Source organism: Bradyrhizobium sp. IC4060 (assembly GCF_020193715.1).
GTDB lineage: Bacteria > Pseudomonadota > Alphaproteobacteria > Rhizobiales > Xanthobacteraceae > Bradyrhizobium > Bradyrhizobium yuanmingense.
The window spans coordinates 1-57,196 of the sequence record NZ_JADYVJ010000004.1; the positions used below are offsets into that span (position 1 = coordinate 1).

General features: G+C 66.0%; 48 protein-coding genes and 1 pseudogene (1 of these 49 cut by a window edge). 21 read left to right on the forward strand and 28 right to left on the reverse strand.

The annotated features are described in order from the left end of the window. Positions 1–213: pseudogene (locus tag I6F16_RS16010) on the reverse strand (flagellar protein); the annotation flags it as partial. A gap of 320 nt (positions 214–533) precedes the next feature. Between I6F16_RS16010 and flbT the strand changes: the two are divergent. After that, entirely contained in the window at positions 534–974 is a 441-nt protein-coding gene (gene flbT / locus I6F16_RS16015) for a flagellar biosynthesis repressor FlbT (protein ID WP_036015664.1), read from the forward strand. A 73-nt stretch (positions 975–1,047) separates the two neighbouring features. Here flbT and I6F16_RS16020 read toward each other — a convergent pair whose 3' ends face one another. The 9 genes from I6F16_RS16020 to I6F16_RS16060 all read right to left on the reverse strand — a co-directional run bounded on the left by I6F16_RS16020 (position 1,048) and on the right by I6F16_RS16060 (position 14,695). Continuing rightward, complete coding sequence (locus I6F16_RS16020; protein WP_225114206.1) at positions 1,048–2,544, reverse strand: aspartate aminotransferase family protein; 1,497 nt, start codon at positions 2,542–2,544, stop codon at positions 1,048–1,050. After that, positions 2,541–3,794 (reverse strand): hypothetical protein, encoded by a 1,254-nt coding sequence (locus tag I6F16_RS16025; protein ID WP_225114205.1) that lies wholly within the window; start codon positions 3,792–3,794, stop codon positions 2,541–2,543. Before I6F16_RS16025 ends, I6F16_RS16020 begins: the two co-directional genes overlap by 4 nt. A gap of 1 nt (position 3,795) precedes the next feature. Then, a complete protein-coding gene (locus I6F16_RS16030) occupies positions 3,796–5,409 on the reverse strand; it encodes a hypothetical protein (protein ID WP_225114204.1) in 1,614 nt (537 codons plus the stop codon). 10 nt (positions 5,410–5,419) lie between these two features. Continuing rightward, positions 5,420–6,202, reverse strand: coding sequence for a hypothetical protein (locus I6F16_RS16035; RefSeq protein ID WP_225114203.1), 783 nt, complete (start codon positions 6,200–6,202; stop codon positions 5,420–5,422). Between the two features lie 73 nt (positions 6,203–6,275). Next, complete coding sequence (locus tag I6F16_RS16040; RefSeq protein ID WP_225114202.1) at positions 6,276–8,159, reverse strand: flagellar protein; 1,884 nt, start codon at positions 8,157–8,159, stop codon at positions 6,276–6,278. A gap of 21 nt (positions 8,160–8,180) precedes the next feature. Next, entirely contained in the window at positions 8,181–10,064 is a 1,884-nt protein-coding gene (gene flgK / locus I6F16_RS16045; protein ID WP_225114201.1) for a flagellar hook-associated protein FlgK, read from the reverse strand. A gap of 34 nt (positions 10,065–10,098) precedes the next feature. Continuing rightward, the gene (locus I6F16_RS16050) at positions 10,099–12,351 is read right to left on the reverse strand and encodes a flagellar hook-basal body complex protein (protein ID WP_225114200.1); all 2,253 of its coding nucleotides are present in this window, start codon (positions 12,349–12,351) and stop codon (positions 10,099–10,101) included. A 292-nt stretch (positions 12,352–12,643) separates the two neighbouring features. Further along, positions 12,644–13,150 (reverse strand): peptide-methionine (R)-S-oxide reductase MsrB, encoded by a 507-nt coding sequence (msrB, locus tag I6F16_RS16055; protein WP_225114199.1) that lies wholly within the window; start codon positions 13,148–13,150, stop codon positions 12,644–12,646. A gap of 87 nt (positions 13,151–13,237) precedes the next feature. Further along, the gene (locus I6F16_RS16060; RefSeq protein ID WP_225114198.1) at positions 13,238–14,695 is read right to left on the reverse strand and encodes an FAD-binding oxidoreductase; all 1,458 of its coding nucleotides are present in this window, start codon (positions 14,693–14,695) and stop codon (positions 13,238–13,240) included. A 93-nt stretch (positions 14,696–14,788) separates the two neighbouring features. Here I6F16_RS16060 and I6F16_RS16065 point away from each other — a divergent pair, with 93 nt between their 5' ends. After that, the gene (locus I6F16_RS16065; protein WP_036015636.1) at positions 14,789–15,325 is read left to right on the forward strand and encodes a histidine phosphatase family protein; all 537 of its coding nucleotides are present in this window, start codon (positions 14,789–14,791) and stop codon (positions 15,323–15,325) included. Positions 15,326–15,380: 55 nt separating this feature from the next. Continuing rightward, entirely contained in the window at positions 15,381–15,806 is a 426-nt protein-coding gene (locus I6F16_RS16070) for a universal stress protein (RefSeq protein WP_225114197.1), read from the forward strand. A gap of 259 nt (positions 15,807–16,065) precedes the next feature. Here the strand turns inward: I6F16_RS16070 and I6F16_RS16075 are convergent, their stop codons facing one another. Then, positions 16,066–16,302: a DUF1127 domain-containing protein gene (locus I6F16_RS16075; RefSeq protein WP_036015631.1), complete on the reverse strand. Its 237-nt coding sequence runs from the start codon at positions 16,300–16,302 to the stop codon at positions 16,066–16,068. A 186-nt stretch (positions 16,303–16,488) separates the two neighbouring features. Between I6F16_RS16075 and I6F16_RS16080 the strand changes: the two genes are divergently transcribed. Next, on the forward strand, positions 16,489–17,832 hold the full coding sequence (locus I6F16_RS16080; protein WP_128264451.1) for a PLP-dependent aminotransferase family protein: 1,344 nt from the start codon (positions 16,489–16,491) through the stop codon (positions 17,830–17,832). A 59-nt stretch (positions 17,833–17,891) separates the two neighbouring features. Here the strand turns inward: I6F16_RS16080 and I6F16_RS16085 are convergent, their stop codons facing one another. Then, positions 17,892–18,473 carry a hypothetical protein gene (locus I6F16_RS16085; protein WP_225114196.1) on the reverse strand — a complete coding sequence of 194 codons (582 nt, stop codon included), beginning with the start codon at positions 18,471–18,473 and terminating at the stop codon, positions 17,892–17,894. A 76-nt stretch (positions 18,474–18,549) separates the two neighbouring features. Between I6F16_RS16085 and I6F16_RS16090 the strand changes: the two genes are divergently transcribed. Then, complete coding sequence (locus I6F16_RS16090; RefSeq protein WP_036015623.1) at positions 18,550–18,984, forward strand: hypothetical protein; 435 nt, start codon at positions 18,550–18,552, stop codon at positions 18,982–18,984. Between the two features lie 4 nt (positions 18,985–18,988). On the opposite strand, the gene I6F16_RS16095 is transcribed toward I6F16_RS16090, so the two are convergent. Together I6F16_RS16095 and I6F16_RS16100 are read right to left on the reverse strand one after the other, a co-directional pair. After that, entirely contained in the window at positions 18,989–21,388 is a 2,400-nt protein-coding gene (locus I6F16_RS16095; RefSeq protein WP_225114195.1) for an EAL domain-containing protein, read from the reverse strand. Positions 21,389–21,601: 213 nt separating this feature from the next. Then, positions 21,602–22,108, reverse strand: coding sequence for a ferritin-like domain-containing protein (locus tag I6F16_RS16100; protein ID WP_036015620.1), 507 nt, complete (start codon positions 22,106–22,108; stop codon positions 21,602–21,604). Positions 22,109–22,538: 430 nt separating this feature from the next. Here I6F16_RS16100 and I6F16_RS16105 point away from each other — a divergent pair, with 430 nt between their 5' ends. The 7 genes from I6F16_RS16105 (at position 22,539) to garD (ending at position 32,660) form a co-directional block, all read left to right on the forward strand. Next, complete coding sequence (locus tag I6F16_RS16105) at positions 22,539–23,621, forward strand: YbhN family protein (RefSeq protein WP_036030193.1); 1,083 nt, start codon at positions 22,539–22,541, stop codon at positions 23,619–23,621. 134 nt (positions 23,622–23,755) lie between these two features. After that, positions 23,756–25,702 (forward strand): hypothetical protein, encoded by a 1,947-nt coding sequence (locus I6F16_RS16110; RefSeq protein WP_225114194.1) that lies wholly within the window; start codon positions 23,756–23,758, stop codon positions 25,700–25,702. Positions 25,703–26,176: 474 nt separating this feature from the next. Next, entirely contained in the window at positions 26,177–27,082 is a 906-nt protein-coding gene (locus I6F16_RS16115) for a LysR substrate-binding domain-containing protein (RefSeq protein ID WP_036015611.1), read from the forward strand. 123 nt (positions 27,083–27,205) lie between these two features. Further along, positions 27,206–28,150 carry a 5-dehydro-4-deoxyglucarate dehydratase gene (kdgD, locus tag I6F16_RS16120; RefSeq protein ID WP_036030198.1) on the forward strand — a complete coding sequence of 315 codons (945 nt, stop codon included), beginning with the start codon at positions 27,206–27,208 and terminating at the stop codon, positions 28,148–28,150. A 24-nt stretch (positions 28,151–28,174) separates the two neighbouring features. After that, entirely contained in the window at positions 28,175–29,533 is a 1,359-nt protein-coding gene (gudD, locus tag I6F16_RS16125; protein ID WP_225114193.1) for a glucarate dehydratase, read from the forward strand. A gap of 23 nt (positions 29,534–29,556) precedes the next feature. Next, on the forward strand, positions 29,557–31,005 hold the full coding sequence (locus tag I6F16_RS16130; protein WP_036044516.1) for an aldehyde dehydrogenase family protein: 1,449 nt from the start codon (positions 29,557–29,559) through the stop codon (positions 31,003–31,005). A 113-nt stretch (positions 31,006–31,118) separates the two neighbouring features. After that, on the forward strand, positions 31,119–32,660 hold the full coding sequence (gene garD, locus I6F16_RS16135; RefSeq protein WP_225150666.1) for a galactarate dehydratase: 1,542 nt from the start codon (positions 31,119–31,121) through the stop codon (positions 32,658–32,660). A gap of 60 nt (positions 32,661–32,720) precedes the next feature. Here the strand turns inward: garD and I6F16_RS16140 are convergent, their stop codons facing one another. Together I6F16_RS16140 and I6F16_RS16145 are read right to left on the reverse strand one after the other, a co-directional pair. Continuing rightward, positions 32,721–33,461: a hypothetical protein gene (locus I6F16_RS16140; protein ID WP_036015600.1), complete on the reverse strand. Its 741-nt coding sequence runs from the start codon at positions 33,459–33,461 to the stop codon at positions 32,721–32,723. Between the two features lie 3 nt (positions 33,462–33,464). Beyond that, positions 33,465–34,352 carry a MipA/OmpV family protein gene (locus I6F16_RS16145; RefSeq protein WP_036015599.1) on the reverse strand — a complete coding sequence of 296 codons (888 nt, stop codon included), beginning with the start codon at positions 34,350–34,352 and terminating at the stop codon, positions 33,465–33,467. Between the two features lie 354 nt (positions 34,353–34,706). Here I6F16_RS16145 and I6F16_RS16150 point away from each other — a divergent pair, with 354 nt between their 5' ends. The 3 genes from I6F16_RS16150 (at position 34,707) to I6F16_RS16160 (ending at position 37,210) form a co-directional block, all read left to right on the forward strand. Next, a complete protein-coding gene (locus I6F16_RS16150) occupies positions 34,707–35,387 on the forward strand; it encodes a response regulator transcription factor (RefSeq protein ID WP_036015597.1) in 681 nt (226 codons plus the stop codon). Next, positions 35,384–36,748 carry a HAMP domain-containing sensor histidine kinase gene (locus I6F16_RS16155; RefSeq protein WP_225173863.1) on the forward strand — a complete coding sequence of 455 codons (1,365 nt, stop codon included), beginning with the start codon at positions 35,384–35,386 and terminating at the stop codon, positions 36,746–36,748. Before I6F16_RS16150 ends, I6F16_RS16155 begins: the two co-directional genes overlap by 4 nt. Before the next feature lie 192 nt (positions 36,749–36,940). Beyond that, a complete protein-coding gene (locus I6F16_RS16160) occupies positions 36,941–37,210 on the forward strand; it encodes a hypothetical protein (RefSeq protein ID WP_036015592.1) in 270 nt (89 codons plus the stop codon). A gap of 54 nt (positions 37,211–37,264) precedes the next feature. Here I6F16_RS16160 and I6F16_RS16165 read toward each other — a convergent pair whose 3' ends face one another. The 3 genes from I6F16_RS16165 to I6F16_RS16175 all read right to left on the reverse strand — a co-directional run bounded on the left by I6F16_RS16165 (position 37,265) and on the right by I6F16_RS16175 (position 39,671). Beyond that, positions 37,265–37,618, reverse strand: a complete 354-nt coding sequence (locus I6F16_RS16165) for a hypothetical protein (RefSeq protein WP_036015590.1) — start codon at positions 37,616–37,618, stop codon at positions 37,265–37,267. Positions 37,619–37,875: 257 nt separating this feature from the next. Beyond that, entirely contained in the window at positions 37,876–38,469 is a 594-nt protein-coding gene (locus I6F16_RS16170) for a DUF2147 domain-containing protein (RefSeq protein WP_036044525.1), read from the reverse strand. A gap of 173 nt (positions 38,470–38,642) precedes the next feature. Further along, a complete protein-coding gene (locus tag I6F16_RS16175) occupies positions 38,643–39,671 on the reverse strand; it encodes an NAD(P)/FAD-dependent oxidoreductase (RefSeq protein WP_036015581.1) in 1,029 nt (342 codons plus the stop codon). A 182-nt stretch (positions 39,672–39,853) separates the two neighbouring features. Here I6F16_RS16175 and I6F16_RS16180 point away from each other — a divergent pair, with 182 nt between their 5' ends. After that, positions 39,854–40,321 (forward strand): thioesterase family protein, encoded by a 468-nt coding sequence (locus I6F16_RS16180; RefSeq protein ID WP_036030229.1) that lies wholly within the window; start codon positions 39,854–39,856, stop codon positions 40,319–40,321. Between the two features lie 130 nt (positions 40,322–40,451). Here I6F16_RS16180 and I6F16_RS16185 read toward each other — a convergent pair whose 3' ends face one another. Next, complete coding sequence (locus I6F16_RS16185) at positions 40,452–40,772, reverse strand: 2Fe-2S iron-sulfur cluster-binding protein (RefSeq protein ID WP_008143731.1); 321 nt, start codon at positions 40,770–40,772, stop codon at positions 40,452–40,454. A 165-nt stretch (positions 40,773–40,937) separates the two neighbouring features. Beyond that, positions 40,938–41,312 carry an Hpt domain-containing protein gene (locus I6F16_RS16190; protein WP_085969292.1) on the reverse strand — a complete coding sequence of 125 codons (375 nt, stop codon included), beginning with the start codon at positions 41,310–41,312 and terminating at the stop codon, positions 40,938–40,940. 396 nt (positions 41,313–41,708) lie between these two features. Between I6F16_RS16190 and I6F16_RS16195 the strand changes: the two genes are divergently transcribed. Next, positions 41,709–47,477, forward strand: a complete 5,769-nt coding sequence (locus tag I6F16_RS16195; protein ID WP_225173864.1) for a negative regulator of septation ring formation — start codon at positions 41,709–41,711, stop codon at positions 47,475–47,477. Between the two features lie 143 nt (positions 47,478–47,620). Here the strand turns inward: I6F16_RS16195 and I6F16_RS16200 are convergent, their stop codons facing one another. The 3 genes from I6F16_RS16200 to I6F16_RS16210 are packed head-to-tail and all read right to left on the reverse strand — an operon-like array spanning position 47,621 to position 50,434. Continuing rightward, positions 47,621–48,487 carry an MlaD family protein gene (locus I6F16_RS16200; protein WP_036015558.1) on the reverse strand — a complete coding sequence of 289 codons (867 nt, stop codon included), beginning with the start codon at positions 48,485–48,487 and terminating at the stop codon, positions 47,621–47,623. A 28-nt stretch (positions 48,488–48,515) separates the two neighbouring features. Next, a complete protein-coding gene (locus tag I6F16_RS16205) occupies positions 48,516–49,298 on the reverse strand; it encodes an ABC transporter ATP-binding protein (RefSeq protein WP_225114187.1) in 783 nt (260 codons plus the stop codon). 2 nt (positions 49,299–49,300) lie between these two features. Further along, positions 49,301–50,434: an ABC transporter permease gene (locus I6F16_RS16210; RefSeq protein WP_225114186.1), complete on the reverse strand. Its 1,134-nt coding sequence runs from the start codon at positions 50,432–50,434 to the stop codon at positions 49,301–49,303. A gap of 130 nt (positions 50,435–50,564) precedes the next feature. On the opposite strand from I6F16_RS16210, the gene dgcA reads away from it, so the two are divergent. Continuing rightward, entirely contained in the window at positions 50,565–51,560 is a 996-nt protein-coding gene (gene dgcA, locus I6F16_RS16215) for an N-acetyl-D-Glu racemase DgcA (protein ID WP_225114185.1), read from the forward strand. On the opposite strand, the gene I6F16_RS16220 is transcribed toward dgcA, so the two are convergent. Then, positions 51,530–52,726: an MFS transporter gene (locus I6F16_RS16220; protein ID WP_225114184.1), complete on the reverse strand. Its 1,197-nt coding sequence runs from the start codon at positions 52,724–52,726 to the stop codon at positions 51,530–51,532. The genes dgcA and I6F16_RS16220 overlap by 31 nt on opposite strands. Before the next feature lie 75 nt (positions 52,727–52,801). On the opposite strand from I6F16_RS16220, the gene I6F16_RS16225 reads away from it, so the two are divergent. After that, the gene (locus tag I6F16_RS16225) at positions 52,802–54,238 is read left to right on the forward strand and encodes a hypothetical protein (protein ID WP_225114183.1); all 1,437 of its coding nucleotides are present in this window, start codon (positions 52,802–52,804) and stop codon (positions 54,236–54,238) included. A gap of 126 nt (positions 54,239–54,364) precedes the next feature. Beyond that, a complete protein-coding gene (locus I6F16_RS16230; protein ID WP_225173911.1) occupies positions 54,365–54,658 on the forward strand; it encodes an ADP-ribosylation/crystallin J1 in 294 nt (97 codons plus the stop codon). Positions 54,659–54,729: 71 nt separating this feature from the next. On the opposite strand, the gene I6F16_RS16235 is transcribed toward I6F16_RS16230, so the two are convergent. The 3 genes from I6F16_RS16235 to I6F16_RS16245 form a co-directional block, all read right to left on the reverse strand. Beyond that, entirely contained in the window at positions 54,730–55,089 is a 360-nt protein-coding gene (locus I6F16_RS16235; protein ID WP_225114181.1) for a hypothetical protein, read from the reverse strand. A gap of 85 nt (positions 55,090–55,174) precedes the next feature. After that, positions 55,175–55,690 (reverse strand): AAA family ATPase, encoded by a 516-nt coding sequence (locus I6F16_RS16240; protein WP_225173865.1) that lies wholly within the window; start codon positions 55,688–55,690, stop codon positions 55,175–55,177. A gap of 7 nt (positions 55,691–55,697) precedes the next feature. Then, positions 55,698–56,141 (reverse strand): RbsD/FucU domain-containing protein, encoded by a 444-nt coding sequence (locus I6F16_RS16245; protein ID WP_036015548.1) that lies wholly within the window; start codon positions 56,139–56,141, stop codon positions 55,698–55,700. 165 nt (positions 56,142–56,306) lie between these two features. Between I6F16_RS16245 and I6F16_RS16250 the strand changes: the two genes are divergently transcribed. Further along, positions 56,307–57,196, forward strand: partial view of a caspase family protein gene (locus tag I6F16_RS16250; protein WP_225173866.1) — the start only. The gene runs 922 nt beyond the window's last position; only the first 890 of its 1,812 coding nucleotides appear in the window; it begins with the start codon at positions 56,307–56,309; its stop codon lies beyond the right edge, outside the window.

The window sequence follows — 57,196 nt, forward strand, 5'->3', positions numbered from 1 at the left end:
CACGCCGTTGGCGATGCCGTCGAGCAGGTTGTTGATGTCGCTGGCGCGGTTGTCGAGCGACTGGGCCGTGAAGAAGTTGGTGGGATTGTCCAGGGCCGAGTTGACGCTCTTGCCGGTCGACAGACGGTTCTGCGTGGTGGCGAGAAGATCAGCGGTGGACTGGAGGGAGAGCAGGTTCTGACGAACCGATGCGGAGAGGACGATGCCTGACATGACTCTGTTACCTTTCTGGTAAACGACGCTACTGTTACACGTCTGCTTGGATCGCGATGGACCCAGCGACGGCGGACCGTGCCGCCGAGACCTCTAACGAAACATGAAATGAAACCCGCGCTTTTGCCCGGTCACACGTGATTCGGCCTCGGAAGCGACGCGCCTAGCAGCACCACCGCGCCACTCCTGTCCTTGAAAGCATTGAGCTTTTTGGCGGGGATGGCTCAAATTTACAGCTCGTTAACTAGTTGCGAGCGAGAATCAGGTCTTGATAGGCCGCAACGAACGCTCGGTTACGAAAGCGTTGATGGAGAACAGGAATGGCCCTCAAGGTCGAGCTCAAACCGCACGAACGCATCATCGTCGGCAATTCCGTGATCACCAACACGGACCAGCGGGCCCGCCTCCTGATCGATGGCGAGAACGTGCCGATCCTGCGCGAGCGCGACATCCTCACGCCGGAGACCGCCGACACACCCGCCAAGCTCGTCTATCTGGCGGTCCAGCTCATGTACATCTCCCCGGATCCGCAGACCCAGCACGGCACCTATTTCAACCTGGTGCGGGACATCGTCACCGCGGTGCCGAGCTCCTGGCCGATCATCGAAGGCATCAACAACAACATCCTGAACGGCGACCTCTATCGGGCGCTGAAGGAAGCCCGCAAGCTGATCGCCTATGAAGAGAAGCTGCGCAACCAGTTCGAGGCCACTCATCCCAAGGCGGCAGCCGACAAGGACGACGTCAGCACCGCCGCCTGATACAGGCGTTCGCGCCAACGACAACGGCCCCGGATCGCCTCCGGGGCCGTTGTCGTTTCAGACGTTCGTCAAGTTATTGCGCTACGAGCGGTGGCGCGTCGACCTCGATCACTCCGCCGCTCCGCTGTCCACCGAACTGCAGCACGGCTGCGATCAGCGCATCGATGTCCGCCTCCTCGGTGCGGTGATTGACGATCGCGGCGCGGATCGCGAACTTTCCGTCCAGTGTCGTGCTCGATGGCGCAGCGATGCCGGACTCCTGGACGTCGGCGACGATCTCGCGATTGACCGCATCGCCGCTGCGATAGCGGAAGCAGACGATGTTGAGATTGACCGGTGCCAGCAATTCCAGCCGCGGTTCGGCCAGCACACGCGCCTCCAGATATTTGGCGAGCGCGCAGCTTCGTGCGATTGCCCGGCCCAGCCGGTCGGTGCCGAACGTCTTCAGCGTGAACCACGTCTTCAGCGCACGAAAGCCGCGCGACAGATCGGGGCCGAGATCGCAGGGCCAGACCGCGCCCGCCGCAAGTCCCCTCGCCTCGCGGCTCAGATAGGCCGCCGGCTGCGCGAAGGCCTGCCGATGCTGCTCGCCGTCGCGCACCAGCAGGAAGCCAGCGTCATACGGCACCTGCCCCCATTTGTGGAAGTCGAGTGCGATTGAATCCGCAAGCTCGATGCCGCCGAGCAGCGGCGCAAGCTCCGGCGACAGGATTGCGAGCGCACCGAAAGCGCCGTCGACGTGAAACCACATTCCTTCCTCGCGGCACAACGCAGCGATCGCCCTGAGGTCGTCGATCGCCCCGATATCGACCGTGCCGGCGGATGCGACCACTAGGAAAGGTTTGAAGCCGACCTCGCGATCGACGGCGATCTGTGCGCGCAAGGCGGCAACGTCGATGCGATGATCGGCATCGACTGCGATCTTGCGCAGCGCACCGGTGCCGAACCCGGCAATGTCGATCGCCCTCGAGATGCAGCCATGCGCTGCCTGCGACGTATAGGCCGTGAGCAGCGCACCGTCATTGCCGATGCCGTGCTGCCGCGCCAGCGTGCCGAGCGCGGTGGTGCGCGCCACCAGCACGGCCATCAGATTAGCCATCGACGTGCCCGTGACGAAGATGCCGCTCGCGCTCTCGGGAAAGAGGAACAGGCGGCGCATCCAGTCGACGATCTGGCGCTCCACCTCGATCGGCATGTGGTCGCGTCCGCCGAGATTGGCGTTGAGGCCGGCGGCGAGCATCTCCGCGAGCATGCCGACCGCGGTGCCGCCGCCATGCACCCAGCCCATGAAGCCGGGATGGACGTTGCCGGTCGCATAGGGCGCAACATGCTCGGAGAATTCGCGATAGACCTCGGCGAGGTCGCTCGCCTCGCGCGGCACGTCCGTCCTGAAGGCCGCGCGCACGTCATCGGGAATCGGCCGCCAGACGGGGCGCGCCCGAACGTTGGCGATGCCGTCGATCGTCTCGTCCAGCATGCGGTGGGCCAACGCGCGAAACTCGCTCCAGTCCTGCGGATCTAGCGGGGTATTCGCGACGGAGCTTTGCGTATTGCGGATGATCTCGTTCATGCTGCGCTCTCCGCGCCCGTCTTCGCATGCCGCAACAGCATCGCCGTGAACGCGGAAAAGATCTTGCGCATCTGCGGCGGCTTGTACGGAAACACGACCGGCGAATCCATGTTGTGCACGACGGCGGTGTTGTCGGCCTCGAACACAAGAAGCTCGCCGTTCGCGTTCTCGGCGCAATCGACGATGAAATAATCGAGGCCGACGCGCCGGCTCATCTCCTCGATCGCGTTTCTGTGGCGCTCGCCGAAAGCATGATCGAAGTCGCGCATGAAGACGGCTTCCTCGGCCCGCTTCTCTTCGCTGAAGGCCATGTAGGCGTTGAGATACCAGATGTCCCAACGGTCGGCGATCGCCATGTGGCACGCGTACGGTTTGCCGTCGACCATGGCGAGGCGATACTTGCGGTAGAGCCCATCGGGGCTCACATAATCGACGAAGCGTGCGACGAAGAAGTCCTGCTCTTTCCGTTCGGCGAGATAGGCCGCCAGAGCCGCCGCATCGTCGAGCTTCGCGAGCCCGACGCCGGCATGCGAACCGCGCGGCCGTGCGATCATCGGAAAGTGCAATTCGCCTGCGATTTCCTCGCATGCGATCCGCGCCTGCGCGAGGTCCGACAATTGCGCGCGCGTTGCATGGATGGTCGCGGGAATGTCGAGGCCGGGCACGTCCGTTAGCAGCCGATACAGCTTGTCGCGATCGAGATTGCCGATGCGATCGGGTCGATTAAGCAGCGGCCGCGGCCAGTGCGGCGCGGCCCCTTCGATCAGCGCGAGCGCCTCACGGCATTCCTCGGAATCGGACGCGACCACGATGGCCACGTCGTGCTCCGGCAAGGTCTCGGGCAAACCGACGCCCTTGATCACATAGAGCGTCAACAGCTCGACATCGGAGCCTTCGAGCAGGAAATCGATCGGCGTGTTGCCGCCCATGTCGATGTCGGCTGCAAGCGCGAGCAGGCGCAGGCCCGACTTCGGAGCTGCGCTGGGCGTTCGGAACAATTGATGGAAGGCCAGCACCTCGGACTGGATCGCAAGCCCCCGATCCTTGTCACCCAGCAGCTGGGTGATCAACGACAGGTCCAGCCCCTCGCCCGCCAGCGCGGTCCCCGCCGCGATGCGCGCGACGAGCTGATCGCGCAACGGATGCAGATCGACGCCTTCGAAGGCCCGGCGCGTCAGCTGCGCAAAGCCGATGCGGTCGGCATAGTTCGCCGCGGTCAGGCCGATCGGCGGGGAAACCGGATGCTGCATCTCACACCTCGAACGCGGACTTTACCGGCACGGCCGCTGCGCCACCGGCGAGCAGCAGCTCGATCTTCACCAGGACGTGGGCGATCTGGTCGAGAAGGTGCTGCACGTTGCGCTGCGCCTCCGCCCTGTCCGGCGACCAGGCCTCAGCCACGAGCCGCGCGCCGACGCAGAGGCGCAGCACGGCCTGCGGCGTCTCGTCCTGCCACTCCAGCCGCACCGGCTGGCCAATCAGGCAGCGCTGCGCGGCGACCTGACGGTCCTCCGTGCTGCCGTTGATCTCTTGGCTGACATCACGCGCCAACGCGCGATGAACAGAAGCGGTCTCGGCAACACAAACCGGCTTGCCGTCGCGCAGCAGCGTGAACGGAAAGATGGTCGGCTGCACGAATTCCTCGTCGTCGATGCCGGCCGCGTGGGTCGCGGCCGAAACAGCGCGCAACGACGGCGACAATGCGATCATGCTGTCGATGCCGGCAGCGAGTTCGGCGAGCATCCCGGCGCGGAAGGCCCCGGGCACGCCATAGTAGCTGCCGATCTCGGTCAGCGCCGCCTCCCAGCGCAGCCATTGACCGAAATTCGGACGGCGCTCAAAGCGCGAACGCAGCACCGTCCAGGCCATCGGCCAATCGCAGCGTCCGGCGTAATCAAGGATTCCAGATGCGATCCCCTCGACGCGATCGAGCGACCGCGACAGGCCTTTCGGCACCAGCAGTGCACCGCTGAAGGCAGGTCCGCCGAAGAATTTGGAGCCGGTGATCAGCACCATATAGCCGCGGTCGAGATAGGAGCGCAGCCGCCGGCGACCGAGCCGGGCCTGGCAGGCGTCGACGACGATCTGGACCTTGCGCGGCCAGCGCCGCGCGATCTCGTCGAGGCAGGCCGCGCTCGGCGCACGCCATCCGAGCTTCGAGGAATCCATGATCTGGAGCAGCACGGGCGCGCCTTGTGCGATCGTGGCCTCGACCGCATGCAGCACCGCTTCATCGGCATCCGTGCGCATCGCGATCCCGGCCCCCGGCGCGCGCAACGGCAGCGAGATGCCGGCGCCGGCGAGCCCCGCGACCGCGCCGTCCTTGCGAACCGCAAAGCCGCTCGCCGTTAGGGTGCTGAAATGATGTCCACGCGCGGTATGGGCCGTGCCGCTGCCGGTCTGGTCGGCGCCGACCACGATCGTCACCGGCCGCGCGCCGAGCATCGTGCGCGCCAGGAACAGAGCGTGGAGCTGGGAGTCCGTGCCGGACGGCGAGAACACCACGTCGACGCGCGGCGAGAGCTGGAGATGACCGCGCAGCTCGTGGCGCATGTCCTCGCAGCGTGCATCGAAAGCGAGCTCGACCTCGTCGAGCAGGCATTTGTGCATCAGCTCTTCACGCGCCAGCGCGGCGCGGTCATAGGCCGCCTGCGAGATCGTCGACGCGGTCGAGGAGGCGAAATTCCACACCTCCGGCTCCGGCGAAGCCGGGCAGCCATAGGCGTTGGCGCGGCCGGTGGGATCGAGCGCCAGGCGCGGATCTCCGCCGGAAACGAGCGGCGTGAAGAGGTCGCGCAGGCGATAACGCGAGCCGCCGTCGGCGGCGCGTTGCATCTCGGGCCGAGGGGATGGGCCGCCGCTCATCCCGAAAGGCTCACGCCGCGGCATCGGCCGCCGCAGGCGCAGCTGCGAATTGCGAGGCGATGTCGCCATGGAACACCGACGGCCCGACGTGGTCGAGCGGGCTCTGGATGTCGGCCCAGATCTCGCCGCCGATATCGGTCCAGCGCTTGCAGAAGGCGAAGTCCTCGGACAGATAGGTGCCGGTCGCCGGATCGATCATGCATTCGAACAGCGCGAACCGGTTCCGGCTCGCCGCCAGCGCATCATGGGAATGCTCGCGGAAGAACTGGAGGTTCGCGTAGTCGGGGTGGCGGCACATCGCCTCCAGCACGTGACGCCGGATCATCAGGAAGCCGGTGCCGGCATAGCGCACGCGGGTGAATCCGTTGACCACCACGATGCGGTCGGGATCCTCGATCTCGAGCACGTAGTCGAGCGAGGCGGCCGGCACGTCGCCCCGACCCGACTGGATCGCCCGCGCGGCCTTGTCCCAGTTGACCCGCTTGATCGGATAGCAGCCGGCGACGACGTCCGCGCCGCATTCGATCAGGCGGAACACCTGCTCCGGCTTGAAGCCGATATCGGCATCGATGAACAGGAAATGCGTCGCCTTGGGATCGTCCAGGAACATCGCGGCCAGGTTGGCCCGCGCACGGGTGATCAGCGCGTCGCCGTCGCGCAAGAGAACCTTGAGCTCGAGATTGGACATGCCGTGCACGGCCCGCTGCAACGCGAAGATCGAGCTCGCATAGATGCTCGACACCTGCCCGCCGAAGCAAGGCGTCGCCACCACCAGCTGCATCTTGTCCGACATCGACCGCTCCGCCCCCGCTTGCAATCCTCACCAAGAGGTAAACAGGCATGGTTAACGGCGTCTTAACGCTTCATTACAGGAACTTGACGAGCGAGAGCTGCGCCAGGTTCGAGGTCACCTGGTAGGACGCCTGCAGGGCGTTCTGCAGCGCCAGGATCTCGCTCGCGACCTGGTCGGGCGAAGCCGATTCCGCCTGGTCAATGATGGTCTGGAGCTGCGCCTTGGCCTGGGTCTGGCGCGTGCTCGCGTCCTTCATCGTGTTCTGGGCCATCGCGATGTCGGTCTGGATGTCCTCGATGCGCTGCTGTCCGGGCTGCTGGGTCAGCGCCTGGGTCACCCGCAGGCTGAGCGCCGAGACCTGCCCGCCCGAATATTGCCCGGTCGGCGAGGTCGAGAAGGTGCCGAACACCGCGATCGCCTGCAATTGCCGGCGGATCGCATCCTCATTCGCCTGGGCGCCGTACTGCACCGTCACGGCATCGTCGACCCGCGCCATCGCGGTCGAGCGCGCCGAGCCGGGCCCGTCATTGCCCAAATACCATTTCACCGTATTGGCCGAGCCGTTCACCAGCGTGGTCGCCGAGCTCGCAGGCGAGGAGCCGACGCGCAGCGGCGGCTGCGTGGCGGTCACCGGCGTCGAGCTGAACCCGAGCGCGCTCAGCGCGCCGGTGTTCGACGTCGTGATGTTGAGGCTCGCCGCATCGTCGGTGTTGATCGTGATCGAGCCGCCATGGACCGTCGAAGGCTTCGAGGTCCCGGTGATCGCGTCGACCTTGCTCAGCAGGGTCTGGATGCTGTCGGTGACATTGAGCTGGTTGCCGGTCGCGCCCGAGGCCACGAAGGTCAGCGTGGTCCCGTTGACGGTGATGGTATCGCCTGCGACGAAGCCCGGCGAGATCGAGTCCGAGGGGCTCGCGCCCGATAGCGCCGTCGCGCCGGTGACCGGGGCCGCCGGCGCCGCCTGGTTGTTGACGGGGGTGCCGATCGCAGAGCTCGCGGTGTTGAAGAAGTTGTCGCCCGCAACGATCGCCGATGCCGCCACCAGCGAGGTGTTGGCGAGCTTCTGAATCGCGGTGTTCAGCGCCGTGTTGAGATTCGCAGCAGTATTGTTCGGGTTGACGGGCGTGCTCGCATCGATCGCGAAGCTGCCGAGCGGCGTCGGCGTTGCCGAGGACGCCGTCAGGTCGATCTGCTCGGTCGTGCCGTCCGGCAGGGTGAACTGAATGCTGAGCTTGTCGCCGTTGTTCGGATTGACGCCGTTGAGATCGACCGAGAACGACACCGGCGAGCCGCTCGGGCCGGTGACGGTCGCGCCTGTCAGCGTCGAGGACACCGCCTTGATCTTGAGGCCGAACGGCGATCCGGCGACGTCCTCCGACACCTGCACGGAGCTTGCCGTCGGCTGCGTCTGCACCAGGCGGCCCATGCCGCTGGTCCCTAGGTCCGCGGCCTGGCGCTCGGCCATGACGGTCTTGAAGCCGGCCTGTGTCGTGGTGCCGTTAATGATGTCGCCGGCATCGGCGACCGACTGGGTATTGACTGCCGTTCCGGAGAACAGATAGCGGCTGCCGGTCTGCGTGTTGAGGACACCGACCATCGAGCCGAACTGGGCGGCGGCGGTGTTCTGGGCAATCGTCTGGCCGTTGACGTTGAGGTCCTGCGCGGTAGAGGCCGAGCCGGTCTGCACCGTGCTGCGGATCTTGGTCAGCGATTGCAGCGCGGTGTTGGCGAGGTTGATGCTGACGTTGACGTTGGTGATCGTGTCGGTATAGCCGGCGATGTTGGAGAGCTGCGCGCGCCCGGCGATCGCAAAGCCCTCGTTCGTCCCCATGCCGGCATAGTTCTGCGACAGCTTGCCGGTCGAGAGCTGCGTCGAGAGGTCGGTGAGCTGCTGATTGATGTTGCGGATCTGCGCGCCGAGGATCGACGAAGAATAGTTGATGCTGCTGATCGCCATCTTTCGGAGCCCTGTTACTGTTTACAATTGAGCCTGGATCAACGTGTTCATCATGGTCTGCACCACCGACATGACATGGGCGTTGGCGGCATAGGCATTCTGAAGCTGGATCAGGTTCGACATCTCCGAATCCAGGTTGACCTTGGAGGTCGAGTCGAACTTGGCCTGGAGCGTCGAGACCACGACGCTCTGGCCTTGCTGGAGCTGGGTCGCCTGGGTCGCGGCGTTGGCCTGCACGCTCAGGAACTGCTGGAGGAAGTTCGAGACGCTGCCGGTGAAAGGCTGGCTCGCCGAGCCGAGGCCGCTCTGCGGCGAATAGGAAAACACTGCACTGGTGAGCTGCGAGTAGAGATAGTCCGAACGCGTGGTGTCGCCTGCGGGCGTCACCGGCGAGGTATTGTAGACCGACATCCGGGTCGGATCGGTCACGAGCTGCGTGTTCACGGCGATGCGCCCGGCAAGACCGGTCATCTGCGAGCCCGACGCCGTGATTGCGCCGGTGTAGAGCGCCTGCCCGCCGTCGGTGAACAGCGGCAGCTGCGGATTGCCCGAGGTCAGCGACGAGATCGTCTTGGTGGTCGAGGCCGAACCGACCTTGGCAAGCCCGGTGTTGTCGTCGGTCACCCGCAGCGTCGTGGCGGTCGCCGGCGACGGGGCGGCGGAGAACGACAGATGCGTGCCCGACAGCGCGGTGTTCAGCGCAGAGGCGATCGCGCCCATGCCGCCGGCGAAGTCGACGCCGATCCGCATCGGGTTGGCGTTGGTCGCGTTCTGGAGCGGCAGCGCGGCGGGGTCGGTCACGTTGACGAGCGTGATCTGGCGCTGCGTGTTGGTCGCCGTGTCCGTATAGGTGATGTTGACCGTGTTGCCCGGCAGCGCACCGGCAAGCTCGATATCGAAGCCGGCCGGCGGGCCGGTGACCGTGCTGCCCGTCGTGGTCTTATCGGACAGCGCGCTCGCCATCGTGGCGGCGAGCTGGTCGATCTGGTTCTGCGCTTGCACCAAAATGTCGTCGCGCAGCTTCAGGTCGGCCGCGATCTGGCCGGACGACACCACGTTGTTGGCGACGACGTCGACTTGCGAGCCGTTCGGCAGCTTGATGTTGAACGCGCCGACGCCGGACTTGGCAGGGTCGATGTTGTAGAGCGACGTTGCCGACAGCGCGCCGGCGGAGGCAAAGGAGAATTCCGAGGCGAGCCCGGCGCCGACCAGCTGGATGCCGGTCGTGGTGTAGATGTTGGCCTGGTTCGAATTGTCGGTGGTGACGCGGACGTCGACATATTTCGACAGCGTGTTGATGGCTTGGTCGCGCTGGTCCATCAGCGTTGCGGCCGAGGGATCGTTGGCCGATAGGCCCTGGAGCCTGGTGTTGATGTCGGCGATCTGCTTCATGGCCGCATTGGCGGCCTGCGCCGAATTGCTGAGATCCTGCTCGACGTTGGAGCGCAGCGACTGGATCCCCTTGGTGGTGACGTTGAGCTGCGTCGCGAGCGCCTGGGCCGCCCCGAGCGCCACGGTCTGCGCCGACGACGCACCCGAGCTGGTCGACAGCGCCTGCAGCGCCGTGGTGAACTTGTTCAGCGCGCTTTCGAGCGTGCCGGAATTGCCGGGCGTGCCGTAGACATTCTGAAGCTGCTTCAGGATGTTGGCCATCTGGTCGGCGTAGCCGCCGCCGCCGGTCTCGGTCCGTAGCTGGTTCTGCACATAGGTGTCGAGCAGGCGGCTGACGCCGGTCGTCATCGCCGTCGCGCCGAACTCGCCGGTGGTGACCTCGATCTGGTTCGGCGTCTGGACGACGTAACCCGGCGTCTGCGCATTGGCGACGTTCGAGGAGACGATCGAGAGCGCGGCCTGGTTGGCACGCAGACCGCTCATCGCGCTGGCGAGGGCTGAACTCAAACCCATATCACTGGCCCGCCTTTGTTACGTCACGCGCCGATCAGCGCAACACGTTGAGGAGATCCTGCACCATCGAGTTTGCCGTCGTGATCACCTTGGTGTTGGCCGAATAGGCCTGCTGGGTCACGATCAGCTTGGTGAATTCGTCGGCGATGTCGGTGTTGGATCCCTCCAGCGACGAGCCGCTGATGGTGCCCGAAGCGCCGTCGATGGCGTCACCCGATTGTTCGGTCGCGGCATAGGCGCCGCCGTCCATCGCCTTCAGATAATTGGTGCCGTTGAAATGCGACAGCTGCACCTGCGCGAGGTTGAGGTTCTGGCCGTTGGAGAAGGTGCCGACCACCACGCCGTTGTTGTTGACGGCGACCGATCGGAGCTGACCGGCGGCGTAGCCGTTCTGGGTGATGGTGTTGATCGTCACCGCGCCGCTGGTGCTGGCATATTGCGTCAGCCCTCCGGAGGAGATGTTGAAGGCGACGGAGCCGAGCGACTGGCCGCTGACGGTGACATTGTTGATGGTGATGCCCGAGCCGCTCGGCGAGGTCAGCGAGCCGTCGGCGGCAAAGGTGAAGGTCTGGCCGGTATTGACCCATCCGACCGTCGTGCCGGTCGCGTTCGGGTCGGTCTGGTAGAACAGGTTCCAGCTGTCGGAATGACCCGCGCCCAGCGAGGCACTGTCGGTCTTGGCCCAGCGCAATTGCAGGTTCACCGGCGTACCGGCGGCGTTGTAGGCGGTCACCGCGCCGCCGCTGATCGATTCCTTGGTGAAGGTGGCGATGTCGTTGCCGATCACGCCGCCGGTGCCGGCCGTGCCGCCACCCTCGCGATTCCTAGTGATGGTCGAGGTGAAGCCGAGCGCGGAGAAGGCCGCGCTGTTTGAGCTCGAGACCGTCAGGTTGGAGACGGTGCCGGTGTTCAGCGTGATCACGCCGCCGCTGCTGACCGACGATCCCGAGGCGCCGGAGAGCGCGTCGATCTTGCCGAGCAGGGTCGTGATGTTGTCGGTGACGTTGATCTGGTTCGCACCCGAGGCGCCCGAGGCCATGAAGGTCAGCGTCTGGCCGTTGACGGTGATGGTGTCGCCGGGGGAAAAGCCCGACGTGAGCACCTGGGCACCGCCGGCGGTGGCCGAGCCGCTCAGCACCGTCGCGCCGGAGATTGCAGGCGAGGACAGCACGTTGCCGCCACGCGTCACGCTGCTGATGCCGAGCGCGGTGGCGGCCGTGCCGCTGCCGATCGCGACGTCGGTGCCGGTGCCGGTCGCGATCTGGATATTGCCGCTGACCGAGAGCGAAGCGGTGACGCCGGCGCCGCCGGCCGTCTGGATCGCGTTCAGGATGTCGGCCACAGTCGCCGTCGTACCCGCACCGAGACCGATCGTGGTGTTGTTGCCGACGGTCGAGACCGTGGTGCCGCCGTTGAAGGTGATGGTGTTGCCGTTGATTGTCAGCGTCTGGCCGCTCAGCGCGGTGAGGATGCTGGAGGCCAGATGCGTGCCGGCGGTATTGTCGAGCGACGTGGTCGTCGAAGCCACCGCCGAGGAATTGTTCTGGAGCGCAACCGTGCCGGTGGCCGTCGTTGACGAATAAGCCGAGCGGATGTTGCCGGTTGCGGCCGCGCCCGAGACGGTCGCGTTGGCATAGGGCGCCGGCGGCGTGCCGACCGGCAGCGGGTTGGCGGCGAAATCGGACGGGTTGAGACCGCCGGCGGCGAGCAAGGTGCCGGTCGAGGCCGTGGTTTTCGCCACCGTGTTCGGCTGGGTCGGCAGGTTCGCCGCGTACTGGATTGAGGTCGTCGCCTGCGCCGGAATGAAGTTGTTCTGGAATTGCAGGACGTTTGCCACGCTGCCGGTCGGGTTGCCGGTCTTCGGGTCGACGGTGACGCCCATCAAATAATAGCCGGCGCCGTTGACCAGGTTGCCGTTGGCATTGAGCTGGAAGTCGCCGCGCCGCGTATAGTAGGTCACCCCGGTGAAGACAGGCACGTTGTCAACGACGCCGCTCGCCTTCTGGATCGAGAAGAAGCCGTCGCCGGTGATCGCCATGTTGGTGGCGACGCTGGAGGACGAGATCGTGCCCTGCGTCGTGATGGTAGCCTTGGCGTTGGCCTGCACGCCGCCTGCCACCTGCTTGCTCGGGACCGAGGAGTCCGGAATGAGGTCGACGAAGCTGGTGCCGATGCCCTTGTAACCGGTGGTGGATGAGTTCGCGATGTTGCCGGAAATGTTCTGCAGCGCGAAGGACTGCGCCTGCAGGCCACCCACCGAGGTGTTCATTGCATCGAAGATACCCATAACTTTGTCTCCAAATCCGATCTCGGCGGCCGGTCGACCATGGCCGCAATCGGAAAGAGACGTCGCAAGGCCTATGCCAATACGGATATCTTCAGGAAATCAATGACTTAATGAAAAAGCCCCGGTCTGACGACCGGGGCACATTTGCCGGGACCGGCAACAATTGCCGGGGCATCCTGTCGTTAGAGGGCGGTGCGAAGCATCGAATCCAAGTGCGCAATTGCGCACCTGAGAACCTCGAGATTCCCGGTTCGGCCCTGCGGACCGCCCCGGAATGACAGGGAGAAAGATCCTACGACGCCGCCGCGGGGTGGAAGACCAAGCCGAAACCGTCGATGCAATAGCGCAATCCGGTTGGCTTCGGGCCGTCGTCGAAGACATGGCCGAGATGGCCGCCGCAGCGCCGGCAATGCACCTCGGTGCGGACCATGCCGTAGCTGCGGTCCTCGGTCTTGCCGACATTGCCTTCGATCGGCGCATAGAAGCTCGGCCAGCCCGTGCCGCTCTCGAACTTGGTCTCCGACGTAAACAGCGGCAGGTCGCAGCCGGCGCAGGCGAAGATGCCCTTGCGCTTCTCCTTCAAGAGCGGGCTGGAGCCGGGCCGCTCGGTGCCGTGATTGCGCAGGATCTCATATTGCTGCGGCGTGAGCTGAGCCCGCCATTCGGCTTCCGTCTTCGTGATCTCGAACTTTTGCGCGGCCTTCTCGCCGGCCTCGGCAGGTGTTCCTCTCAGCCAGCGCAAGGCCGAAAGGCCGAACAGGCCGGCGACAGTCGTGAGCAGGATGCGGCGGTCAAGCATGTCATTCTCCGTGCGCGGGAAGTCCACGCCCTGAGATACGGGCTTCTGCCGGCCGAAGTTACACGTCGGAGCGGAATTTCGCTCAACTTATTGCGAGACGCGATCCTCGTGCACGACCGGTTCCGCAGCGCCGACCGCGGCTTTCGGCGGTGGCGCCGGTCGGGGTCGCACGCCGGGCGGCGCTCGGCGCGGACCGGTGCCGGCGGCGCGGTTGGCTTCGGCGAGGCGGGCCTCGCGTTGCCTGTCCTTGACCCTCGCGCGCTCGCGATAGCGGGCGAGCGCACCTGCGGCGGCGGAGCTCGCCCTGCCCCAGATCCCGACCAGCTGGCCGGCGACGCGCCCCGTGGCGCCGCCCGCCCAGACCAGTTCGAACGGCGAGAACAGCTTCCAGCGCTCATCGCCCCGCAAAATGCTGCGCGCGATCATCTGTCCGGCCATGGCGGAGGTGTTCATGCCCTGGCGACCGAACCCGCTCGCCACCCACAAGCCTTTGCGCAGCTGGCCGATCTGCGGCATGCCGTGCACGGTCTGGCCGGTGGCGCCGCCGAAGATGTCGGTGATCTCGACATTGCCGAGCTCGGGAAAGATCGTCCGGATCCGCCGCTTGATGGCGCCGGCGAAGCGCTGCGGACGCGCGGCCCAGGTGGTCTCAGGGCTCTCCCACATCAGCCGGTCGCCGTCGACAAGCCGGAAATGATCGACACCGTCGGAATCCATCACCGATCCCTTGAAGGCGATGATCTCGTGCAGGCGCTCGCCGAGCGGCGCGGTCACGCCGGCATAGCGCCAGACCGGCAGCAACGTCTCCGACAGGCGCTTGGAGGGGGCGCCGAGATGAATGTTGCCGGCGAGCACGATGTGGCTCGCCCGCAGCCGCGCCGAGGGCGTGACGATGCGCTTGCGGATGCCGGAATGATCGATGCTGACGACCGGCGTGTCCTCGAAGATGCGGGCGCCTGCCCGCCGTGCCAGCGCCGAAAGGCCGTGCACGTATTTCCGGCCGTCGACCTGGAACGCTTTCGGATAATACACGCCGTGGAAGTAATGATCGGACTTGAGCGCCTCGCGCACGCGGTCGACCTGCCAGCCTTCGACCTCGGTATCGAAATCCTCGTTCAGCATCTGCAGCCGGCTGATCAGCCGGTCGCCGGCATCGACATTGGAGACCTCCAGCACGCCGTCGCTGAGGCCGATCCCCGGCATGCTCTCTTCGCTGGCGTTGGCCCGGACGAACTCGGCGCCCTGCTTCGACAGGGTCCACAATTCGCGGGCGTCCTCCAAGCCGATGCGCTCGATCAGGTCCGTGAGCGGCAGCGCAAAGCCCGGCATCACGGTGCCGAGCTGGTTTCCGGAGGCGTTCCAGCCAATATGCCGGCCCTCGAGCACCGCGACACTGGCCCCGAGCCGGGCCGCCTCCAGCGCCACGGTAAGCCCGGCCAAGCCCGCCCCGATCACACAAATGTCGGCATCGAGATCGAACGACAGCCGCACGCGGTCGCGAAAGCCGGCTTCTTCCTGGGACACGCTTGTGAAAGTCTCGCTCATGCAGTTTTCTTAGAGGACTGTGCGGGCCCTTGTCACCTTGTCCTCAACCGGCGCCTGTAGATTATCCTGGACGTGGAACGATTCGAGAATGCCATGCGCCGTTTGATGCTGCTGCGTCACGCCAAGACCGAGACCGACGCACCGAGCGGCCGTGACCAGGACCGCCGGCTCGACGACCGCGGCCACAAGGATGCCGCGCGGATGGGAGACTGGATCGCGGCCCATCCGCCCTTCCCCGATACCGTATTGGTCTCCCACGCCGTGCGGGCCCGTCAGACCTGGGACATCGCCTGGGAGGCGATGAAGGACCGCGTCCCGGCGCCGCAGGTCGAGGTCCTGCCGGAACTCTATGGCGCCGATCCCGCGCAGATCCTGGACACCATTCGCACCGCAACCGCCCCGGCCGATCCGAAGCGGCTGCTGCTGATCGGCCACAATCCCGGCATGCACGAGGTCGCGCTCATGCTGATCGGCGGCGGCGATCCCGATGGCGCCAAGACCCTCGGCGACAACCTGCCCACAGCGGGGCTTGCGATCTTCGACTTTGACGTCAAGGATTGGGATGACGTGGCCTACCGCCGCGGCAAGCTGGTGCTGTTCGTCAGCCCCAAGCTGCTTCGATCGGGCTAGACGCGCGGGCGCCGTCTCGACCGGTTGGTTCAGCCTGGTTCACAGGGAGGCGCAGATGTTCAAGTCCATCCTCGTGCCCATCGACCTCGCCGACACCGATCTCGCCAAGCCGGCGATCGCGACCGCGGCGACTTTGTCGCAGACCTGGAGCGGCACCGTGCGCCTGCTCAACGTGCTGCCGATGACGCCGGTGATGCTGGCCGAGTACGTCCCGGCCGATTTCGACGAGCAGCAGCGCCAGACCTCGGAAGAGGCCCTCGCCATCGTCGCCCGCGAATCCGGCATCGAGCCGTCCCGCATCTCCAGCGTGGTGCGCCAGGGCGGCATCTATCACGAGATTCTAGAGGAGGCCGTGCACATCAAGGCCGATCTGATCGTGATGACCTCGCACCGCCCGGCGATGCGCACCTACTTCCTCGGCTCCAACGCCGGCCACGTCGTGCGCTACGCCAAGTGCTCGGTGCTGGTGGTGAGGCATTGAAGGGCAGCAGACTCCGTCATTGCGAGCGAAGCGAAGCAATCCAGAGTCTTTCCGCGGCAACAGCCTGGATTGCTTCGCTGCGCTCGCAATGACGTAGAGGCAGCTGCGTGCCACACTCGCGCTTCCGTGCCCCGGACGCTGCGCAGCACGAAGTGATGCGCTGCAGAGCCGAGGCCCATGCGTCAGCGAGTGCGATCCGCTGGATCCCGGCTCTGCGCAGCAGTGTTTCACGCTGCAGCGCGTCCGGGACACGCGAGTATCACAGATACCGCGACAGCTCGGTCTTGAACTGTCCGTACACGGCATCCTCGATCTGGCTGCGCGTGATGCCGATGTCGCGCAGGGCGCGGTCGTCGAGCTCGTTCAGGGTCTTGACGGCGGAGCGGCGCTCCAGGCGGTCGAACAGCGCGGTGAGGCGCAGGGCTAGGGCACTGAAAAATCCGCCCGATGAGGATGGGCGTAAGGTCCGCCCGGCAGTTTGCGAGATCGTGGTCATTCTTCTTCTCCGGCCTATCGTCCCGCGCGGCGAAGCAGGTGCCGTTGGCGCGGACGCTTGCGGGCGCCTGCACCTCATTTGCCGTCGGATTGCTCTCGCTCTCCTCGGCGCAATCGCGGAACTTGATGGAACTTAAATGCTCCAGTACACTCCTCGGAGCAAGCAAAACATTGCTCTCGGTGCAATATGTCCAAGTTCGAGTACGTGAAGCTCGCCGATGCCATTGCGGCCGATATCACTAACGGCACGTTAAGGCCCGGCGACCGGCTGCCGCCGCAGCGCAATTTTGCCTATGACCGCGGCATCGCGGTCTCGACCGCGAGCCGGGTTTATACGGAATTGCTCCGCCGCGGCCTCGTGGTCGGCGAGGTCGGGCGCGGCACGTTCATCTCCGGCGACGTCAGGCGTGAAGTCGAGACCATGCGCGAGCCGGCCGACGCGCGCATCAATCTCGAGGTCAATTACCCGCTATTGCCGCAGCAATGGGCGATGATCGCCAAGAGCCTCGCGGGGCTCGAGCGCATCGACGCGCTGGAATCCGCGCTGCGCGTTTCGACCAGCACCGGCACCAAGAGCGCCCGCGTTGCCGCCGCTGCCTATCTCGCACGCAAGGATTTTTCGCCGCAGCCCGAGCAGATCTTCTTCACCGCCAACGGCAAGCAATCGCTGGCGGCCGCGCTTGCCGCGCTCGTGCCCACCGGCGGCCGCTGCGGCGTCGAGGCGCTGACCTACCCTTACGTCAAGAGCATCGCCGCGCGGCTCGGTGTGACGCTGGTCCCGATCCCCATGGACGAGTTCGGCGCGCGGCCCGACGCCATCCAGAAGGCCCATCGCGAGGCGCATCTGTCGGCGCTGTATCTGCAGCCCATCATCCAGAACCCGCTCGGCGTCACCATGAATGCGACGCGGCGCGCCGACATCATGCGCGTCGCCGAGAAGCTCGATCTCACCATCATCGAGGACGCCGTCTACGGCTTCCTCGCCGACGACACGCCACTGGCGGCGCTCGGGCCCGACCGCTGCATCGTGCTCGACAGCCTGTCCAAGAAGGTCGCGCCGGGGCTCGCGCTCGGCATCCTCGTCGCGCCGCCTCACTTGCGCGAGAGTGTGATGAGCGCGGTGCGGACCGGCGGCTGGATCGCCTCCGGCCATGCGCTCGCGGCCGGGCAGCGGCTGATGGCCGACGGCACCGTCGCCGAGCTGACCCGGCTGAAACGCATCGATGCCGCGCGCCGACAGCAGACCGCCGCACGGCTGCTTTCCGGCTACCAGCTCGCCGCCGATCCGCGCTCCTATCATCTCTGGCTGACGCTGCCACCGCACTGGCGCTCGCAGACCTTCGTCGCCGCAGCAGCAAGGCGCGGCATCGCGCTGACGCCATCCTCGACCTTCGCGATCGCGCACGGTCATGCGCCGAATGCGGTGCGGCTCGCGCTGGCCCCGCCCTCGCCCGAGCAGCTCGATTCCGGCCTGCGCACCATCGCCTCGCTGCTCGGCACCAAGGAGGACGATTTCGATTCGACGGAGTAGGGCTCTCATCTGACGCGTTTTCTTCACGCGAACCGGACCCCACTTCGCTCGCAAACGCTTTAGGGCAGCAGGGCCTTCGGCACGCGATCGAAACTGTAGCTCTGCGGCCGGTTGCGCCGCACGAAGCCGCCGACCTGCCAGGCGAACAGCGCGGCGAAGCCGAGGATGAACAGCACGCCCGCGAGCTCGCCGGTCCGAAGCGCGCGGATCAACAGCCCCGCCATTGCCACAGCGAGCACGGCCAGGAACGCCAGCACCGCCGCATAGGTCTTGCGGCCGAGGCCCGCGGTCAATTCGGCGCGGCTGCCGGCTTTGGCCATCCGCGCATGCAGCTCGATCAGGAAATCGCGAAAACCGTTGTCCTGCGGCGCCATCAGCGCCGCGGTCTGCCAGCTCGTCGACAGGATCGCGATGCGGCCGCCGCCCGTGCGGCTGATATCGGCGCGGAAGCGGTGCTGCTGCATCGACACCGGGCGGAACGACAGCCGGATCGCCGAAATCTCGTCATAGCGCCACAGGCCGGAGCGGCCGGCGATGTGCCAGGACAGCCCCTGCTCCGTCAACTCGAAGCGATGCGCCGAGCCGATCAGCGAGGCCTTGTAGGCATAGCTCGTGGTCGAACCCGCTTCCGCTCCCGGCATGTCGTCAACGAACCCATGGGCGATCGCTTGGGCGATCGGCTTGCGCGATCGCCCCCGGCCATCCTACAAGCGAGGCATGGCTGAGACGACCTTTTTTCCGCGCCGCCTGATTCTCGGCGCCGCGATGATCTCCGGTGTGTTACTGGCGCTCGCGGTGCACATGCTGGGCGCGCGCTACGGTCTCGATCTCGGCCGCCTCTGGCGCTCCGACACGCATGAGTTCATTCCGGCGGGCGCCGCCATCGCCTGGTGGCTGATCGCCACCGTCGGCTTCTCCGGCGGCTATTTCACGGCGAGCCTGATGCAGAGCGCCGTCTCCGGACAGATCCCGCAGCGGATGCGGCAATTCCTGATCGCGGTCGGCGTGCTGCTGCTTGCGGGAGCGGGTCAGGCGGCGTCGGCGCCGAGCCCGATCCCGACCGTCTCGGGCGTGCTCGCCGGGCTTGCCGCCCTTTGTCTCGGCGCCGTGATGGCGTTCTGCGGCGCGCATTTTGCGCTGCGCCGAAGCTGACCTCTCAAGCCGACGCGCGCAGCCGCGGCCGTTCCAGCATGATCGCGACATCCGAGGCGGGCCGCGGCTTGCTGAACAGATAACCCTGCGCCTGGGTGCAGCCCTCGCGCCGGAGCAGCTCGAGCTGCGCGTCGTTCTCGACGCCCTCCGCCGTGGTGACGATGCCGAGGCTGCGGCCGAGGCCGGTCACGGCGCGAATGATCGCCATGGAATCCTCGCGCGTCGCCAGCTCCGACACGAAGGAACGGTCGATCTTGATTTTGTCGAACGGGAAGCTGCGCAGATAGCTCAGCGACGAATAGCCGGTGCCGAAATCATCGAGCGAGATCCGCACGCCCATGGCGCGCAGCTCGTGCAAGGTCGTCAGCGTCGCCTCGCTGTTCTGGAGCAGGACGGATTCGGTGATCTCGAGCTCGAGGCGGCGCGCACCAAGTCCCGAGGCGGCCAACGCCTCGGTCACACCCGCGATCAGGTTCGGGCTCTTGAACTGCACAGGCGACAAATTGACGGCGACATCGACATCGTCGGGCCAGGTGGCCGCGTCGGCACAGGCGGAGCACAGCACGAACTCACCAAGCTGAACGATGAGCCCGGTCTCCTCGGCCAGCGGGATGAAGCTGATCGGCGCGATCAGCCCGCGTTGCGGATGGTTCCAGCGCAGCAGCGCCTCGAAGGCGACGACGCGACCGCTGGCGACCTCGCGGATCGGCTGGTAATAGACCTCAAACTCGTCGCGTTGCAGCGCCGCGCGCAGATCCATTTCCAGAAGGCGCCGCGCCTGCGCACGCGCATCCATGCCGGTCTCGAAGAAGCGGTAGGTGCCGCGGCCATCCGCCTTGGCGCGATAGAGCGCAAGATCCGCGTTCTTGAGCAGCTCGTCCGGATTGCTGCCGTCCTGCGGCGACAGCGAGATGCCGATCGAGACGCCGATCACGATCTGATGGTCGTCGATCTGGTAAGGCGCCGAGATCACCTCGACGAGGCGTCCGGCAAGCGATCGCGCGGCGATCTCCTCGGAGCGTCCGATCTGGACCACCGCGAACTCGTCGCCGCCGAGCCGCGCCACGGTGTCCTGTTCGCCGACGGTGGCCTCGAGCCTGCGGCCGACCTCCTTGAGCAGCGCATCGCCGATGGGATGGCCGAGGGAGTCGTTGATGTCCTTGAAGTGATCGAGATCGAGGCAAAGCACCGCGAGCTGGTCGCCCGACTTGGTCTGGCGCAGTCCCTGCTCGAGCTGTTCGTGGAACAGCACGCGGTTCGGCAGGCTGGTCAGCGCGTCATGTCGCGCCATGTGCGAGATCTTGGCCTGCGCCTCCAGCCATTCGGTGATGTCCTCGAAGGTCGCGACCCAGCCGCCGCCCTGCATCGGCTGGTTGACGACCCGGATGGAGCGGCCGAACCGGTTGACGACGTCGGTCGTGGTGCGGCCCTCGCGCGCGTCGGCGACGAGGCGGGCGAAGAATTCATCGGCGTCGCCCTGCCATTGGCCCTTCGCCTGCTCTTCCCTGAGCACGTCGACCAGCAAGCGGCCGGCGAGCGGCACGTCGGTTCGACGGAGCATCGCGGCATAGCGCTCGTTGAACAGGATGATCTTGCCTTCCGCGTCGAACATGCACAGCCCCTGCGACATGTTCTCCAGCGCGCTGTCGAGCACGATCTGCTGGCGGCCCAGTTCGCCCTTGGCGCGGCGGTCGAGCAGCGCGGCCACGAGCGCAATCGCGATGATCGCGACGGCGGCGCCGGCAGTCAGGAACGACAGCGAGGCCGGCGGGACCGAGAGCCCGCTGATCGCGATCGTCGGGTCCGGCGTCAGCAGCACCGCGCCCATCGCGGTGAAATGATGGGCAACGATCGCGAGCGTCAACAGAGCAGTCGCGCTCAGCGCATGCCGAATGCCGTCACCTCGCGCGGCGACGAACAGCGCGAGCGCTGCGAAGACGATTCCGAACAGCACCGAGGCGGCAACCGTGCTCCCGATCCAATCCAGCCGTGCCGGCATCTCCAGCGCCGCCATGCCGGTGTAATGCATCGCCGCGACACCCAGGCCGACGATGGCGCCGCCGACGACGATCCACACCGGGCGCGAGGACGCCACGGCGATGCTCAGGCCCACGAAGGTCAAGGAGATCGCAAGCATCAGCGACAGAATTGTCACCGGGATGTTGTAGGCGCCGGCGCTCCCGGGGCCATAGGCGAGCATCGCGATGAAATGCGTCGCCCAGATGCCGCATCCGCTCACGGCCGCATCCAGGGCGATCCAGGCCAGACGCCCGGCTCCGTGCGTCGCGCGTGCGCGCTGAAACAGGCTGATCGCCGCGGCGCTGGCGAGCAGGCACACCGCGCCCCCAAGGGCCACCAGTCGCCAGTCATGCTCGTCGGTGAGACAGTAGAGAACTTGATACATTGCCGGCCCCTATCGACCCGCACTTGAGCCGACAGTGGTGGACGATCGGTAACCGGCTACAAACCTGCTCCGGACGTGGTGAATGGAAGATGAGCGAGTTCGCTCACATTGCTGATCCTCGCGACGGCGCACCGAAGCAGCACCACGGCAGCGGGAAGCGAACAAGCACAAGCGCCGCGCGGACCATCGCGCGGCGCTCGTAGTTTCCTCTACTCAGCTCGCCGCGCGCAGATTCACCTTGCTCTCGGCGAGTGTCGTCAGCTTCTGGTCGGTCGCCTTCTCCTCCTCGAGCGTCTTGGCGAGCACCGCCGCACAATCGTTGCGGCCGAGCTGCTTGGCCCAGGCGATCAGGCTGCCGTAGCGGACGATCTCGTAATGCTCCGCGGCCTGCGCCGCATTGATCAGGGCCGCGTCGAGCACCGCCTTATCGGCGACTTCGCCGGCGGTCTCGTCGGCTTCCTCGATGATGCCGTCGATGGCCGGGCAGTCGACCGCCTTCACGGGGACGCCGTGCATCTTGAAGACCTCCTCGAGCCGCGCAACGTGCTGCTTGGTTTCCTCGAGGTGCGTCAAAAAGCCCTGTTTCAGCTGCGGATCAGTGGCCTTGGTCGCCATCTTCGGCAGCGCCTTGGTGAGCTGCTGCTCGGCGTAATAGATGTCCTGGAGCTGATGGACGAACAGGTCGTTCATGGTCTTGATGTCTTTTGTGAACAGTCCCATCGTTCTAATCCTCTCGGGTCTTGGGAACACGGAGGCGCCGGCTTGCACGAAAAAGCCGCGTATTCCGCCATGTTCGATTGCTGATGGAGCCTAACGACCACGCGGCATCGACGTTCCAAAAACGCCGATACGCCTCTGCGCTGGAACAATGCGGACGGCGCCGGGATTTGAGATCGTATCGGCACGTTGAGCGCGCGGGATGAGCCGGGTTTCGCGACTCATATGCTTAACGCGCCGCCGATATGAACCGCGTATGACAAAGTTGCCCGCCGAACGCAGAACCTATTGTTGTCAAGGGCTGCACAAGCCGCTGATTTTGCCTTAAATGAGCTGGATCATGCCTAGCGATCGATGCCTGCCTTTTGGCCGTGATCGCACCCGACCGGCCAATGTCTGGCCCGGTCGGTCTTGCCCCCCGCCGGGAGGATGAATGCACGGACTGCTGCCCGCGTTGAAACGCGGCTTCAACAGATGGATCGGCTGGCGACGGCTCGGCGTCGCCGCGAGCATCTTCATCATCGCCTTTGCGATCACCACGCTGGTGCGGACGCTCAAGGGCATCGATACCGGGGTCATCCTGACCGCGTTGACGGAGATTCCCCGCGGCAACATCGGGCTGGCGGCGATCTGCGTCTTCTTCGCGTTCTGTACGCTGACCTTCTACGACTATTTTGCGCTGCGAACGATCGGCAAGAAGCACGTGCCCTATCGCATCGCGGCGCTGTCCAGCTTCACGTCCTATTCGATCGGGCACAACATCGGCGCCACGGTCTTCACCGGCGGCGCGATCCGTTTCCGGATCTATTCGGACTACGGACTGAACGCGATCGACGTCGCGAAGATCTGCTTCCTGTCCGGCCTGACCTTCTGGCTCGGTAACATCTTCGTGCTCTCGATCGGCATGGCCATCCATCCGGACGCGGCCTCCTCGATGGATCAGCTGCCCTCCTCGCTCAACCGGTTGATCGCCCTCGGCGGTCTCGCATCGATCGGCGCGTATCTGGTCTGGCTCTGCATGGGCGAGAAGCGCCGTGAGCTCGGCCAGAAGGGCTGGAAGGTGGTGCTGCCCTCGGCGCCGCTGACCTTGGTGCAGATCCTGATCGGCGTCGTCGATCTGGGCTTCTGCGCCACGGCAATGTACCTCTTGATGCCGGCCAACCCGCCGATCGACTTCATGTCGCTCGCGGTCGTGTTCATCCTGGCGACCCTGATCGGCTTTGCCAGCCACGCGCCGGGCTCGATCGGCGTGTTCGATGCCGCCATGCTCGTGGCGCTGCCCCAGTTCGGCCGCGAGGAGCTTCTGGCCACGCTGCTGGTGTTCCGTATTCTCTATTTCGTGATCCCGTTCGGCCTTGCCATCTCCATCATGGGCACGCGCGAGCTTTGGACGAATGTGGTCGCGCCGTGGCAGGAGCGGCGGCGGCTGGCGGAAGCCTGCGCGCAGGCCAACCTGCCCAAGGAGGTGACGCCGATGGAACGCGAACGGCTGCTGCGGCAGGCCGGCAAGCGCTGAGCCGCCCAAGGCGCCGCCGGCAATCAAGCCGCCGCCGGCAATCAAGGCCCCTCGGAATCATCAGGCAAAGGTTGCGGGCAGGCGCACAATCCTCTCTTATTTCCGCCTCAACTTTGCCGTTGAAGACGCGGGCCATGATTTCCGTATTCCTTCGCACCCTCTCGGCCGGCGCCGTGCTGCTTGCCGGCATCCTTGCTTTGCCCGAGCGCGCCGCCGCGCAGGACGCCGGCACCATGCAGATCAGCTGGGAGGTGCGTAACCGCTTCCGGCTCTTCCGCGAGGAGCGCGACTTCCTGCTCCATGTCGAGAACGAGCGCAACCGCAGCATTCTAGCCGCCGAACAGTCCCTCGAGCTCCAGAGCGAGGGCCGCGGCTGGGCCCGCAACATGGTCAACCGGCTCTGCATCGACCTGCAGGGCCGGGTCAACCAGCCCTGCACCCGCGACAACGTCAAAGAGAACTACATCACGCCGATCGACCATCCCGTGACGGTGCGCCTGACCGGCGCGGTGCCGGTCGGCGCCACCTGCGCCTGGTCGTTCGATGACGGCGATGGCCCGCAGAGCTCGACCTTCGACTGCGCCGAGCCGATCAATTTGCGTGTCCGCTACGGCAAGCCGACGGTTGCGACCGTCGATGTCTCGGCCGGCTCCGATCCGACCCAGCGGATCCAGACCGAGATCCAGGTCCGCGACATCTTCATCGCAGGTCTCGGTGACAGCATCGCCTCCGGCGAAGGCAATCCGGACCGGCCGCTGGCGCTGTCGGACGAAGGCTTCTGCTTCCGCTCCTATCTCGGCACCGCCGGCGCGCAGTACTACCGGCCGAGCCGCCACGGCTTCAAGGGCGGCCGCGCCTGCGAGGCGCCGGATACGCTCGCCAACTGGCAGCGCTACAGCGCGCTCTGGTTCAATGCGCCGTGCCATCGATCGCTCTACAGCTATCAGGCGCGCACCGCGCTGGCGCTCGCGGTGCGCTACACCCACATCGCCGTGACCTTCCTGCCGCTCGCCTGCACCGGCGCGAGCATCGGCGACGGGCTGCTCGGCTCGCAGCGCGCCCGCGAATGCCCGCCCGGCAAGACCGGCGTCTGCAACACCAGCGTGAACGCGCAGGTCGCCGAGCTGCGGGAAGCCGTCACCGCGGCGAAGAAGCGCCAGCCCGATCGCACGCTCGATCTCGTGCTGCTCTCGGTCGGTGCCAACGACGTCTATTTCTCCGGCCTCGTCGCCGACGTCATCGTCGAAACCGCGACCGAGCGCGCGCTGTTCCGCCGCTCCGGCGTGTTGGCGAGCGTCGACGATTCCCGCGATGCGCTCCAGCGCGAGCTGCCGCAGAATTTCGTCAAGCTGCGCGAGGCGCTGAAGCCGCTGGTCGGCGGCGACCTCTCGCACGTGGTCTATGTCTCCTATGCCAACCCTGCGCTCGCCGACGGCGGCGCGCCCTGCCGCGGCGGCCGGGCCGGCTTCGACATCCACCCGTCCTTCAATGCCGATCCGCAGCGCCTTTCCCGCGTCTCCGCCTTCGTCGACAGCGAATTCCTGCCGCAGCTGAAGGGGCTCGCCACCTGCACCCGCGGTGCGCTGTGCCGCGATCCCGAAGCCGACCGCATGACCTTCGTCGATGCGCACCAGGCCGCGTTCGCCGAGCACGGCTTCTGCGCCCGTTCCGGCAACGATCCCGAATTCGACCGCAGCTGCTTTGCCGCGAACGGCCAGAGCTTCGATCCCGACATCGTCAGCGCGGCGAGCCAGCCGATGCTGTGCGGCCGCGGCGCCTCGGAGTACCGCGCCTACCTGCCCCGCGCGCGCTGGGTCCGCGACGCCAATGACAGCTATTTCGCCGCGATGACCTATCCGCAGGGCCTGCCGGCGGCGAGCCAGCCGACCGACATCCACGATGCGACCTGGGGCGTGCTCTCCGCCGTCTATGGCGGCGCGGTGCATCCGAGCGCCGAGGGCCATGCCGCGATGGCCGATGCGGCGCTGCCGGCGGCGAGCGCCGTGCTCGGTCTCGACGCCGTGCCGCCGAACGTGACGCGCGGACTGCTGCCGCAGTTGCTGCCCAGCGCGCAGCAATAGCGCGCGCTGTCTCCACACACTCATTGTCATCGCCCGGCTTGACCGGGCGATCCAGTACTCCGTGACAGCAGTGATTGAATCGAGACGCCGCTGCGTACTGGATTCCCCGCCTTCGCGGGGAATGACAGCGGTGGTTTGATAGGGTTTCCTAACACCGATCATCCCCCACTTCGCCGTTCCATCGATCCAAAAACAGCATCGATCGATACTGCCTTGAACTTGGACACTTCGCCGCGCGCACCTCTAGGACTCGTGTCGGGCAAACGGCCGAGGCCTAAGAGAGGCGCGTGATGAGCACAGTGGCGTCCGCAGCGGACGTGAGGCGGTCTCGCATCAGCCTGTTCCTCCTGAGGGCTCCCATGGGAGCTTGACCAGGCAACTCAACGGCGGCCCACAAGGCCGCCGTCTTTGTTTTGGGGGTGATCGATGCTAGAAGTGCCGGGGAAACGCCTTATTCATCTAAGGCATGTATCGATGTTCGACCTCAACCAGCTCCGCTGTTTCGTCACGGTGGCGGAGGAATTGCACTTCGGCCGCGCCGCCGTGCGGCTCAACATGACGCAGCCGCCGCTGTCCCGGCAGATCCAGGTGCTCGAGCACATCATCGACGCGCCGCTCTTGGAGCGCACCAGCCGCTCGGTGCGCCTCACCCCGGCCGGGCGCAGCTTCCTGCCGGAGGCGCGGCGCATCCTCAAGCTTGCCGAAAGCGCTTCGCAGGTGGCCCGCCGCATCGCGCTCGGCAAGACCGGCTCGCTGAAGGTCGGCTTCACCGCGGCCGCGGCCTATGGCTTCCTGCCCGAACTCATCGCCGCCTGCCGCGCCAAGCTGCCGGAGGTCGATTTCTCTCTGAAGGAGATGGTATCGGGCGATCAGTTCGAGGCTCTGACTTCTGGCCAGATCGATGCCGGCCTGCTGCGGCCGCCGATCGCACGGCCCGAGCTTGCCAGCCGCCGCGTCGTCGCCGAGCCGCTGCTCGCGGCGATCCCGAAGAAGCATCCGCTGGCGAATGCCGACGGCATCACCATCAAGGATTTCGACGACCAGCCCTTCGTGATGTACTCGCCCTATGAGAGCCGCTACTTCCACGACCTCCTGGTGGCGCTGTTCACCCGTGCCGACGTGCTGCCGCGCTACGTCCAGCATCTCAGCCAGATCCACTCGATCCTCGCGATGGTGCGCGCCGGCCTCGGTCTTGCCATCGTGCCGGCGGCGGCGGCGAGCCTGAAGATCTCCGACGTTCGCCTGCGTCCGCTGAAGCTGCGCACCCGCGTTCCGGTCGAGTTGTTCATGGTGTGGCGGCGCGAGGACGAGAACCCGCTGCTGTCGGCGCTGGTCAAGATCGCCGGCGAATTGTCCTCCGCGGAGGTGGCGGAGGATTGATGCTCAATCCGCATCGGTCGATATAGGCTTTGGCTTGGACGCGCATCGAACGGTCTCCTAAACCACGGCGCATGGACGTGCGGCCTCTGCTTGCGTCCTCCGCAACACGAGAAGGGAGCGCCCATGAGCAAGATGACCCCGCAGGAAATGGCCCAGAAGATCGGATCGGGCCTGCTGTCCTTCCCCGTCACGCCGTTCAGGGCGGACTACTCCTTCGACGAGGCGACCTATCGCGCCAACATGGACTGGCTGTGCGGTTATGACGTCGCAGGCCTGTTCGCCGCGGGCGGCACCGGCGAGTTCTTCTCGCTAACGCCGTCAGAGGTTCCGCAGGTCGTGAAGGTCGCCGTCGACGAGACCAAGGGCCGCGTGCCCGTGCTCGCCGGCACCGGCTACGGCACCGCGATCGCCCGCGAGATCGCCATCGGTGCGGAAAAGGCCGGCGCCGACGGCCTCCTGCTGCTGCCGCCCTATCTCACCCATTCCGAGCAGGAAGGCCTTGCCGCCCACGTCGAGGCGGTCTGCGCCGCCGTGAAGATCGGCGTCATCGTCTACAACCGTGACAACGCCATCCTCCAGCCCGACACGCTCGCGCGCCTTGCCGAGCGCTGCCCGAACCTCGTCGGCTACAAGGACGGCATCGGCGACATCGAGCTGATGACCCGCGTCTACACCAAGCTCGGCGATCGTCTCACCTATGTCGGCGGTTTGCCGACCGCCGAGACCTTCGCGCTGCCCTATCTCGACATGGGCGTGACGACCTATTCCTCGGCCGTGTTCAACTTCGTGCCGGAATTCGCCACCAACTTCTACGCCGCGGTGCGCAAGCGCGACCACGCCACGATCCAGGCCGGCCTGAAGGATTTCATCCTGCCGCTGATCGCGATCCGCAACCGCAAGAAGGGTTACGCGGTCTCGATCATCAAGGCCGGCATGAAGGTGATCGGCCGCGATTCCGGCCCGGTCCGTCCGCCGCTGACTGATCTCACCGAGCAGGAGATGGCGGAGCTGACCGCACTGGTGCAGAAGCTGCCCGCCGCACGATCGTCACAACAGGCTGCAGAATAGCAAGACGACAGGGAGGAGCCTGCGATGGCCCAGACTGAGATTTCCGGCGCGTCAGTCGCCGGCGCACCTGTTATCACGGCGATGCAGGTGATCCCGGTCGCGGGCCGCGACAGCATGCTCCTCAACCTGAGCGGCGCGCATGCGCCGTTCTTCACCCGCAACATCGTCATCCTCACCGACAATGCCGGCCACACCGGCGTCGGCGAGGTGCCGGGCGGGCAGAAGATCTGGCAGACGCTCCAGGACGCGCGCGACCTCGTGATCGGAAAGACGGTCGGCGCGATGAACAACATCCTCGCCGATATCCGTACCGCCTTCGCCGACCGCGACGTCGGCGGACGCGGCAAGCAGACCTTTGATCTTCGCGTGATGATCCATGCGGTCACCGCGATCGAATCCGCGCTGCTCGACCTGCTCGGCCAGCATCTCGGACTGCCCGTCGCAGCACTGCTTGGCGAAGGCCAGCAGCGCACCAGCGTCGAGACGCTCGGCTATCTCTTCTTCGTTGGCGACCGCCGTAAGTCGAAGCTCGACTACGTGACTGGCGAGACTGGCAAGCCCGACTGGTTCAACCTCCGCCACCAGGAGGCGATGACGCCAGAGGCCGTGGTGCGGCTTGCGGAGGCGACCCACGACCATTACGGCTTCGCCGACTTCAAGCTCAAGGGCGGCGTGCTCCGCGGCGAGCAGGAGATCGAGGCGGTTACCGCAATCGCAAAACGCTTCCCCAGCGCGCGCGTCACGCTGGACCCCAACGGCGCCTGGTCGCTCGATGAGGCGATCAGCCTCTGCAAGGGCATGCATGGCATCCTCGCTTATGCCGAGGACCCCTGCGGCGCCGAGGCCGGCTTCTCCGGCCGCGAGATCATGGCCGAGTTCCGCCGCGCCACCGGCCTGCCGACCGCCACCAACATGATCGCCACGGACTGGCGGCAGCTCTCCCATGCGCTGCGGCTCGGGGCCGTGGACATCCCTTTGGCCGATCCCCATTTCTGGACCATGCAAGGCTCGGTGCGCGTGGCCCAGACCTGCCGTGACAACGGCCTGACCTGGGGCTCGCACTCCAACAACCATTTCGACATTTCGCTTGCCATGTTCACCCATGTCGGCGCCGCCGCCCCCGGCAAGGTCACCGCGATCGACACCCACTGGATCTGGCAGGACGGTCAAGCGCTGACGAAGGAGCCGCTCCAGATCAAGGGTGGCAAGATCGCCGTCCCTGATAGCCCGGGCCTCGGCATCGAGATCGACCGCCCCGCCATCGAGGCCGCGCACGAGCTCTACAAGAAGCATGGACTTGGGGGGCGGGATGACGCTATGGCCATGCAGGACTTGATCCCCGGCTGGACGTTTGACGACAAGCGTCCCTGCCTCGTGCGTTAGAAACGTTCCCCTGGAGGAAAAAGATGACAGCGATCCTGAAGAACTTCATCGGCGGCGAATGGGTCGACGGCTCCGGCGTCACCAGGAACATCAACCCCTCCAACACCAACGATCTCGTCGGCGAATATGCCAAGGCCGACAAGGCGCAGACCGAGAAGGCGATCGCCGCCGCGAAGGCCGCCTTCCCCGCCTGGGCACAGTCGACCCCGCAGGCGCGCTACGACGCGCTCAACAAGATCTCGACTGAAATCCTCGCCCGTAAGGAAGAGCTCGGCCGCCTGCTCGCGCGCGAGGAAGGCAAGACCCTCCCCGAAGGCATCGGCGAGGTCGCCCGCGCCGGCCAGATCTTCGCGTTCTTCGCCGGCGAAGCGCTGCGCCTGATCGGCGAGAAGGGCGCCTCGGTGCGTCCCGGCCTCGACGTCGAGCTCACCCGTGAGCCGGTCGGCGTCGTCGGCATGATCACGCCCTGGAATTTCCCGATCGCAATCCCCGCCTGGAAGATCGCGCCGGCGCTGTGCTACGGCAACACCGTGGTGTTCAAGCCGGCTGAGCTGGTGCCCGGCTCGGCGCATGCGCTGTCCGAGATCATCACCCGCTCCGGCATTCCCGCGGGCGTGTTCAACCTCGTCGTCGGCTCCGGCTCGGTGGTCGGCCAGACCCTGCTCGAGCATCCGGACGTCGCCGCGATCTCCTTCACCGGCTCGGTGCAGACGGGACGCAAGATCGCGCAGGCCTGCGTGCTCTCGAACCCCATGAAGAAGTTCCAGCTCGAGATGGGCGGCAAGAATCCACTGGTCGTGCTCGACGACGCCGACCTCAAGACTGCCGTCGAGGTCGCCGTCAACGGCGCTTATTTCTCGACCGGCCAGCGCTGCACCGCCTCGTCCCGCCTGATCGTCACCGAGGGCATCCACGACCGCTTCGTCGCCGCCATGGCCGAGCGCCTGAACAGCCTGTCCGTGGACGATGCGCTCAAGGCCGGCGTGCATATCGGCCCGGTGGTCGATCAGAACCAGCTCGATCAGGACCTCCGCTACATCAAGATCGGCCAGGACGAGGGTGCCAAGCTCGCCTTCGGCGGCGAGCTGCTGAAGCGCGAAAACCCCGGCCACTATCTCCAGCCGGCGCTGTTCACCGAAGCCAACAACAACATGCGCATCGCGCGTGAGGAGATTTTTGGCCCGGTCGCTGCCGTCATTCGTGCGAAAAATTACGAAGAGGCGCTCGCCATCTCCAACGACACCGAGTTCGGCCTCGCCTCCGGCATCTGCACCACCAGCCTGAAATACGCCTCACACTACAAGCGCAACAGCGAATCCGGCATGGTGATGGTCAATCTGCCGACCGCCGGCGTCGACTATCACGTGCCGTTCGGCGGCCGCAAGGGCTCGAGCTACGGCGCCCGTGAGCAGGGCTCCTACGCGCGCGAGTTCTACACCACGGTGAAGACGGCTTACACCAATCCGGGCTGAGATATCGTAGGGTGGGCAAAGCGAAGCGTGCCCACCGCTTACGCTCGGTGTGAGGACGGTGGGCACGGCGCGTTGCGCCTTTGCCCACCCTACGACTTCTGAGGCAAGCGCAGATGGACCAGGACGTCGCAGCGAAAGAGCAGCCCCGCTACATCAAGCTCAACGAGCGCGACAATGTCGCGATCGTGGTCAATGATTTCGGGCTCCCCGCCGGCGCGCGCTTTGCCAGCGGCCTGACGTTGCGCGCCTTCGTGCCGCAGGGACACAAGACCGCGCTGGTCGACATCGCGGAAGGCGAACCGATCGTCCGCTACGGCGAGATCATCGGCTACGCGCTGTCGCCGATCCTGGCCGGCGAATGGGTGGACGAGGCGCGCATCCGCATGCCGGAGGCCCCTGCCCTCGACAAGCTCGAAATCTCGACCGCCGTCCCCGCACCGCTGCCGCCGCTCGAAGGCTTCACCTTCGAGGGCTACCGCAATCCGGACGGTTCGGTCGGCACCAAGAACATCCTCGGCATCTCCTCCTCCGTGCAATGCGTCAAGGGCACGATGGAATATGCGGTGAAGCGCATCCGCGCCGAGCTGCTGCCGAAATATCCGAACGTAGATGACGTCGTGCCGCTGACGCACGCCTATGGCTGCGGCGTCGCCATCACCGCGCCCGACGCGGTGGTGCCGATCCGCACCCTGCAGAACCTCGCGCTCAACCCGAATTTCGGCGGCGAGATCCTCGTTGTCGGCCTCGGCTGCGAGAAGCTCGCACCCGAACGCCTGGTGCCGGAAGGCGTGGGTGACGCGATCATCCGCATGCAGGACGAGGCTTTCGACGGCTTTGGTGCGATCGTCGAGGCGATCATGACCCAGGCCGAGGCGCGGCTCAAAGTGCTCAACACCCGCAAGCGCGAGACCTGCCCGGCGTCCGACCTTGTGATCGGCCTGCAATGCGGCGGCAGCGATGCCTTCTCCGGCGTCACTGCCAATCCCGCCGTCGGCTTCGCCGCGGACCTCCTGGTGCGCGCCGGCGCGACCGTGATGTTCTCGGAAGTGACTGAAGTGCGCGACGCGATCCAGCTGCTCACCCGCCGCGCCATCAACGAGGACGTCGGCCGCGCGCTGGTGCGCGAGATGGCTTGGTACGATTCCTATCTCGCCCGCGGCGGCGCCGACCGCAGCGCCAACACCACGCCCGGCAACAAGAAGGGCGGCCTTGCCAACATCGTGGAGAAATCGCTCGGCTCGATCGTCAAGTCCGGCTCGAGCGCGATCACCGGCGTGCTCTCGCCCGGCGAGAAGGCGACGCAGAAGGGCATGCTGTTCGCCGCGACGCCGGCCTCCGACTTCATCTGCGGCACGCTGCAGCTCGCCTCGGGCATGACGTTGCAAGTTTTCACCACCGGCCGTGGCACGCCCTATGGCCTTGCGGCAGCACCGGTGATCAAGGTCGCGACGCGCAGCGAGCTCGCGCGGCGCTGGAAGGACCTGATCGACTTCGACGCCGGCAAGATCGCAACCGGCGAGAAGACCATCGAGGAGACCGGCTGGGACCTGTTCCGCCTGATCCTCGATGTCGCCAGCGGCCGAACCAAACCCTGGTCGGACCGCTGGGGCATCCACAACGACCTCACGCTGTTCAATCCCGCGCCGGTGACCTGAGGCGTTTTCGAGCGAAGTGGATCCCGGTTCGCGTCAAGAAAACGCGTCAAAACAGAACCGTCACTGTCCCTCGATCAAGTGCATGTCGCCCAGCGTGAGCGGCAGGCTTCGGACGATGAGGTTCGCGATCGCCGCACGCAGCCGTTCGCTCGAACCCGCGTCCTCGAACGTCGCTTCGATCGGTCCGCTCGGGCCGGCGATCCGCACCGTGCCAGTGTTGTCGAGCGGCGCGGCCACCCTCTTCTCGATCACGTCGAACGACTTGCCCTCGATGATGCGAACCTCGTACAAGGCGTGGATCAGTCCGTAATCCGCAAGCAGCGTCCGATATTCGGCGAACCCGACGCCCTCGACGTTGCGGCCGTTTCCAAGCTTCGATCTCGCCCGGGTGATGACGATATATGCGTCCAGTCCCTGCGGCGTGACATCGCTGCGAACCAGCTCCTTGAACGGGTCGCTCCGCAGCAGATTGACCGGCGCGACCGCCGAATCCCTGATCGCGGCGAAGGCCGCGCGCCGGTAGCTCACCGGCTGCACATGAAACCGTCCGCTCAGCAGCTTCGTTGCCTGCTGGACGATCAGCTCGTCCAGCCCCCATGCGCCGATCGAGGCGGTCTGCGCGGCGTTGTCGAGCCCGGTCAGGCCGGCTCGCGTCAGGCTGATCTCCTCGCCGATCGCCGAGATGATACCGACGGTCTTGATCGCCTGGAGCCGGCTGGCACGCGTCTCGAACGCCGCGGCGGCACCGAGCGCGACGCTGGCGATCGCGCAGGCGAGAGTTAGGATGATCTTGCCGCGCATGGTCTATCGGATCCTGAAATCGAACGAATAGGACGCACCGAGACCGACGGTGGTCTGGTTCGAGGATCCCTGCAGCTTCACCAGCGGGCTGTCCGCGACATCGCCGAGCAGCTTCTGGTACTCGACATAGGCGTGGACCTCCCACTGCGGGTTGATGCGGTAGGAGATCTGGCTGCCGAAACCGACCGAGTGCGCACCGCCCCTGGCATCGTATCTCGGAAGCCCCGATGCCAGTGCCTGCGTGTCGGTGACGCCGAAATACGGCGCAGTGGCATTGGCGCTCTTCCAGGTGAAGCGCGGGCCGGCCGAGATCGTCAGCCTTTGAATCAGCGGCACGATGACGTCGGCAGACACATCCGCGACGGTGCCGGTATGGCCGCCCATGCCCTGGCGCAACTCGCTGCGCAGGCGCAGCCAGTCGACCGGATAATACTCCACGAAGCCGCCGAGCTCATAGGCGGCGTCGACATTGCCAAGGCCGGTCAGCTCGGCATATTTGTCGGCCTTCCTTGAGGCGACGTATTTGAACGCGGGGCCGGCGCGAAAATGGCCGATGTCGAGCAGCGCGATGCTGGCGCTGTCGCGCGGTCCGCGAAACTGGTCGATCGATCCGGCGCGGCGGATGGAGAAGATCGGGATCGGAAGAAACTTCCCGTTGTTCGATCCCACGAACTCGGGCCTGTATTCGCCGCCGATACCGACCATGACGGTCCAGTTTCCCGACGGCGAGGGCAGCATCGGCAGCTCCAATGGCGGCGCTGGCAGCGTGAAGGCGGTCTGCGCCGAGACTGATGGCGCAGTCGCCATGATCGCACCGAGTGCGGCGAGACAGGCGGTCGTCCGCCGCACAATCGCCGTGAGGCGGAGAGCGGCTTCTTCGAAATCATTCATTGCGGGGCCCCGGACCGGCCTTGCAGGCCGAGTCGACTGTTGTGGTTAGGAGCCACAGCATCTGGTCCGGCTAAATTGCCCGAAGATTGCAAGGTGCGATCAGATGTTTCCAGGGCCATGTCCGGCGCTGGCAGGCACGCCCGCCGGATCAACATTGCCCCAACATTGCACCGCCGCGATCACGCCCTCAAAAAGGTGACGAGCCATACCCGCGAACTCACTCGGTCCTGCCTTTTATTCGCCAAGCTCGCCGCCTTTATGGGAACCCTCGCGCACGAGCCGAAGCGCCAGAATTCGGCCAGGGAGCGTCACGGTCAGGGTTTTGTTGCCCCAGCAGAGTCAAGGACGACCCGCGTGCGCTCCCTCGTGATCGAAGACGAACCACAGATCGGCGCCTATGTCAGCCGGCTGCTCGGGCAATTGCACGGCATCGTCGACCTCGTCGGCTCGATCGCCGATGCCCGCCAGGCACTGAACAATTTCAAGTATGATCTGGCGATCGTCGACCGGATGCTACCCGACGGAGATGCGCTCCAGGTGGTCACGGCGCTGAGCCAATCGGCGGAGCGGCCCGCAATCATCATGCTGACGTCCAAGGACGCCAAGGAGGATGTCGTCGAAGGGCTCAATGGCGGGGCCGACGATTATCTCGGCAAGCCGTTCGAGCCGCAGGAGCTGCTTGCGCGCGTGCGCGCGGTGCTGCGCCGGCCTCGGCTGCTGGCCCCATCGGTGCTGTCGCTCGGCAACGTCGAGTTGCACCTCGGCAGCAACGAGGCGGTAGTCGCCGACACCAGGATCCTGCTGCGCCGGCGCGAGGCGCTGATCCTGGGGGCGCTGCTGATGCGCCGCGACCGCGTCATCACCCGCGCCGCCCTGATCGAGGAGATCTACGGCTTCGACGACGAGATCGAGTCCAACACGCTCGAGGCGCAGGTCTCGCGCTTGCGCAAGAAACTGGCCGAACTCGGCGGCGACGTCGAGATCCGCAGCATGCGGGGCATCGGCTACATCCTGCGGCTGGCAACGCCGCGATGAAGTCAATCGCCCGAACCTTTGCGTTCTCGCTCGGTATCGCCGCCACCACGATCTTCCTGATCATGCTTGGCCTCTTCATATGGCGTTACCCGACGGAGGAGCGCGAGTTCAGGGCGTGCCAGGTCGTAGCGGCCGTTCTCGATCGCGCGACGGTGATCGAAGGGCAAAGACTGATAATACGCTCGACTCCTGCGCTCGAGGAATTGAAGCTGGACAGCCCAAACCTCTGGTACGTGGTGTCCGCGGGCGACCTGCTCAGCGAGTACGGCAGCGAACACCGGCCTCCCCTTCCCTTCGTGCTGCCCTACCACGGGCCCATCGGCTCGTCCGTTTTCAGCACGCTCGACCAGAAGAGCACCTTCTGTCTTTCCGCCGTACAACGGGGCCCGTTGCGGCTCGCGATGATGGTCGGCGAGCCTCAGGTTCGCTTTGGCCGGATTGCAAGGACTTTTCTCCTCCGCAGGGTCTTTTCGATCGCCTTGGTGGCGCTGGCCTTTGCCGCGACCGTCGCCATCGGTTCAGCGCTTGCCGCACGTTTCGTCTCTCGTAGCATCGAGCGGGTGGCGCGTCGCGCGCTCGCGATCGACCCCTCGGCGCCGCAAGGTTTGATATCGCTGTCCGAGGTCCCTCGCGAGTTGAAGCCGCTGGTCGAGGCGCTGAACCGCGCTTTCGGCGAGATCGACGCCTATATCAGGATGCAGCGCCGCTTCCTCGGCAATGCCGCCCATCAGCTTCGCACGCCGCTGACGCTGCTGCGCGCCAAGATCGAGGACGTGCCCGAGCCGGCCCTGAAGGCCGAGCTGGTGCGCGACGTCCGCCGGCTGACCTCGCTGGTCTCCGCGATGCTGGACCTGGCGCGATTGCAAAATCATGCGATCGAGAAGCGGCCGATCGATCTTGCCCAGATCACGCTGGACGTGCTGGCCGATTTCAGCCCGTCGGCGCTGGACGCCGGCATCGAGCTTGCGCTGGAGCACGAGGGAAGAGGTCCCTTCGTGGTGCAGGGCGTAGACGCTGCGATCCGAAGTGCACTTGCCAATCTCGTCGGCAACGCGCTCATCCACGCCCATGGCGCGCGGCGCATCGTCGCCACGATCGGCTGCGATGGCGTGGCTATTCACGATGATGGCGCGGGCCTGCCCGACGGCGCCGAACACAGGCTGACCGAGCCGTTTCAGACCGGCAACGCCGCAGGTGCAGGCGCCGGTCTCGGCCTGTCGATCGTCCGCGAGATCATGGCGGCGCATGGCGGGGAGCTGGTCGTCGCTTCCGCGCCCGGCTACGGCACGACGATGCGCCTGCGCTTTGCCGCGGCCGCCGCGCCGGCGAGATCTGCGCAGCTCGATCTGCAAGAGCATTGAGCGGGCGCATCGGCGCTTTTCGCGAAACCGTCCGGAAACATTGGCGCGGAAAACGTCTTCCGCGTTTCGTCCCTTCGCATCACGCAATCAATATCTGCGCCGAAGACAACGGGAATGTTCGCGCACGGGCGAACCTGTTCTGCCATCGCGGCGACCAAACCTCCGATTGACATCTTCCACGGAGATTCTCCCATGCGTGTTCTCTCGATGATTGCCGTTGCCGGCGCCATGATTGCGAGCTCGGCCGCCGCGTTCGCCAGCGAACTTCCCTCCTATGAAGTGACGTCGTTTCCGATCACGACAACGCAAGTGCAGGTGCTCGGCGGCGCCGGCGTCGAGGAGCAGTCTGCGAGCCCCGCGATGATCGTCGCCGGCATGCCGGCCTCGCCCGTGCAGGTCGCCGTGCTGTCGCCGCGGATCAAGCAGCTCGCGAGCGCGGGTTCGAACAACCAGGCGCGCTAAGCTTGGCGTTGTCGCTCCGGTTCGGCGCTTCGCGCCGGCCGGAATGACGCGCTTCTACGTCATGCTGCCCGGCATGAAGCAGCGCACGCGCGGATGGCCGTCGATATAGTGCTTCCACACCATGGTGCGGCCGATCTTGTTCGGGACGGTGATCACGGCGCCGTCAGGCACCACGACCCACTCGTCGTCGATGCGCACGCGGTAGCGACCGCGATCGGACTCCCAATCGACGTCGGCGATGACGTAGCCGTCGGCATCCGAGCAGCATAGCCCGAACTCGCTACGCAGACTCTCGAACCAGGGTTTCAGGGGCGAGTTGGCGAAGCGGCCGTCGTCGCGCGCCAGCGCCGCATGCGTCAGAACCGCCAGCCCCAGCAGCACGGCGGCACACTGTCTTGCACGTTTCATGTGGTCTCCGCGGTCGAAGTGATCACCGCGGGGCAAACGCTGCCGTCCGCCTTCCGCATGGTGCGCGGCAGGCGTGGAGACGGCGACTCGCTCCCCCAGCAGCTTTGCCGACAGCTATGCAAATCCAGCGCCAGCGCGCATTCCGGGGAACTACTGGAGGGCGCCCGAGGCACGTTCGCCCTTCGGCGAAGGTGGCCGCACAGGCTGGAGACCCTGCGCTAGGGCCATTGAGACCGCGCAGCGCGCGGCTTGCGCCCTTACTGCTTTGCCGGCGCCATCATCGCGCCGCCCTTCTTCGCCGCGGGCGCCGGTTGCTTGGCGGCTGCAGCCTGCGCGGGCAAGTATTTTGCGACGATGGCCGGATCGACCTGCGCGATGTTGGCATCGGGCAGGCGCGTCCAGGTCTCGTCCTTGCCGAGCAGCGCGATGCCGAGATAGCCGCGCAACGTCAGGGTCTGACCGTCGGGGCTGACCCGCATGTTGGCCTTCCAGATCTGGCCGTCGCGCGGATTGAGCACGTTGCCGCCCTCGTACTTCAATCCTTCGCGCTTCATGTCGCGGACGAAGGAGATGCCGAGCACCCGAGCGTTCTTGCGATCGTCGGTGCACTTGGAGCAGACCTCGTTCGGGTCGTCGGTTGGCCGCGGGAAGGTCTTTGCGATTACGCCTTCGAAGACGCCGTTGCGATCGATGAAGAGGAACCATCCGACCGTCCTGCCGTCTTCGACCTTCTGCCAGAGGCCCGCCGCCGTGGGCTCGGCGGTCTGCGCCGCGCACGGCGTCACGATCGCGAGCGACAATGCGAGCGCCAGGAAGGAGAGCAGCCGAAAGCTGGAAACGAGAGTCCGCATTATGATCACCTTGCTGAGCCAATCACCTTTGCTGAGCCAAGACTTCGCAGAGCCAAACTGTGCTAAGCCAAAAACTTGGCCAAGCCTATGACCGGAATGGCCGCAGACTACGGCGATTTCACGAACGGTTCCAGCACCAGAAACATGGGGCATCGCCGCCCCGAACGCTTCCGTCAGTTGACACCGAGCTTCTTTTGCAGGCTGGAGGACGAGGTCGTGTACTGGAACACGAGCCGCTTCTCCGGATAGACATAACGATGGGCTTTTTGCGACATCAGCGCGCCCTCGTGGAAGCCGCACAGGATCAACTTGATCTTGCCGGGATAGGTGTTGATGTCGCCGATCGCGAAGATGCCCGGCACATTGGTCTCGAACGCGGACGTCTCGACCGGCACCAGATTGTTCTCCAGCGCGATGCCCCAATTCGCGACCGGGCCGAGCTTCATGGTCAGCCCGAAGAACGGCAGCATGGTGTCGCAGGCGATTTCGGTGACGCTGTTGTCGTTGCCCTTGACGGTCGCGCCGGTGAGCTTGCCGTCAGCGCCGGAGAGCGCGGTGACCTGGCCGAGCCGCAGATCCATCTTGCCGCCGGCAACCAGCGCGCGCATCTGCTCGACACTATGGGGCGCGGCGCGAAACTCGTCGCGCCGATGCAGCAGCGTGATGCGCTTCGCAATCGGATGCAGATTGAGCGTCCAGTCGAGCGCGGAATCGCCGCCGCCGACGATCAGCACGCTCTTGTCGCGGAACGTCTCCATCTTGCGCACGGCGTAATGCACCGAGGTGCCTTCATAGGCCTCGATACCCGGTACCGGCGGGCGCTTGGGCTGGAACGAGCCGCCGCCGGCCGCGATCACCACCACCTTGCATTCGAACACCTTGCCGGCATCCGTGGTGCAGCGAAACAAGGGATCGCCGATCTTCTCCACGGTCTCGACCATCTCGCCGAGATGGAAGGTCGGATGAAACGGCTTGATCTGCTCCATCAGCGCGTCGGTCAGCCCCTGCCCCGAAACCTGGGGAATGCCGGGAATGTCGTAAATCGGCTTTTCCGGATAGAGCTCGGCGCACTGGCCGCCGACCTTGTCGAGGATGTCGACGAAATGCGCCTTCATGTCGAGAAGGCCGAGTTCGAAGGCGGCGAACAGACCACACGGCCCGGCCCCAATAATCAGCACATCGGTTTTGATCACGTCGCTCATGTCGTCTCTTTATCGATCGTTATCGGTTGGACGGCGCCCGTTGGGCAGAGGTGACCCTGCCTGTCTAGCCAACGGGGATGGAACAGGAAAGGCATAAAAGCGGGATCGCCCCGCAGCCGCGCCCACTTGCCGGGGCAAAATAACTGGGCTGTAACGAGAATGGATATGACGGAGATCAATCGGTGAACGCGCCAGCCCGCCTCGACACGACCCCGCGCCTTGAGGACTTTCCGTTTCGCCTCAGCGACAACGTCCGGTTCGGCGACCTAGACCCGAACCAGCACGTCAACAACGCGGTCTATGCCACATATTTCGAGACCGGCCGTGTCACGCTGATGAAGCTTCCCGAATACGGGCTGACCCCGCCGGGGCTCGCCTGGATCATGGTGCGGCTCGACATGCATTTTCGCGCCGAGCTGCACTGGCCCGGCTCGATCGAGCTCGGCCTCGGCGTGGTCAAGCTCGGGCGAACGTCGGTGACATTCGAGCAGGTCGTGTTCTCGAACGGCACGTGCATTGCGTCCGCGACGTCGGTCGGCGTCCTGCTCGACGAGGCGACGCGCCGACCGGCGCCGCTGACCGCAGAGGTGATCGAGAAGCTCAGACCCTGGCACAAGCGCGGCATCGAGGTCGCGCCGCCGAGCATTTAGAGCATGATCCGGAAAAGTGTGTAGCGGTTTTCCGAAAAGATCATGCTCAAACAATAACCTAAAGCGCGATGACGATTCATCCTAATCGCATCGCGCTTTAGTCGACTTGGACAGTCTGCTTGGAGACGGATCAGGCCTGGCGCTCGGGCGTCGCCACGACGAGGCCGTCGAGCTCGTCGGAGACCTTGATCTGGCAAGACAGGCGCGAATTCGGGCGCACGTCGAAGCCGAAGTCGAGCATGTCCTCTTCCATCGGCGTCGGGCTGCCGACCTTCTCGCGCCAGGCTTCGTCGACATAGACATGGCAGGTTGCGCAGGCGCAGGCGCCGCCGCATTCGGCCTCGATGCCGGGAATGCTGTTGCGGATCGCAGCTTCCATCACGGTTGCGCCGTTCTCGATTTCCACCGTGCGGGTTTCGCCCTTGTGGTCGACAAAGTGAATCTTGGCCATGTGTGCTCGTGCTGCCGCGGTGCTTTGAATGAAGGAGGGTCCCGGCTGTCCTATAACGGGTCGGTCAGCCCGGCGCCATAGCGTTTTGAAGTCAAATGATTCCCGCTTTGCGGGAAGAAAACGCGTCAAAACAAGCGACTAGAGCCCGGCTCCGGACGTATCGGCTCAACGCTTCAGCATCGCCGCGATGGCAGCGCGGGCCTCGGCCACCGCCTCTTTCAGCGCGGCGAAGGCGTGGGGCCGGCCATGGCCGGTCCGGATCGCAGTCTCCAGGCTGGCAGCGGCATCAGCGACCGCAAAGGCGCCGATCCCGCGCGCCGAACCCTTGAGCTTGTGCGCAAGCGTGCCGGTCTCGGCCGGCAATGCGGTCATCGCCGCGAGCAGACGGGCCGCCTGCTCTGCGAACATGGCCAGCACTTCCTGCTCCAGCTCAGCGTCGCCGAGCGTCATTCGAGAGAGGTGATCGAGGTCGAGCGGGCTGTCGATGGGCGCAAGCGGGGGCGAAGGCATCCAGTCCATCCCTTGCAGTTCAGGCGTCATGGCGCAGGCCCCGGCTTCGCGCGACGGCCGCCGGTCCGGCGGTCAGATTCCCCTCACCCAAGCATGGAAATGGTTAACGAAATGTTTGGGGGATTTGACGCAGATCCGCCGGTTTATTGACGAAAAGTTGCCGCAATTGGCCGAGTCCGGTTGAGAATTGCGTTGATTGCTAAGGCGTTACGGCGCGATCCTGTTAACGATGATTAAGAATGTCTTAATCGCGGGCATTTCATTCGCGACGCTCTGCCAATAGGATGTTGCAGAAATTGGCGGACAAGCCGTCCGGGTGGGGACGGCTCGGAGATCCGCGCAAGCGGCATGATCCGGTCTGTGGGCTTGCATCGCGCGCAGGGCTCGCGGGGGGACGCGTACAAGTAACGAGGGCTCGGACTGAACATGGCGAACACTCCGAAAAAGGTCAAAGACCCTACAGAAGTTGCGCTTTCTGCAATCCAGGAAGCTCTGAACATCAGCGACACCGCGGCCGATACCAGCCGCAACGCCGCAATGCGCAACGAAACGGCGCCCCCGGTGCCGCCGGCCGCGCCTCCGGTCTTCGACGAGCCGAGCTTCGAGCCGCGCCCCGCCGCCAACGAGCGCTCGACCGTGTTCGACCCGGTCGAGGAGCCGCGCACCGCGCGCCGCGCCGCCAACGACGATCGCGAGACCATCGGCCAGCTGCTCCAGGCGCTGCAGAAGGGCCGCCCTGCCCGCAGCGTCTACACCTTCGCCACCATCTTCGCCGGCATCTGGCTCGCCGCATGCGCTGCGCTGACCTTCGGCTTCCTGCCCTCGATCCAGGCCGCCATGGGCCAGAGCGGCGGCGTGCTCGTGATCGCCGGCCTCGTCGCGATGTTCTTCGCACCGGTCATGCTGTTCTACTTCCTCGCGAGCCTCGTCTGGCGCGGCCAGGAAATGCGCATGATCGCGCAGGCGATGGCGCAGGTCGCGATCCGCTTCTCCGAGCCGGAAGGCTCGGCCTCCGATTCCATGGTCACCGTCGGCCAGGCCATCCGCCGCGAGGTCGCGGCGATGGGCGACGGCATCGAGCGTGCGATCGCGCGCGCCGGTGAGCTCGAGACGCTGGTCGCCAATGAGGTCGCCGCGCTCGAACGCGCCTATTCCGACAACGAGGTGCGCATCCGCGCTTTGCTCCAGGACATCGCGCATCAGCGCGACAACCTGGTCGGCCAGGCCGAGCAGGTCCGCAGCGCCATTTCCGGCGTGCAGATCGACCTGCGCCACGACATCGCGCTGATCTCGGACGCGATCGCCTCCCGCGTCGACGAGGTCGCCAAGTCCATCACCGGCGCGCTGGAAGAGCGCGGCGCCCACATCACCCAGGCGCTGAGCAATGCCGGCGACAACATGATCCTGGCGCTCGGTGAGCGCGGCGGCGACCTGCTCGACCGTCTCGAGGAGGCCAGCAACGAGACCACGCGCGCCGTGCTCGACGCCAGCGAGCGGCTGACCACCAGCCTCAACTTCAAGACCGGCCACGTCCACGACGAGTTCGTCGACCTCGCCGACCGCGTCCACGAGATGCTGAACGAGCGCATCGACCGCATTACCGGCGAGTTCGAGCAGCGTTCCGCCGCGATCGTCGACGGCATCTCCGAGCGTACCGAGCAGGTGCACGATTCCTTGAAGAACTCGTCGGACTCGCTGCTGCTCGAGCTCGAGCTGCGGTCCAACGACATCTCCGCCAAGATCGACGACGCCGGCAACCGCCTCGCCGGCCAGATCATGACGAGCGGTGACAAGGCTAGCGAGGCGCTCGACGCCACCGTCAACGCCCTGGTCGCCAAGGTCGTCAGCCAGACGGAGACCGCGCACGATTCGCTGTCGCTGCAGATGAGCGCGTTCGACGAGCTGGTGAGGAACCAGGGCACCGAGCTGGTCGAGAAGTTCGCCCGCGACTCCGGCACGCTGGGCGCGCTGATCACCCGCCACATCTCCGAATTCGACCGCACCGTGAAGACCTTCGGCGGCGAGATCGTCGAGCGCATGGGCCAGCGCACGCAGGACATCGCCGAGACACTGAAGACCTATGTCGACGATTTCGACACCCGCTTCACGTCGAACGGCGGCCAGATCACGGCGGTGCTCGACCAGCGCCTCGTGCAGTTCGAGACCACGATCGGCGAACGCGTCGGCAATATCGACGCCTCGCTGAACGGCAAGATCGCCAGCCTCGACGGCACCATCCAAGGCCACATCAGGACCTTCGACGAGCAGCTCGTCGGCCGCGTCGCCGCGCTCGAGCTGTCGTTCGACAGCCGCGCGAAGTCGATGACCGAGACCATCGACGGACGCATCAACACGCTGGCGACGTCGCTGACCGACGGTGCCGCGCAGGCGATCCAGTCTATCGACTCCCGCCTCACCTACCTCACGACGTCGCTGACTGGCGGGGCGTCGCAGGCCATCGAAACAATCGATGCAAGGCTCAATCACCTCACGAGCTCGCTCACCGACGGTGCCTCGCAGGCCATTGAAACCATCGATGCGCGCCTCAACCACCTCACGAGCTCGCTGACCGACGGTGCATCGCAGACCATCCAGTCGATCGACACCCGCCTGACCCACCTCACGACCACACTCACGGGTGGCGCGACGCAGGCGCTCGAATCCATCGACTCCCGCCTCACCTACCTGACCACCGCCGTGACCAACGGCGCATCGCAGGCCGTGCAGTCGATCGACACGCGCCTGACGCTGCTGACCTCGACGCTCACCGACGGCACCGCGCAGGCGATCGAGGCGGTCGACCGCCGCATCACCGGCGTCACCGAGATCATCGACGGCCGCAGCACGCATCTGACCGACACGGTCACGGCACGCTTCCAGGAGATCCAGCAAGCCATCGAGACCAAGGTCGGCTCGGTCGCCAGCGACATCGACGTGCGCGTGGCTCAGTTCGAGGATCTGCTCGGCTCGCGCGTCGAGGCCGTCGCCGGCCGCATCGAAAGCAGCGGACGCCAGGCCAGCGAGGACATGATGTCCCGCGCCGAGATGATCTCGACCGCGATCCGCTCGCATGTCGAGGACGCCGAGCGCTCGCTCACCAACCTCGTCGTCAACACCAGCGAGACCATCCAGACCGGCGCGCGCACCGCCCAGCAGTCGCTGCTGACGGTCTCCTCCGATGTCAACGCCCAGCTCAAGATGACCTCGGCCGAGGTCGAGCAGGCGCTGACCGCAGTCGGCACCGGTGCGGCGAACTCGATCCTGACCAGCGCGCGCGAAGCGCAGTCGACGCTGGTCGCGGCCTCGGGCGAAGCCTCCACCCAGATCAAGGGGCTCGCGGCCGACGTCGAGCGCACGCTGTCGGCGGCGGGCTCCGCCACCGCAGCCTCGATCCTGGCCGGCGCCCGCGAGGTGCAAACCACCCTCGTCACCGCGTCCTCGGATGCGGCGAGCCAGGTCAAGACCCTCACCGCCGACGTGCAGCGCTCGCTGTCGATGGCCGGCACCGCCACGGCGGAGTCGATCACCGCCGGCGCCCGCGATGCGCAGAGCACGCTGATCGCAGCCTCGACCGAGACCGCAAACCAGATCAAGGCGCTGTCCTCGGACGTGCAGCGCTCGCTGACGATGGCGGGCACCTCGACGGCCGAGACCATCATGAGCGGCGCCCGCGAGGCCCAGAGCACGCTGGTGACGGCGTCCTCGGACGCGGCGAGCCAGGTCAAGTCGCTCGCGGCCGAAGTGCATCGCTCGCTCTCTCAGGTCGGCCAGACCACCGCCGAGACGATCACCACCAGCGCCCGCGACGCCCAGAGCACCCTTCTTGCTGTCTCCGCAGAACAAACCAGCCAGGTCCGTTCGCTCGCGGCCGAGATGCAGCGCGCGCTGGCGACAGCCGGCGGCGCCACCATCGAGGCGCTCACCAGCGGCGTGCGCGAGGCCCAGGGCACGCTGATCTCCGCCTCGACCGATGCGGCGGGCCAGATCAAGTCGCTGACGACGGACATCGAGCGCACGCTGACCGCGGTCGGCGCCGACACCGCCTCGACCATCCTCAACAGCGCGCGTGAAGCCCAGATCTCGCTGACCTCGACCTCGGCCGACGCCGCGAGCCAGATCCGCACGATCTCGACCGAGATCGAGCGCACGCTGAGCGCAGCCGCCGCCAACGCGACCAACGACATCCAGACCAGCGCGCTCAATGCCCAGAACGCGCTGATCTCCGCCTCCAACGAGGCGAGCTCGCGCGTCAAGTCGAGCTCGGCCGACGTCGAGCGCTCGGTGCTCGCCGCCAGCTCCAGCTTCGGTCAGGCCATGACCGGCAAGACCGACGAGATCGTCACCTACGTGCAGCAGCAGGCCGACCGCCTGTCGAACATGATCGACGCCAAGCGCGGCGCACTGGTCGACGCGATTGGCTCCAAGACCAGCCAGCTCACGCTCGACATCGACCGCGTCACCTCCGACGCGCTGAAGTCGATCGAGACGCGCGGCCAGGCCTTCTCGCAGACCATGATGGGCAACGGCTCGGAAGTCGCCCGCACCATCAACGCGGCGAGCGAGGTCGCCACCAGCGCCGTCGGCAAGTCGCTCAAGGACCTCGAGCAGGCCTCGCGTTCCGCGATCGACCAGTCGCGCCAGGTCTCGATCGCGGCCGTCACGGAGATGCAGGAGACCAGCAAGATCCTGCGCACCGACACGGTCGCCCTGTTCGAGCGCCTGCGCGAAGGCAACATCCTGCTCCAGGAGGTGCTGACCGGTGCGCACGACAACCTCAACTCGCTCGAGCGGGCGCTGGTGACCCGCGTCGCCGACTTCGTCTCGGCGATGAACGACGTCACCTCGCGCAACGGCGCGGCGACGCAGAACCTGGAAGAGCAGCTCAACGTCTTCAACAGCAAGACCACGAAGGCGCTGCAGGATCTCGGCGAGCTGTCGACCCAGTTCGACAAGCATGGCCAGGCGCTGGTCGAGGCCGCGCAGGTCGTCGAGCAGAGCAACAAGAACACCACTGCCTCGCTCGCCGAACGCAAGCAGGCACTGGAATCGCTCGTCACCACGATCGACCTGCGCACGGCCGATCTCGACCAGCGGCTGTCGCGCTTCACCGGCCTGCTCGATGAATCGCTTGCCGCGGCCGAAGAGCGCGCCCGCGACATCGCCCGCGTCGTCGCCGAGACCGCCGGCGCCGGCTCGGCCGCGATCACCCGCCAGTTCGAGGCGGTGCGCGCGGCGTCTGAAGAGGAGCACCGGCAGACCATCGAGGCCATGCACGACATCTACCGCCAGACCACGGACGAGGCGGATACGATGTTCAAGCAGTCGACCGAGAAGTTCACCAACCTCGTCGCCAGCATGAAGCAGATGGCTTTGGAGATGCACAACGAGCTCGAAGCCACCCGCAACGAGCTGCGCCGCGGCGTACTCGAGATGCCGCAGGAGGCCGCCGAGAGCACGGCGCAGATGCGCAAGGTGATCGTCGACCAGATCGAGGCGCTCGCCGAGCTCAACCGCATCGTGGCCCAGCACGGCCGCGGGCTCGACGTCACCACGGCGGGCCGCGCCAGCGTGCAACGCCAGGAAGAGCCGGTGCTGGCCGCCGTCGGCGGCCGGGCTCCCGAGACCCGCATGCGCGACATCGGCAGCGCCTCGACGCTGCCGCCGCCGGACCTCGGCATGCCGGCCGGGCGCCGCACCGAAGCGCCGCCGGTCGCGCCCGGTGGCAACGACCAGGGCCGTGACGGCTGGCTGTCGGACCTGCTCAACCGCACCGACGCCAATCAGGGCGCACCGGCCGGTCAGGCTCCGCGTGGCCGCGCGGCACCCGCGCCGCAGCCGCAGGCGCCGCAGGCAAGCAGCAATCCGCTGGAATCGCTGTCGCTCGACATCGGCCGGCTGATGGACCGCAACCTCGCCGCCGAGATGTGGGACCGCTACCAGCGCGGCGAGAACAAGGCCTTCACCAAGCGCCTGTACACGCCCGCCGGCCAGAAGGCCTTCGACGAGGTCGCCCGCAAGTACCGCGCCGACCGCAACTTCAAGGGCACGGTCGACCGCTACGTCGCCGAGTTCGAGCGCCTCCTCGACGAAGTCGCCCGCGACGGCCGCGGCCCGCAGGAGCTGCGCAGCCACCTGATCTCGGAAACGGGCCTGGTCTACACCCTGCTCGCGCACGCGGCGGGCCGGCTGGGGTGAGCGGAAGCTCGCCAATGGCGAATAGCGAATAGCGAATGAAAACGGAGCCCTCGCGGGCTCCGTTTTTGTTTGGGATCGATCCGTGAGGAAGGCTGTATACGCTACTCGCTATTCGCCACTCCCCATTCGCGCTTTCCTACCGCCTACCGCCTCGGCGCTGCCGCAGGCTTCGGCGGCTCGGGCGGCGGGGCGGGCTGCGACGAATTGCTGGCGCCGAACAGGACGCGGGTCGGGTTGCGGTCGAAATTGTTCACGGCGCGGCTGATGTCGCCGAGCGTGCGGCGGCCGTCGGCCATCAGAGCGCCGGAGCGCTTGTCGAAATCTTCGGCTAGCTCGCGGATCGACTTCACCGCCTGGAACAGCTCGCCGCCGTCCTTGCCGCCGGCCAGCGTGTTGAGGCCGAGCATGAGATTGTCGGCCTTGAGCATGACGCCATCGACCTTGGCCATCACGGCGTCGATCTTTTCGGAATTGCGCGCCAGCGAGTTGGTAAAGGTCTCGAGGTTCTTCAGCGAGTTCTTCACCGATTCCTGATTGTCGGCGACGATCTTGTTGACGTTCTGCAGCGTGGCGCGGATCGCCTCGGTGACATCCTGGAGCTTGTTGGGGTCGGCCGTGAGCGTCGGGATGCCGTCCTGGTCGAGCGGCGGAGCTGGCGCGGCCTCCTCGCCGCCCTTCAGCGAGATCGCCGCAACGCCGGTGAGACCCTGGAATTCGAGGCCGACCAGGGTGTCCTTGCGGATCGGGGCGTTGTTCTCGATCATGGCGAGTGCGACAACCCGCCGCGGGTTGTCCAGCTTCACCGAGACCACCTCGCCCACCCTGATACCGTTGAAATTGACGCTGCCGCCGTTGCGCAGGCCCGCCGCCGGGCCCTCGAACACGACGCGCAGGGGGCTGCGCTGCTTGGTGGTGTGCAGCGACTGAAACCACAGCACGAAGCCGATCGCGGCGGCGATCACCGCCAGCGTGAACGAGCCGATCAAAATGTAGTTCGCCCGCGTTTCCATCAGGTGCTCCGGCTACTCAACCCAGCTCTCAACCCATGACCGCGCGGGCGCGCTTGCCATGAAAATACTGCCTCAGCCAGGGATGCTGCGAGGCCTGCATGTCGGCGATCGACCCTGCCGCAATGATCTTACCGTTCCCTAAAACGGCGATGCGGTCACATGCTGTGTATAGGCTGTCGAGGTCGTGGGTTACCATGAAAACCGTCAGCCCCAAAGTGCGCTGCAGGGTCCGAACCAGCTCGTCGAAGTCGCCCGCGCCGATCGGATCGAGGCCCGACGTCGGCTCGTCCAGAAAGACGAGGTCGGGATCGAGCGACAGCGCACGCGCCAGCGCCACGCGCTTGATCATGCCTCCGGAGAGCTCGGACGGGAAACGCTCGGCGACCTCGGGCTTGAGGCCGACCATGGTGAGCTTGGCGATGGTGATCTCGTCCATCAGCCGCTGCGAGACGCGCAGATATTCGCGCATCGGAAACTGGATGTTCTGCCGCACGGTCAGCGATGAGAACAGCGCGCCCTGCTGGAACAGGACGCCCCAGCGCCGCTCGACGTCGCGCCGCTGCGTCGTGCTCGAGGAATCGAGATCAACGCCGAACACTTCGATGGAGCCCGCGACCTTCGGCACGAGGCCGATGATAGTGCGCGTCAGCACCGACTTGCCCGCGCCCGAGGGGCCGACAAATCCCAAAATCTCGCCGCGCTTGACGTCGAGGTTGAGCCCGTCCAGCACGCGCGTTGAGCCAAACTGCACGGTGATGCCGCGGACGCGGATGATCGGGTCCTGGATCTCGCTTTGAGTTTCTCTTGCCATCGTCACATCCCGATCGAGGCGAAGAAGATGGCGAAGATGCCGTCCATGACGATGACGAAGAAGATGCCCTTCACCACCGACGCGGTGGTGTGCTGACCCAGCGATTCCGCGCTGCCCTGCACGGCGAGCCCTTCGACGCAGGCGACGATGCCGATCACGGCGGCCATCACCGGCGCCTTGACGATGCCGACGATGAAATGGTCGATCGAGATGGCGTCGCGCAGGCGCAGCAGGAAGGCCTCGGGCTGGACGCCGCCATAGAGCCAGGCCACCAGACCGCCGCCATAGAGCGCGGCCATGGCGCCGAGGAATGCGAGGATCGGCAGCGCCAGCACCAGCGCCATCATGCGCGGCAGCACCAGGACCTCGATCGGATCGAACCCCATGGTGCGCAGCGCGTCGATCTCCTCGCGCATCTTCATCGAGCCGAGCTCGGCGGTGTAGGCGCTGCCCGAACGGCCCGCGACCATGATCGCGACCAGGAGCACGCCGATCTCGCGCAGCACCAGCACCCCGAGCATGTCGACCACGAAGATGTCGGCGCCGAAGCGGCGGAAATGGAAGATGCCCTGCTGCGCGATGATGCAGCCGATCAGGAAGGTGATCAGTACGATGATCGGCACCGCGCGCCAGCAGACCTGCTCCATGTGATGCACGGTCGAGGTCAGGCGGAACGAGCGCGGATGAATCAGGACGCGAAACCACGCCGCGAGCACGGCCCCCAGCATGTCGACGAGGCCTGCCACCGTGCCGGCGACGCCGGCCACGGTCCGGCCGATCTGCTCCAGCATCCCGGAGATGGTGATCGGGTCGCTGTCGACCACGGCCGCCCCCCTGACCCGCCGCACCTCGTCCACGAGGCTGGAATAATTGGCGGAGAGCCCCGCGATCTGCGCCTCGACGGCCCCCTGGGTCAGGCTGCGGCGCAGCCGCTCGATCAGCCAGGCGCCGAACGTGTCGAGCTTGGCGACCTCGGAGACGTCGATGAAGATGCTTTGTGGGGTGTCTGCAAGCTTCTCGGCGTCGGCGACCATCCGCTCCAGGACCGGCGCAAAGCTCGCGGTCCAGGTGCCGGTGGCGCACAGTGCCAGGGCGTCGCCCTTGGCAATCCGTTCCAGCTTCGGATCGCCAGTCATGTCCGCTCCCGTGCCGGGGCGGAGAAAATCAGATGGTTGCGCACGCGCCCTTACCCAGAGAAGGTATCCCCAAGGGTTAATGTTAGTTGCTAGAGGTAACTAGCAGGTTCAGATTTCGCCAGAGTTCAAAATGACTTCCATGAAATTTGCAGCTTTGGCGGCGCGAATCGAGCGCTTCCCGATCGCCGGCAGTTTTACCATCAGTCGGGGCGCCAAAACCGAGGCCGTCACGGTCGTGGCGGAGGTCAGCCGGGGCGGCCTGACCGGACGCGGCGAGTGCGTGCCCTATCCCCGCTACGGCGAGACGCCGGAGGCGACGCTGGCTGCGATCCAGGCCATGCAGGAGGCCGTCGCGGGCGGGCTGACGCGAGAGACCCTCCAGGCCGCAATGCCATCAGGTGCGGCCCGCAACGCCCTGGATTGCGCCCTGATGGACCTTGAGGCCAAGGCGGCGGGCTTGCGCGCCTGGAACCTGCTGGGCCGCCCGGCCCCGGAAGAGCGCACCACGGCTTACACGATCTCGTTAGCGACCCCCGAGGCCATGGCCGCCGCGACCGCCAAAGCGGCGCACCGTCCGCTGCTCAAGATCAAGCTCGGCGGCGACGGCGATCCGGAGCGCATCGCGGCCGTGCGCAAGGCCGCCCCTGAGGCCGAGCTGATCGTCGATGCCAACGAGGCATGGACCGAGGCCGATCTGGAGGCCAATCTCGCCGCCTGCGCCGCTTCGGGCGTCACCCTGGTGGAGCAGCCGCTGCCGGCAGGCCGCGACGAAGCGCTGGCGCGCATCAAGCGCCCGCTCGCCGTCTGCGCCGACGAGAGCGTGCATGACCGCAAGTCGCTTGCGCCTTTGCGCGATCGATACGACGCCGTGAACATCAAGCTCGACAAGACCGGCGGCCTCACCGAGGCGCTGGCTATGGCCGATGCTGCCCAGGCGCTCGGCTTCGAGATCATGATCGGCTGCATGGTCGCGAGCTCGCTGTCGATGGCGCCGGCGATGCTGGTGACGCCGCAGGCACGCTTCGTCGATCTCGACGGCCCCTTGCTGCTGGCGCGCGACCGCGACCACGGCCTGCGTTATGACGGCAGCCTGGTCTACCCGCCGGATGTTTCGCTCTGGGGCTGAGCCGTGAGGCGATGCCGCGCCGACCAGATCAGAATGGCACCGGCAGCGGCCATCGCCGCCATGACGTAATAGACATTGTCGCCGATGCGGGCGTAGATCGCGCCTGATGCGATCGACGTCGCCGCCCCCAGGAGCCCGTTGCAGGCGGCGTAATAGCCCTGCCCGCGCGCGATCTGATGCGAAGACACGCGCTGCGCCAAAAGGTTCATGGTGCCGACGATGGTCAGGCCGAAGCTGAAGCCGTGGCCGAGCTGGGCGATCGCGAGCAGCACGAGCGGCGGCTCGCTCGCGGTGACGATCCAGCGCAGCACGGCGACCACGCCGCCGATGGCTATCAGCGTGGACGGCTGCAGCGAGAAGCGCGGCGACAGCGCGAACACGACGATCTCTGCCATGATGCCGAGCGTCCACAGCACCGCGATGGTCAGCCCGCTGATGCCTTGCAGCTGCCAGTTGATGGCCGAGAAGGTGTAGAAGGCGATGTGACTGCTCTGGATCAGCGCCGCCGATGCGATCACGGCCCAGAAGGCTGCATCGCGCAGCAGCGGCTTGCCGGCGTGCCGCTCCGGCGTCCTGTGCCTGAGATCGTCGAGCGGCTGCAGCAGCAGGCTGGCGAGAACCGCGACGACGGCCCAGGCCACGATGACCCAGATCAGGTCGCGCGGAGCGATGATGTCGACGAGATAGCCGCAGGCGAGCGAGCCGGCGGCAAACGCCGCCGACCCCCACAGTCGCAGGGGTCCGTAGTCGAGCCCGTAGCGGGCGACACCGCGCAGCGCATAGGCATCGGTCAGCGGCATCGTCGGCGTCCACATCGTGCAGGTCAGCGCGTAGACCAGGAACAGCGCCAGCGGCTGCTGCTGCAGGCCGACCATCGTAAATCCGATCGCAGTGGCCAGCGCCGACACCATGATGGCGGCGCGAATGGCCTGTCGCTTTTCGGCAAAGGCGGTCACTTGCGGCAGCGTGGTGAAGCGCGTGATCGCCGGCAGCGCGGCGATGATGCCGATCCAGACAGCGTCGATGCCGATCGCCTTCAGCCAGACCGGGAAGAACGGCACATGCGTGCCCAGGACCGCAAAGAAGGCCGAATAGAACACGGCGAGGCTCACGGCGAATCGCCGCTTCGTCGCTGCCGCGATGGGGATTTGTGATTCGGACTGCATCAAACCAATTGCGATTCGGTCGATATCGTGGTGATCGTTACAGTAACGCGCACTGATTTGCGCGACGAGATTGTCATGGCCAACGAAGCATTCGCCCTCTCGCCCATGTCTGCCCGCGCGGCCGCGCCGAACGAGCAGGATTACGACGCGATCCGCGAAGCCTTCATGGAGACCGCGCGCGGCCGCTGGTTCCTCGGCGAATATGCCAAGCGCAACCGCAATGCCGACACGCGCATGGTGCTGGATGCGGTTGCCAAAATCGAGGAAACCCTTGCGGCACAGCGGCAACCAGTCGTCGAAGACCGCCTGCCCGAGGCGCTGGTCGATATCCGCCGCGCCATCCGCGAGGCCGAGACGATCGCGCTCGCCGCGTTCGATCCCGGCGCGATCGAGGCGAGTCTCGCGCCGATCCCGCGCGGGGTACGCATCATCAAGGAGATCTCCTGGCGCTGGCGCGAGATCGGCGCCGACGGGCGAATCTGCGACCTCATTGATTCGCAGCTGGCCTCGATCGAGGCCGCCTGCGGGCAGATCTCGACCCTCGATCCCCGGATCGAGCTCAAGGCTGCGTTCGATCTGCTGAAGGATCGAGTCGAGCAGCTCGACGGCGACGCAACGCCGCAGGCCGCGCCTGCTCCGGCGCAGGAGGCGCCGTCATCAGTCGCAGAAGCCTCGCCCGTCGAGTCGGCGGCGATGGCGGGCGATGCATCCGTGGCTTTTACGGAGACACGCGAAGAGATCGCGGCAGCTCCGGAACTCGATGCGGCCGACGAAGCAGCGGCCGTCGCTGAAACCTCCGCCATGGCCGAGCAGGCCATGGACGCGGCTGCCGCACAGGGGATCGCGGCCGAAAGCCAAATCCCTTCCGAAAGCGCGGCGCTCGAAAACCTCGCGCCTAATGATGCCGAGCTCGAAGCCGTCGCGTTTGAAGAGCCGGCCGCTCAGCCGGAGGTCTTGGCGGAAGCAAGCGAGGAGTTCTCGCTCGACGCCGCAGCCGAGGCCGAGGACGAAGCCATCCTCGAGGCCATCGCGATGGAGATGGCCGCGCCCGATCCCGAGTTTGACGAGATCATCGAGCCGGTGGAGATGGCAGCCGCGACGCCGGAGCCGGCGCTCTCGGATGTCGTGGCGCCTATTGCCACCGAACAGCCGGAGCCGGTCGCAGCCGAGCCTGTCCTCGCAGCCATCGCCGAAGAGCCCGCCGCGGACGCGCCGATCGCGCTGGACTCGCTCGCGCGCCTCACCGACGCCATCGCGGAAGCCGCCGCCGAAGTGATGGAGCAGCAGGCACCGGCCATGGCGGCCGCAGCTCCAATGGCGGCAGCCCCGGCCGCGACGCTGCCGATGCCCTCGCCCCTGCCCGCGTCCATGTCCGCGTCCATGTCCGACGCCTCGCTCGGCGCCACCATCCTCGCCAGCGGCATCTTGCAAAAACCCCGCGCACCGGCCAACGACCCGCTCGCCCCGATCCGCCGCATGACCCAGGCCGAGAAGATCGCGTTCTTTTCGTAAGGGGCGCGCACTCCCCCCACACCGTCATTGCGAGCGCAGCGAAGCGATCCAGGCTGTCTCCGCGGAGGATTCTGGATTGCTTCGCTGCGCTCGCAACGACGACGGTCGATCTTGGACCTCACGCCCATGTCCCCCACCGAAGATACCCTCACTCTCTGGCGGCCCGTCGGTCCAAAAGAGCTGGAGTTGATCCAGCAATCCGGCATGCGCGCGTTTCCGCCGCGCCTGCCCGACCAGCCGATCTTCTATCCGGTGCTGACCGAAGACTGCGCCATCAAGATCGCGCGGGACTGGAATGTCCCGGCGAGCGGATCGGGCTTCGTGACCCGTTCTGCAGTCAAGCGCAGCTTCATCGAAAAATACGATGCGCAGGAAGCGGGCGGACGCTCACATCTGGAGTATTGGATTCCGGCCGAGTAGCTCGATGCGTTCAATGCCGCAATCGTCGGCTTGATCGAGGTCGTCCGCAGCTTTCCCTGACTGTCAGCGCCTCACCCGCAATTCCAGATCGGACCGATCGGCGTGCGCGTCCAGCACGGGCCATAGCTGCCGCCGTTGTAGCGGCCGCCGTTGAATCCGGGGCGACCGAAATAGTGCCACTCGCCGTCCCAGCGATAATATTGTGGAACCGGGTCGATGTACCAATGGCGCCGGTCGGCGCGCGACAGGCGGCGCATGGCGTCTTTCTGCTTGTAGAGCGGGATGCTGTTGCTGAGCGGCTGCCGATAGCCCGGCAGGAAGCCGTAGCCCTTCCAGACCGGCTTGGGGCGCTTTTGCACGGGCTCGGCCGGTGCCACACCGGGCAGCAGCGACAGGACGACAGCAACGAAGAGACACAGAAGGCGAGACATGAATCGACGATAGACAGGCGGATGCGAGAAGGCCACTCAAATTCGAGTGCGAGGCGTTTCGTCCCAGCAAACGCCAGTAAGACGACTAGCCGATCTTCTCGCGCACATGCGCTTCAACGCGGTCCAGGACCTGATCGAGCGAACTCTCGGCCGTATCGAGCACCAAGTGCTCCCGATCCCACGGCTCGTAAGTCAGGCTCACGACGTCATCCCAGGTTGGGACCCTGTGACCGTCAATGTCAGGCAGCCGGTTTTCCACGCGCTGCCGGTGTAACGCCGGTTCGCTGCAAATCACTTCAATCTCGACGATGCCTGCGCCGGTTCGCAAGGCAGTCTGCCGCCATCCGGCGCGGCTTGCCAGCACGGGATTGACGCAGTCCGCGATGACGATGCGCCCGAGCTTGAGGTTTTCGGCGGCGAGCGTGTTGGCAACGGCATAGCCGGCTGCGCCGACGATGAAACCTGCGTCCCGCAATGGCTGCTCGATCGCATCGATACGAAGATAGGTTGCCGCCAGCCTGGCGGTGAGTTCGCGAGCGATCGTCGTCTTACCGGTACCTGGAAGGCCGCCGAACACGATCAGTGAGGATGGATGCTTCATGATATTCCTAACCGATCACGCCCTTCCTGATCAGGAAGCAGCCATAGCCCCTGCTGTCACCGACCTGCACGACGCCAAAGCCTGCCGCTGCCGCGCGATAAAAATCGGGACGCGCGAGCTTGCCGGGCGTGACCGGCCGGCCAGCCGCACGTGCGATCTCCGCGAGCACGGCGCGCTGCACCTCGGGCACGCGGTCGGGATCGTCGACCGGCATCATCACACGCACCGGATCGGGATCGAAATCGTCGAGCGGATAGACCGACATGATGGCCCGGATGGCAGTTTCCATCGTCATGCCCGGCAATTGGATCAGGCGCTGCGACGAGGTGCTCTGCGCGATCCGGGTGGCGGGGTGATTGGCGTCGACGAACACGAGGTCGTCGCCATGGCCCATCGCGGCGAGCAGCCAGAGCAAATCGGGGGTGAGGATCGGATCGATCGATTTCAGCATGTGGCGGACGTCCTCCCAATCGATCACTAACCATAACAGGTTCCGAGCGTGATTCAGATCACGGAGGCCAGCATGGTGACAGGGATCACGGACCGCAAGGGTCGAACGCGGCCAAGCTTGCGCGCAACCAATCTCGCATCGAGATGAGTGCCAAAGGAGCACGCCATGTTCCGCCTAAAGCCCTTTTTCATGACGGCGAGCCTGCTGGGAAGCCTGTTCGGCTTCGCCTGCGGGCCCGTTTCCGCGCAAGTCGCCCCGGTGCAGCCCGCCCCAACCGCGCTGCAAGGCCCGGAGCAGCGGGTGGCGCTGGTGATCGGCAATGCCAACTACCAGAACGCGCCGCAGCTTGCGAACCCCGACGATGACGCCCAGTCGATGGCGCAGTTCCTGAACTCCGCCGGCTTCGAAGTGGTCGCCGCGACCGACTTGACCCAGAACGACATGCTTCGCGTCGTCCAGGACTTCTCCGCCAAGGTCGCCTCGCGCGGTCCGAACACGGTGGCGATGGTCTATTACGCCGGTCACGGCGTGCAGCTCGCCGGCGAGAACTATCTCGTTCCGGTCGACGCCAAGGTTTCCAGCCCGACCGAGCTGGTCAACAATTCGCTGCGCCTCGTCGACGTGATGTCGACGCTGGAGACGATCCCGAGCCGCATGCGCATCGTCATCCTCGATGCCTGCCGCAACAACCCTTTCCCTGAAATCAACGACGCCGGCCGTGGCTTGGCAATCGTCGATGCGCCGAACGGCTCGATCGTCGGCTACTCGACCGCGCCAGGTGCCGAGGCGCTCGACGGCACCAATGGCCACAGCCCGTACACACAGGCGTTCCTGAACGTCGCGCGCGAGCCCAACGTGCCGATCGAGCAGCTGTTCAAGCGCGTGCGCCTGCAGGTCAACCAGACCACCAGCGGCGCGCAGATTCCGTGGGAGAGCTCGTCATTGACGAGCGACTTCACCTTCTTCGGTGACACCGCCGTTGCCGCCAACCGCGCGCCGGTGAAAGCGCCGGTCGTGCAGATGGCCTCCAATTTGCCGAGCCGCTCCACCCGCCA

What these genes read in the sequence shown, in the direction of transcription:
- I6F16_RS16110 (WP_225114194.1), top strand. Translation starts at nt 23,756, where the DNA reads ATGATTTCCGTATTCCTTCGCACCCTCTCGGCCGGCGCCGTGCTGCTT.
- I6F16_RS16175 (WP_036015581.1), bottom strand. Translation starts at nt 39,671, where the DNA reads ATGAGCGACGTGATCAAAACCGATGTGCTGATTATTGGGGCCGGGCCG.
- I6F16_RS16205 (WP_225114187.1), bottom strand. Translation starts at nt 49,298, where the DNA reads ATGGCAAGAGAAACTCAAAGCGAGATCCAGGACCCGATCATCCGCGTC.
- I6F16_RS16080 (WP_128264451.1), top strand. Translation starts at nt 16,489, where the DNA reads ATGTCCAAGTTCGAGTACGTGAAGCTCGCCGATGCCATTGCGGCCGAT.
- I6F16_RS16230 (WP_225173911.1), top strand. Translation starts at nt 54,365, where the DNA reads ATGTCCCCCACCGAAGATACCCTCACTCTCTGGCGGCCCGTCGGTCCA.
- I6F16_RS16085 (WP_225114196.1), bottom strand. Translation starts at nt 18,473, where the DNA reads ATGCCGGGAGCGGAAGCGGGTTCGACCACGAGCTATGCCTACAAGGCC.
- I6F16_RS16220 (WP_225114184.1), bottom strand. Translation starts at nt 52,726, where the DNA reads ATGCAGTCCGAATCACAAATCCCCATCGCGGCAGCGACGAAGCGGCGA.
- garD (WP_225150666.1), top strand. Translation starts at nt 31,119, where the DNA reads ATGGACCAGGACGTCGCAGCGAAAGAGCAGCCCCGCTACATCAAGCTC.
- I6F16_RS16225 (WP_225114183.1), top strand. Translation starts at nt 52,802, where the DNA reads ATGGCCAACGAAGCATTCGCCCTCTCGCCCATGTCTGCCCGCGCGGCC.
- I6F16_RS16105 (WP_036030193.1), top strand. Translation starts at nt 22,539, where the DNA reads ATGCACGGACTGCTGCCCGCGTTGAAACGCGGCTTCAACAGATGGATC.
- I6F16_RS16035 (WP_225114203.1), bottom strand. Translation starts at nt 6,202, where the DNA reads ATGTCGGACAAGATGCAGCTGGTGGTGGCGACGCCTTGCTTCGGCGGG.
- msrB (WP_225114199.1), bottom strand. Translation starts at nt 13,150, where the DNA reads ATGCTTGACCGCCGCATCCTGCTCACGACTGTCGCCGGCCTGTTCGGC.
- I6F16_RS16200 (WP_036015558.1), bottom strand. Translation starts at nt 48,487, where the DNA reads ATGGAAACGCGGGCGAACTACATTTTGATCGGCTCGTTCACGCTGGCG.
- I6F16_RS16075 (WP_036015631.1), bottom strand. Translation starts at nt 16,302, where the DNA reads ATGACCACGATCTCGCAAACTGCCGGGCGGACCTTACGCCCATCCTCA.
- I6F16_RS16070 (WP_225114197.1), top strand. Translation starts at nt 15,381, where the DNA reads ATGTTCAAGTCCATCCTCGTGCCCATCGACCTCGCCGACACCGATCTC.
- I6F16_RS16210 (WP_225114186.1), bottom strand. Translation starts at nt 50,434, where the DNA reads ATGACTGGCGATCCGAAGCTGGAACGGATTGCCAAGGGCGACGCCCTG.
- flgK (WP_225114201.1), bottom strand. Translation starts at nt 10,064, where the DNA reads ATGGGTTTGAGTTCAGCCCTCGCCAGCGCGATGAGCGGTCTGCGTGCC.
- I6F16_RS16030 (WP_225114204.1), bottom strand. Translation starts at nt 5,409, where the DNA reads ATGAGCGGCGGCCCATCCCCTCGGCCCGAGATGCAACGCGCCGCCGAC.
- I6F16_RS16100 (WP_036015620.1), bottom strand. Translation starts at nt 22,108, where the DNA reads ATGGGACTGTTCACAAAAGACATCAAGACCATGAACGACCTGTTCGTC.
- I6F16_RS16145 (WP_036015599.1), bottom strand. Translation starts at nt 34,352, where the DNA reads ATGAATGATTTCGAAGAAGCCGCTCTCCGCCTCACGGCGATTGTGCGG.
- dgcA (WP_225114185.1), top strand. Translation starts at nt 50,565, where the DNA reads ATGACTTCCATGAAATTTGCAGCTTTGGCGGCGCGAATCGAGCGCTTC.
- I6F16_RS16245 (WP_036015548.1), bottom strand. Translation starts at nt 56,141, where the DNA reads ATGCTGAAATCGATCGATCCGATCCTCACCCCCGATTTGCTCTGGCTG.
- I6F16_RS16160 (WP_036015592.1), top strand. Translation starts at nt 36,941, where the DNA reads ATGCGTGTTCTCTCGATGATTGCCGTTGCCGGCGCCATGATTGCGAGC.
- I6F16_RS16240 (WP_225173865.1), bottom strand. Translation starts at nt 55,690, where the DNA reads ATGAAGCATCCATCCTCACTGATCGTGTTCGGCGGCCTTCCAGGTACC.
- I6F16_RS16140 (WP_036015600.1), bottom strand. Translation starts at nt 33,461, where the DNA reads ATGCGCGGCAAGATCATCCTAACTCTCGCCTGCGCGATCGCCAGCGTC.
- I6F16_RS16155 (WP_225173863.1), top strand. Translation starts at nt 35,384, where the DNA reads ATGAAGTCAATCGCCCGAACCTTTGCGTTCTCGCTCGGTATCGCCGCC.
- I6F16_RS16065 (WP_036015636.1), top strand. Translation starts at nt 14,789, where the DNA reads ATGCGCCGTTTGATGCTGCTGCGTCACGCCAAGACCGAGACCGACGCA.
- I6F16_RS16190 (WP_085969292.1), bottom strand. Translation starts at nt 41,312, where the DNA reads ATGACGCCTGAACTGCAAGGGATGGACTGGATGCCTTCGCCCCCGCTT.
- I6F16_RS16095 (WP_225114195.1), bottom strand. Translation starts at nt 21,388, where the DNA reads ATGTATCAAGTTCTCTACTGTCTCACCGACGAGCATGACTGGCGACTG.
- I6F16_RS16050 (WP_225114200.1), bottom strand. Translation starts at nt 12,351, where the DNA reads ATGGGTATCTTCGATGCAATGAACACCTCGGTGGGTGGCCTGCAGGCG.
- I6F16_RS16170 (WP_036044525.1), bottom strand. Translation starts at nt 38,469, where the DNA reads ATGCGGACTCTCGTTTCCAGCTTTCGGCTGCTCTCCTTCCTGGCGCTC.
- kdgD (WP_036030198.1), top strand. Translation starts at nt 27,206, where the DNA reads ATGAGCAAGATGACCCCGCAGGAAATGGCCCAGAAGATCGGATCGGGC.
- gudD (WP_225114193.1), top strand. Translation starts at nt 28,175, where the DNA reads ATGGCCCAGACTGAGATTTCCGGCGCGTCAGTCGCCGGCGCACCTGTT.
- I6F16_RS16040 (WP_225114202.1), bottom strand. Translation starts at nt 8,159, where the DNA reads ATGGCGATCAGCAGCATCAACTATTCTTCGTCGATCCTCGGCGCGCAG.
- I6F16_RS16185 (WP_008143731.1), bottom strand. Translation starts at nt 40,772, where the DNA reads ATGGCCAAGATTCACTTTGTCGACCACAAGGGCGAAACCCGCACGGTG.
- I6F16_RS16060 (WP_225114198.1), bottom strand. Translation starts at nt 14,695, where the DNA reads ATGAGCGAGACTTTCACAAGCGTGTCCCAGGAAGAAGCCGGCTTTCGC.
- I6F16_RS16165 (WP_036015590.1), bottom strand. Translation starts at nt 37,618, where the DNA reads ATGAAACGTGCAAGACAGTGTGCCGCCGTGCTGCTGGGGCTGGCGGTT.
- flbT (WP_036015664.1), top strand. Translation starts at nt 534, where the DNA reads ATGGCCCTCAAGGTCGAGCTCAAACCGCACGAACGCATCATCGTCGGC.
- I6F16_RS16195 (WP_225173864.1), top strand. Translation starts at nt 41,709, where the DNA reads ATGGCGAACACTCCGAAAAAGGTCAAAGACCCTACAGAAGTTGCGCTT.
- I6F16_RS16235 (WP_225114181.1), bottom strand. Translation starts at nt 55,089, where the DNA reads ATGTCTCGCCTTCTGTGTCTCTTCGTTGCTGTCGTCCTGTCGCTGCTG.
- I6F16_RS16130 (WP_036044516.1), top strand. Translation starts at nt 29,557, where the DNA reads ATGACAGCGATCCTGAAGAACTTCATCGGCGGCGAATGGGTCGACGGC.
- I6F16_RS16020 (WP_225114206.1), bottom strand. Translation starts at nt 2,544, where the DNA reads ATGAACGAGATCATCCGCAATACGCAAAGCTCCGTCGCGAATACCCCG.
- I6F16_RS16025 (WP_225114205.1), bottom strand. Translation starts at nt 3,794, where the DNA reads ATGCAGCATCCGGTTTCCCCGCCGATCGGCCTGACCGCGGCGAACTAT.
- I6F16_RS16115 (WP_036015611.1), top strand. Translation starts at nt 26,177, where the DNA reads ATGTTCGACCTCAACCAGCTCCGCTGTTTCGTCACGGTGGCGGAGGAA.
- I6F16_RS16090 (WP_036015623.1), top strand. Translation starts at nt 18,550, where the DNA reads ATGGCTGAGACGACCTTTTTTCCGCGCCGCCTGATTCTCGGCGCCGCG.